55 protein-coding genes, 1 tRNA gene and 2 pseudogenes (2 of these 58 cut by a window edge) are annotated in these 57671 nt (G+C 44.1%); 45 read left to right on the top strand and 13 right to left on the bottom strand.

Annotated elements, in window-relative coordinates; genetic code table 11:
* Positions 1 to 73 carry the final stretch of an arylamine N-acetyltransferase gene (locus NST56_RS18560; protein ID WP_339178364.1) on the top strand. Its footprint begins 683 nt before the window's first position, so only the last 73 of its 756 coding nucleotides appear in the window; its start codon lies off the left edge, out of view; it ends in the stop codon at positions 71 to 73.
* Positions 74 to 108: 35 nt separating this feature from the next.
* Here the strand turns inward: NST56_RS18560 and NST56_RS18555 are convergent, their stop codons facing one another.
* Entirely contained in the window at positions 109 to 318 is a 210-nt protein-coding gene (locus NST56_RS18555; RefSeq protein WP_010331995.1) for a hypothetical protein, read from the bottom strand.
* A gap of 147 nt (positions 319 to 465) precedes the next feature.
* Here NST56_RS18555 and NST56_RS18550 point away from each other — a divergent pair, with 147 nt between their 5' ends.
* The 4 genes from NST56_RS18550 (at position 466) to NST56_RS18535 (ending at position 5022) form a co-directional block, all read left to right on the top strand.
* Positions 466 to 1179 carry a response regulator transcription factor gene (locus NST56_RS18550; protein WP_010331994.1) on the top strand — a complete coding sequence of 238 codons (714 nt, stop codon included), beginning with the start codon at positions 466 to 468 and terminating at the stop codon, positions 1177 to 1179.
* Complete coding sequence (locus NST56_RS18545) at positions 1173 to 2243, top strand: HAMP domain-containing histidine kinase (protein WP_339178361.1); 1071 nt, start codon at positions 1173 to 1175, stop codon at positions 2241 to 2243. Before NST56_RS18550 ends, NST56_RS18545 begins: the two co-directional genes overlap by 7 nt.
* Positions 2244 to 2327: 84 nt before the next feature.
* Positions 2328 to 3107, top strand: a complete 780-nt coding sequence (gene psdA / locus NST56_RS18540) for a lantibiotic ABC transporter ATP-binding protein PsdA (protein WP_010331992.1) — start codon at positions 2328 to 2330, stop codon at positions 3105 to 3107.
* Positions 3082 to 5022: an ABC transporter permease gene (locus tag NST56_RS18535; RefSeq protein WP_268504592.1), complete on the top strand. Its 1941-nt coding sequence runs from the start codon at positions 3082 to 3084 to the stop codon at positions 5020 to 5022. Before psdA ends, NST56_RS18535 begins: the two co-directional genes overlap by 26 nt.
* A 38-nt stretch (positions 5023 to 5060) precedes the next feature.
* Here NST56_RS18535 and NST56_RS18530 read toward each other — a convergent pair whose 3' ends face one another.
* Entirely contained in the window at positions 5061 to 6038 is a 978-nt protein-coding gene (locus NST56_RS18530) for a D-glycerate dehydrogenase (RefSeq protein ID WP_339178357.1), read from the bottom strand.
* 404 nt (positions 6039 to 6442) lie between these two features.
* Between NST56_RS18530 and NST56_RS18525 the strand changes: the two genes are divergently transcribed.
* Both NST56_RS18525 and NST56_RS18520 read left to right on the top strand, forming a co-directional pair.
* Positions 6443 to 7027 carry a carbonic anhydrase gene (locus NST56_RS18525; protein ID WP_010331989.1) on the top strand — a complete coding sequence of 195 codons (585 nt, stop codon included), beginning with the start codon at positions 6443 to 6445 and terminating at the stop codon, positions 7025 to 7027.
* Between the two features lie 18 nt (positions 7028 to 7045).
* Complete coding sequence (locus tag NST56_RS18520) at positions 7046 to 8656, top strand: SulP family inorganic anion transporter (protein ID WP_168748821.1); 1611 nt, start codon at positions 7046 to 7048, stop codon at positions 8654 to 8656.
* Between the two features lie 31 nt (positions 8657 to 8687).
* On the opposite strand, the gene NST56_RS18515 is transcribed toward NST56_RS18520, so the two are convergent.
* Positions 8688 to 9008: a MazG-like family protein gene (locus NST56_RS18515; protein ID WP_268504596.1), complete on the bottom strand. Its 321-nt coding sequence runs from the start codon at positions 9006 to 9008 to the stop codon at positions 8688 to 8690.
* Positions 9009 to 9125: 117 nt separating this feature from the next.
* Between NST56_RS18515 and NST56_RS18510 the strand changes: the two genes are divergently transcribed.
* The 10 genes from NST56_RS18510 to pgmB all read left to right on the top strand — a co-directional run bounded on the left by NST56_RS18510 (position 9126) and on the right by pgmB (position 21710).
* Positions 9126 to 9701 (top strand): TIGR00730 family Rossman fold protein, encoded by a 576-nt coding sequence (locus NST56_RS18510; RefSeq protein WP_010331986.1) that lies wholly within the window; start codon positions 9126 to 9128, stop codon positions 9699 to 9701.
* A 153-nt stretch (positions 9702 to 9854) separates the two neighbouring features.
* A complete protein-coding gene (locus tag NST56_RS18505; protein ID WP_010331985.1) occupies positions 9855 to 10805 on the top strand; it encodes a LacI family DNA-binding transcriptional regulator in 951 nt (316 codons plus the stop codon).
* A gap of 107 nt (positions 10806 to 10912) precedes the next feature.
* Positions 10913 to 12682, top strand: a complete 1770-nt coding sequence (locus tag NST56_RS18500; protein ID WP_339178350.1) for a glycoside hydrolase family 13 protein — start codon at positions 10913 to 10915, stop codon at positions 12680 to 12682.
* A gap of 94 nt (positions 12683 to 12776) precedes the next feature.
* Positions 12777 to 14030 carry a maltodextrin ABC transporter substrate-binding protein gene (locus NST56_RS18495; protein WP_339178347.1) on the top strand — a complete coding sequence of 418 codons (1254 nt, stop codon included), beginning with the start codon at positions 12777 to 12779 and terminating at the stop codon, positions 14028 to 14030.
* Between the two features lie 40 nt (positions 14031 to 14070).
* Positions 14071 to 15378, top strand: coding sequence for a sugar ABC transporter permease (locus NST56_RS18490; RefSeq protein ID WP_339178344.1), 1308 nt, complete (start codon positions 14071 to 14073; stop codon positions 15376 to 15378).
* Positions 15379 to 16215, top strand: a complete 837-nt coding sequence (mdxG, locus tag NST56_RS18485; RefSeq protein ID WP_339178342.1) for a maltodextrin ABC transporter permease MdxG — start codon at positions 15379 to 15381, stop codon at positions 16213 to 16215.
* 4 nt (positions 16216 to 16219) lie between these two features.
* Positions 16220 to 17110, top strand: a complete 891-nt coding sequence (locus tag NST56_RS18480) for a DUF1189 family protein (RefSeq protein WP_339178339.1) — start codon at positions 16220 to 16222, stop codon at positions 17108 to 17110.
* The gene (locus NST56_RS18475; protein ID WP_339178336.1) at positions 17082 to 19355 is read left to right on the top strand and encodes a glycoside hydrolase family 65 protein; all 2274 of its coding nucleotides are present in this window, start codon (positions 17082 to 17084) and stop codon (positions 19353 to 19355) included. The genes NST56_RS18480 and NST56_RS18475 overlap by 29 nt, the downstream gene beginning before the upstream one ends.
* The gene (locus NST56_RS18470; RefSeq protein ID WP_339178334.1) at positions 19348 to 21033 is read left to right on the top strand and encodes an alpha-glucosidase; all 1686 of its coding nucleotides are present in this window, start codon (positions 19348 to 19350) and stop codon (positions 21031 to 21033) included. The genes NST56_RS18475 and NST56_RS18470 overlap by 8 nt, the downstream gene beginning before the upstream one ends.
* Entirely contained in the window at positions 21030 to 21710 is a 681-nt protein-coding gene (gene pgmB / locus NST56_RS18465; protein ID WP_268472079.1) for a beta-phosphoglucomutase, read from the top strand. Before NST56_RS18470 ends, pgmB begins: the two co-directional genes overlap by 4 nt.
* Before the next feature lie 116 nt (positions 21711 to 21826).
* Here the strand turns inward: pgmB and clpP are convergent, their stop codons facing one another.
* On the bottom strand, positions 21827 to 22423 hold the full coding sequence (gene clpP, locus NST56_RS18460) for an ATP-dependent Clp endopeptidase proteolytic subunit ClpP (RefSeq protein WP_003326811.1): 597 nt from the start codon (positions 22421 to 22423) through the stop codon (positions 21827 to 21829).
* A gap of 280 nt (positions 22424 to 22703) precedes the next feature.
* Between clpP and NST56_RS18455 the strand changes: the two genes are divergently transcribed.
* The 6 genes from NST56_RS18455 to NST56_RS18430 all read left to right on the top strand — a co-directional run bounded on the left by NST56_RS18455 (position 22704) and on the right by NST56_RS18430 (position 28511).
* Positions 22704 to 22779 (top strand) — tRNA-Arg (locus tag NST56_RS18455).
* Between the two features lie 1453 nt (positions 22780 to 24232).
* Positions 24233 to 24547 carry a hypothetical protein gene (locus NST56_RS18450; protein WP_229149357.1) on the top strand — a complete coding sequence of 105 codons (315 nt, stop codon included), beginning with the start codon at positions 24233 to 24235 and terminating at the stop codon, positions 24545 to 24547.
* A gap of 55 nt (positions 24548 to 24602) precedes the next feature.
* On the top strand, positions 24603 to 25271 hold the full coding sequence (locus NST56_RS18445; protein WP_229149355.1) for a DUF5819 family protein: 669 nt from the start codon (positions 24603 to 24605) through the stop codon (positions 25269 to 25271).
* An 18-nt stretch (positions 25272 to 25289) separates the two neighbouring features.
* Positions 25290 to 26639, top strand: coding sequence for a DCC1-like thiol-disulfide oxidoreductase family protein (locus NST56_RS18440; protein WP_268449901.1), 1350 nt, complete (start codon positions 25290 to 25292; stop codon positions 26637 to 26639).
* A complete protein-coding gene (locus tag NST56_RS18435) occupies positions 26584 to 27729 on the top strand; it encodes a serine hydrolase (protein WP_326191768.1) in 1146 nt (381 codons plus the stop codon). Before NST56_RS18440 ends, NST56_RS18435 begins: the two co-directional genes overlap by 56 nt.
* A gap of 266 nt (positions 27730 to 27995) precedes the next feature.
* Positions 27996 to 28511 (top strand): DUF3231 family protein, encoded by a 516-nt coding sequence (locus NST56_RS18430; RefSeq protein ID WP_339178324.1) that lies wholly within the window; start codon positions 27996 to 27998, stop codon positions 28509 to 28511.
* A gap of 43 nt (positions 28512 to 28554) precedes the next feature.
* Here NST56_RS18430 and NST56_RS18425 read toward each other — a convergent pair whose 3' ends face one another.
* From NST56_RS18425 to sacB, 6 genes are all read right to left on the bottom strand, one after another.
* A complete protein-coding gene (locus tag NST56_RS18425) occupies positions 28555 to 28869 on the bottom strand; it encodes a multidrug efflux SMR transporter (RefSeq protein ID WP_029441074.1) in 315 nt (104 codons plus the stop codon).
* The gene (locus tag NST56_RS18420) at positions 28869 to 29204 is read right to left on the bottom strand and encodes a multidrug efflux SMR transporter (RefSeq protein ID WP_339182290.1); all 336 of its coding nucleotides are present in this window, start codon (positions 29202 to 29204) and stop codon (positions 28869 to 28871) included. The genes NST56_RS18425 and NST56_RS18420 overlap by 1 nt, the downstream gene beginning before the upstream one ends.
* A gap of 77 nt (positions 29205 to 29281) precedes the next feature.
* Positions 29282 to 29866 (bottom strand): TetR family transcriptional regulator, encoded by a 585-nt coding sequence (locus NST56_RS18415; RefSeq protein ID WP_168748818.1) that lies wholly within the window; start codon positions 29864 to 29866, stop codon positions 29282 to 29284.
* A gap of 96 nt (positions 29867 to 29962) precedes the next feature.
* A complete protein-coding gene (aspP, locus tag NST56_RS18410) occupies positions 29963 to 31525 on the bottom strand; it encodes an aspartate/proton symporter AspP (RefSeq protein WP_229149345.1) in 1563 nt (520 codons plus the stop codon).
* Positions 31526 to 31651: 126 nt separating this feature from the next.
* Entirely contained in the window at positions 31652 to 33202 is a 1551-nt protein-coding gene (locus NST56_RS18405) for a glycoside hydrolase family 32 protein (RefSeq protein ID WP_339178318.1), read from the bottom strand.
* A 76-nt stretch (positions 33203 to 33278) separates the two neighbouring features.
* Positions 33279 to 34700 carry a levansucrase gene (sacB, locus tag NST56_RS18400; protein ID WP_010331970.1) on the bottom strand — a complete coding sequence of 474 codons (1422 nt, stop codon included), beginning with the start codon at positions 34698 to 34700 and terminating at the stop codon, positions 33279 to 33281.
* Between the two features lie 559 nt (positions 34701 to 35259).
* Here sacB and NST56_RS18395 point away from each other — a divergent pair.
* From NST56_RS18395 to padC, 8 genes are all read left to right on the top strand, one after another.
* Positions 35260 to 35601, top strand: a complete 342-nt coding sequence (locus NST56_RS18395; protein ID WP_268472085.1) for a metalloregulator ArsR/SmtB family transcription factor — start codon at positions 35260 to 35262, stop codon at positions 35599 to 35601.
* A gap of 11 nt (positions 35602 to 35612) precedes the next feature.
* Positions 35613 to 36911 carry an arsenic transporter gene (locus tag NST56_RS18390; protein ID WP_339178313.1) on the top strand — a complete coding sequence of 433 codons (1299 nt, stop codon included), beginning with the start codon at positions 35613 to 35615 and terminating at the stop codon, positions 36909 to 36911.
* A gap of 22 nt (positions 36912 to 36933) precedes the next feature.
* Positions 36934 to 37353 carry an arsenate reductase (thioredoxin) gene (gene arsC / locus NST56_RS18385; RefSeq protein ID WP_168748814.1) on the top strand — a complete coding sequence of 140 codons (420 nt, stop codon included), beginning with the start codon at positions 36934 to 36936 and terminating at the stop codon, positions 37351 to 37353.
* Positions 37354 to 37687: 334 nt separating this feature from the next.
* Positions 37688 to 38254, top strand: a complete 567-nt coding sequence (locus NST56_RS18380) for a hypothetical protein (protein ID WP_339178309.1) — start codon at positions 37688 to 37690, stop codon at positions 38252 to 38254.
* A 131-nt stretch (positions 38255 to 38385) separates the two neighbouring features.
* Positions 38386 to 39741, top strand: a complete 1356-nt coding sequence (locus NST56_RS18375; protein ID WP_339178307.1) for a serine hydrolase — start codon at positions 38386 to 38388, stop codon at positions 39739 to 39741.
* A 15-nt stretch (positions 39742 to 39756) separates the two neighbouring features.
* Positions 39757 to 40464 (top strand): amino acid racemase, encoded by a 708-nt coding sequence (locus NST56_RS18370; RefSeq protein WP_339178304.1) that lies wholly within the window; start codon positions 39757 to 39759, stop codon positions 40462 to 40464.
* Positions 40465 to 40572: 108 nt separating this feature from the next.
* Positions 40573 to 41028 (top strand): DUF3237 domain-containing protein, encoded by a 456-nt coding sequence (locus NST56_RS18365; RefSeq protein WP_026014613.1) that lies wholly within the window; start codon positions 40573 to 40575, stop codon positions 41026 to 41028.
* Between the two features lie 22 nt (positions 41029 to 41050).
* Positions 41051 to 41536, top strand: a complete 486-nt coding sequence (gene padC, locus NST56_RS18360; protein ID WP_268447116.1) for a phenolic acid decarboxylase — start codon at positions 41051 to 41053, stop codon at positions 41534 to 41536.
* 30 nt (positions 41537 to 41566) lie between these two features.
* Here padC and NST56_RS18355 read toward each other — a convergent pair.
* The 3 genes and pseudogenes from NST56_RS18355 to NST56_RS18345 form a co-directional block, all read right to left on the bottom strand.
* Positions 41567 to 41755: pseudogene (locus NST56_RS18355) on the bottom strand (hypothetical protein); the annotation flags it as partial.
* 10 nt (positions 41756 to 41765) lie between these two features.
* A complete protein-coding gene (locus NST56_RS18350; protein ID WP_339178300.1) occupies positions 41766 to 43226 on the bottom strand; it encodes a carboxylesterase/lipase family protein in 1461 nt (486 codons plus the stop codon).
* 74 nt (positions 43227 to 43300) lie between these two features.
* Positions 43301 to 43759, bottom strand: coding sequence for a helix-turn-helix domain-containing protein (locus NST56_RS18345; RefSeq protein WP_010331959.1), 459 nt, complete (start codon positions 43757 to 43759; stop codon positions 43301 to 43303).
* 245 nt (positions 43760 to 44004) lie between these two features.
* Here NST56_RS18345 and NST56_RS18340 point away from each other — a divergent pair.
* The 14 genes and pseudogenes from NST56_RS18340 to NST56_RS18275 form a co-directional block, all read left to right on the top strand.
* Positions 44005 to 44714, top strand: a pseudogene (locus NST56_RS18340) (YveK family protein).
* A 5-nt stretch (positions 44715 to 44719) separates the two neighbouring features.
* Entirely contained in the window at positions 44720 to 45403 is a 684-nt protein-coding gene (gene epsB / locus NST56_RS18335) for a protein tyrosine kinase EpsB (RefSeq protein WP_168748808.1), read from the top strand.
* A gap of 234 nt (positions 45404 to 45637) precedes the next feature.
* The gene (locus NST56_RS18330; protein WP_173400508.1) at positions 45638 to 47458 is read left to right on the top strand and encodes a nucleoside-diphosphate sugar epimerase/dehydratase; all 1821 of its coding nucleotides are present in this window, start codon (positions 45638 to 45640) and stop codon (positions 47456 to 47458) included.
* 11 nt (positions 47459 to 47469) lie between these two features.
* On the top strand, positions 47470 to 48609 hold the full coding sequence (locus tag NST56_RS18325; RefSeq protein WP_339178298.1) for a glycosyltransferase family 4 protein: 1140 nt from the start codon (positions 47470 to 47472) through the stop codon (positions 48607 to 48609).
* Positions 48606 to 49442 (top strand): glycosyltransferase EpsE, encoded by an 837-nt coding sequence (epsE, locus tag NST56_RS18320; protein WP_326196706.1) that lies wholly within the window; start codon positions 48606 to 48608, stop codon positions 49440 to 49442. Before NST56_RS18325 ends, epsE begins: the two co-directional genes overlap by 4 nt.
* Complete coding sequence (locus NST56_RS18315) at positions 49435 to 50583, top strand: glycosyltransferase family 1 protein (RefSeq protein ID WP_339178297.1); 1149 nt, start codon at positions 49435 to 49437, stop codon at positions 50581 to 50583. The genes epsE and NST56_RS18315 overlap by 8 nt, the downstream gene beginning before the upstream one ends.
* Positions 50584 to 50586: 3 nt before the next feature.
* Complete coding sequence (epsG, locus tag NST56_RS18310) at positions 50587 to 51690, top strand: biofilm exopolysaccharide biosynthesis protein EpsG (protein WP_168748804.1); 1104 nt, start codon at positions 50587 to 50589, stop codon at positions 51688 to 51690.
* Positions 51691 to 51714: 24 nt separating this feature from the next.
* Entirely contained in the window at positions 51715 to 52749 is a 1035-nt protein-coding gene (locus NST56_RS18305) for a glycosyltransferase (RefSeq protein ID WP_268447120.1), read from the top strand.
* A gap of 4 nt (positions 52750 to 52753) precedes the next feature.
* Complete coding sequence (locus NST56_RS18300) at positions 52754 to 53830, top strand: polysaccharide pyruvyl transferase family protein (RefSeq protein ID WP_339178293.1); 1077 nt, start codon at positions 52754 to 52756, stop codon at positions 53828 to 53830.
* Entirely contained in the window at positions 53827 to 54861 is a 1035-nt protein-coding gene (locus NST56_RS18295; protein WP_339178290.1) for a glycosyltransferase, read from the top strand. Before NST56_RS18300 ends, NST56_RS18295 begins: the two co-directional genes overlap by 4 nt.
* The gene (locus tag NST56_RS18290) at positions 54858 to 56375 is read left to right on the top strand and encodes an MATE family efflux transporter (protein ID WP_168748800.1); all 1518 of its coding nucleotides are present in this window, start codon (positions 54858 to 54860) and stop codon (positions 56373 to 56375) included. Before NST56_RS18295 ends, NST56_RS18290 begins: the two co-directional genes overlap by 4 nt.
* Positions 56372 to 56980, top strand: coding sequence for a sugar transferase (locus tag NST56_RS18285; protein ID WP_339178287.1), 609 nt, complete (start codon positions 56372 to 56374; stop codon positions 56978 to 56980). Before NST56_RS18290 ends, NST56_RS18285 begins: the two co-directional genes overlap by 4 nt.
* On the top strand, positions 56977 to 57615 hold the full coding sequence (locus NST56_RS18280; protein WP_168748798.1) for an acetyltransferase: 639 nt from the start codon (positions 56977 to 56979) through the stop codon (positions 57613 to 57615). The genes NST56_RS18285 and NST56_RS18280 overlap by 4 nt, the downstream gene beginning before the upstream one ends.
* A gap of 16 nt (positions 57616 to 57631) precedes the next feature.
* Positions 57632 to 57671: the 5' end (the start) of an aminotransferase class I/II-fold pyridoxal phosphate-dependent enzyme gene (locus tag NST56_RS18275; RefSeq protein WP_326196711.1), read on the top strand. It continues 1127 nt past the right edge of the window; the window shows 40 of its 1167 coding nt (coding positions 1-40); its start codon is at positions 57632 to 57634; the stop codon falls past the right edge of the window.

The following is a 57671-nucleotide window of genomic DNA, read 5'->3' as shown; positions in this document are numbered from 1 at the left end:
CGGCGGAGAAGGCCAAAAAAGTGACATCGCCCCTTCAGAGTTTGAAGAGAAATTAAACACTTATTTTTTGTAATGTGAAAAGCTTGCAGACATACTGCAAGCTTTTTCTTATGAACAAGTATTGATTACTACATCAAATGCATCTTCCGGGATATACAGTTTCCCTTTTTCATATTGATAAGGAATGTGATTCTCTTTAAAGCACTCTTTTTCGTATTCAGTCAGTGAATCTCCAATTTCTATGTATTCCCCGGTATAGTTCGGCTGGCATGCTGAAAGAGTTGACGTAATGGTTACAAGTAGCATGATTATCTTCATAATGACACCTACTTATTAAGAAATTTTTCCCTTTTTTCATTCTACCATAACGAATAGAAAAAGCCCGATTTACTATCCCCCACATGCTATAATAATTTTGGAATCTTCTAGAAAAATCACCGTGTTAGATATATAAGGGGGATAAACGTGTATCGGATCTTACTCGTGGAAGATGATGAACGGATTGCGTCATTGCTGGGCGGCCATCTTCAGAAATACGGATATCATATAAAAATAGCTGAAAAGCTGAATGACATAAAGGAAGAATTTTCGGAAATGAAACCGGATCTTGTGCTGCTTGATATCAACCTGCCTTTTTTTGACGGGTTTTATTGGTGCAGGCAAATCCGAACGATTTCAAATGCCCCGATTATTTTTATCTCGGCGCGGACTGATGAACTGAATCAGGTGATGGCGATTGAGAACGGGGGCGATGATTATATCACGAAGCCGTTCCATTTAGAGGTAGTGATGGCCAAAATCAAAAGCGTGTTGCGCAGGACCTATGGTGAGTATTCTCCTTCTTTGTCTCAGGAATCAAGATTGGTGGAGCTTGGCGGTCTAACGATATATCCAGATCAATATGAAGCGGAGTGGAAGAACAGCCGCATCTCGTTTTCGCAAAAAGAATTTCAGTTGCTTTCGATTTTCATAAGAGAGCACAAAAAAATTGTCTCGCGTGATGAATTGCTGGAGGCATTATGGGACGACGTTGATTTTGTTGATGATAATACATTAACGGTCAATGTCAATCGGCTGCGGAGAAAGCTGGAGAATGCCGGATTGAAAGACGCCATTGCTACGATCAGGGGACAGGGCTATGTATTTGAAGTCAATCGGAAGGATGAGCGGGAGTGTTAAAGACTTATATCATCGACCGATTAGCTATTATTCTTTTTTCCTTATTAAGCATAGGTACCGCCATGTTTATCGCATATTTAAGCATTATAGAGAGCGGTGCCGAGCCTGCTTCAGAAAATATGATATACATATGGGTCCTGCCTGGTGTCCTTTTGGCCGCTGGTTTTACTGCCGACTACATGCGGCAAGTTTCCTTTCTGGCATTTTTGAAAAAACTGGCTGAACAGGCACCCGCTTCGAATGACATAGGGCAGTCACTTGAAGCCCGCAAGCCAAGAACTAGAGAACAAGCCCTCTGGACAAAAATGATTAACGCGCTTGGTGATCAATACGCGGGAAAGCTCTCACAATATATTAATAAACAAAAACAGCATTATACTTTTACGAATCAATGGATTCACCATATGAAAACACCCGTATCCGTCATCTCCTTAATGATTCAAGAAGGAAAGAACGGGACCGCTTCTTCCTTTCAAACATTTTTAGAGGAACTGGAGGATGAAAATGAACGGTTTCGCCACGGGCTGGATATGATGCTGCAAACAGCCCGGCTGGAGGAATTCGCTTTTGATGTAAAACCTGAAACCTTTGATTTGACAGAGCTTGTCCGCTCATTGATCAATCAGGAAAAACGGCAGTTTATTAAACGGCGGCTTTTCCCGAAATTACATGTGCCGCCAAACGCCGTCCAAGTTTCCAGTGATCAAAAGTGGCTTTCCTTTGTTGTGGAGCAAATCCTTTTCAATGCCCTGAAATATTCAAAGCAAGGCGTTGGTGACCATATTACCATCCGGATTGAAACGCAAGGCCATGAGACACGTTTATCAGTTGCAGATGACGGTATCGGCATCCCGGCGCAGGATCTTCCCCGGATTTTTGATCCGTTTTTTACTGGTGAAAACGGGAGAAGCATGACACAGGCGACAGGAATGGGCCTCTATTTGGCGAAAGAGGTGTGCAGCCAGCTGGGCCATAAACTGGACGCACAATCAAAAGAGGGAGCGGGCTCCGTGATGACAATTGTCTTTTCAAGTGACACTCTGGCAAATGTGACAGCATTGTAAGGTTCGAAAGCGAGATTGAAAGAAAGTTCGATGGGAGGCTGCTGACTTCCTTTTTATAATAAAGAAAAAAGGAGGATCAGAGGCATGAACGTGCTGCAAACAACGAAGCTGTCAAAAACATATTATTCAAATAAAGGAACGATGTCATATCAGGCGCTTAGCGATTTTGATCTCAGTGTAAATAAAGGAGAATTTGTCGGCATCATGGGGCCGTCAGGAAGCGGAAAAACGACGCTCCTGAATTTGCTGGCCACCATTGATAAGCCGACCCAGGGCGAGATGATGATCAACGGCATCCAGCCGAAAACGTTAAAGGATCAAGACCTGGCTCTGTTTCGCAGAAGAGAGCTGGGCTTCGTCTTTCAGGACTTTAATCTGCTTGATACGCTGACGATTCGGGAAAACATCCTGCTTCCGCTCGCGTTGGACAAGGTAAAGCTGAGTGAAATGGAAAACCGCTTAGATGAACTGGCAGATACATTGCAAATCAAACATATTCTCGACCACCGTACGTACGAAGTGTCGGGAGGCCAGCAGCAGCGTGCGGCCTGTGCAAGAGCCATTATTCATAATCCGGCTCTGATACTGGCGGATGAACCGACAGGCAACCTTGATTCAAAATCTGCAAAACAGGTGATGAACACGCTGGCTCAGCTGAATGAAGAAAAGGAAGCAACGATACTATTGGTTACGCATGATGCCACAGCGGCAAGCTTCTGTAAACGAATCGTCTTTATTAAAGACGGAAGATTTTTTTCAGAGATCCGCAGGGGAACGAATCAGCAGGTGTTTTATCAAAGTATCCTGGATACCCTGAGTGTGTTGGGAGGCGATTTTCATGAATTTGAGAACCATCGCCCGTAAGAACATTATTGGGAATCTGCAAAGATATGTCGCTTACTTCTTAAGCTGTGTGTTTGCCGTCTCGGTCTTTTTCGTCTTCACCTCTTTTATTTTTCACCCGGATGTGACGGAAGACAATGTGTATGGCGGAAGCCTTGTGAAAACGTGTTTGAGCGCAGCTCTTATCGTCATCATCGTGTTTTGTATATTCTTTATTTCTTATTCAAATTCAGCGTTTCTGCAGGCGAGAAAGAAAGAGTTTGGCTTGTTTACACTGTTTGGAACATCAAAGCAGCAGCTCCGAAAGATGATTTATTATGAGCAGTCGCTGATTTCTCTTGCGGCGATTGCGGCCGGTATAGGCACGGGGCTGTTATTTTCAAAACTGTTTTTTATGGTCATGACATGGATGCTCAGTGTGAAGGTGCCGATCTCGTTTGCGATTGTACCGAAAGCATTTGTGCTGACGGCGGTCGGTTTTCTCATATTGTTTCAAGTCCTGCTTATTTTATCGCTGGGGCAGATTCGCAAGCTCGAAATCATAGATTTGATTAAATCCGCTCAAAAACCTAAAAATCTACCGGCCTATTCAAAATGGCTCACTGTGCTGTCTTTGCTTTGTCTGGCTGGCGGTTATTATCTGTCTGCCACAGCCAATGCGATCGACATGATGTTTCGTGTCTTTCCGATTTTGATTTTAGTGTTAATCGGCACGTATTTCTTTTTTACACAAAGCAGTGTCGCGTTTTTTCGCATGCTGTACAGAAAGAAACATAGCTTTTACAAAGGAACCAATATCATTGTGCGTTCCAACATGATATTCAGGCTGAAAGATCACGCACGCATGCTGTTTTTAACCTCTGTGATTACAGCAGTCATTTTAACCGCTACAGGTGTGATCTATATGTTTTATGCTGATTTAGAAAGGCAGGAGGAGCAAAGCATTCCTCAATCTGTTGCCTGGGTGGAAAAAGACGCTTCCCGCTTTCAGGTTATGAAGCCTGAGACCGCTGAGAATACATTGAAAAAAGCAAATACTGAGATTAAATATAAGGTGAATGCCACAGGTATTCCTGTTACATTTCAATCAGACTTGCCGTATGGGAACAGGAAAGCGGAAGCAGAGGCCTTGCTGATTTCAGAGAAAATTTATAATCAAGTCGCAAAGGAAAAAGGTTTTCCTGTTATTCATGTACAAGAAAATGAAGCGTTTATCAATGTTCCGTTTCAAATGATGGTGAAAGATACGTTCGGGGAAGGGGAAAAAGCAGCGTTTCATATGAAGTCAGGAAAATCACTTTCCTATGTCATGAAAAAGCAGCAAAACAAAGGGATATTGATGTCAGTCGGAGGAGTCAGTCGTTTATTGGTTGTCAGCGAAAAAAGCTTTGACGGCCTGACACAGGAGGTGCCGCTGAAGGATCAGACGAGAGTGGTAGGCTATGAGCTTGAGCATTGGCAAGAGACGGTGGAGGTCTCTGAGAAGCTTGAAAACATGGTGCCGAAAGAACATACATCTGATTTTCAAACGCGTGCTCCGAGTTTTCAAGTTGTGAAGCAGGGAGTCGCACTCATGCTGTTTATCGGTCTGTTTGTCAGCGTACTGTTTTTTATTGTTCAAGGCAGCATGCTGTATTTGCGGATGTTTACTGAAATAGAAGATACGAGAGTGCAAGTGTTAGCATTAAAGAGAATGGGAGTTACGGACAAAGAGATTCACTCCATCCTTGGAAGACAAATTGGATTTTTGTTCTTCATCCCGTTTATCGCGGGTACGATTCACGCCGGCTTTGCGTATGTGGCGTTAAGCAACATGCTGCATGCTAACTTATTTCTTGAGGCCGTGATTGTCATCTTCATTTATTTTGTGTTCCAGGCTGTTTATTATGTCGTCACTCGTCATATTTATAAGCGTGCTGTTCTCCAGCATATGTAATATGAAATCCGGTCTTCATCAGACCGGATTTTTTTTATTTACTGAAATTCTCTTGTCAGATTTTTCGGTGTTTGCCCTTTGATAGCTGCAATCATGTTTTCGGCGGCCTGTTTACACATATTGAAGCGCACTTTCGCTGTTGCTGAGCCGATATGCGGCAGTAGGGTAACATTGTCAAGCTGCAAGAGCGGATTGTCTTTTGCGACAGGTTCTTCTTCGTACACGTCTAAACCGGCACCACGAATCCAGCCTTCTTGAAGAGCGCGGATGAGGGCTTTTTCATCAACTGTCTTTCCCCGGGAAATATTGACGAAAATTGCGGAATCCTTCATCAGTTTAAATTCGCGTTCCCCGATCATGTGATACGTTTCGTCAGTCAGCGGAGTAATCAGCAGAACAAAATCTGATTGCTCCAAGAGTGTGTCGAGCTCAGCGTATTTGACGCCGATGCTTTCTTCAGTTTCTTGTTTGCGATGGCGGTTATGATAAAGCACGTCCATATCGAAACCGAATTTGGCGCGTCTGGCCGCTTGCTCGCCGATTCTGCCCATACCGATAATGCCTAATGTTTGATGATGGACGTCAATGCCGAAAAGGTCTTCTTCTTCAACCGTACCCCATTTACCGGCCCGGACGAAACGGTCAAGCTCAGCAACACGTCTGGCCGATGAAAGAATTAAAGAAAAGGCCAGATCGGCCACTGTATCATCCAGTGTATAAGGCGTATGAGTGCCGACGACGCTTCTTTCTTTCATCGCTTCTATATCAAAATTATCGTATCCGACGGATTGATTGCTGACGACCTTCAGCTTAGGAGCATGCTCAAGCAGCTCGCTGTTGATGGACGGCCCTGATGTTCCAGTCGTTAAAAGCCCTTCAGCATCTTTCATTTTCTCGAATAGCACTTCTTGTGGAAGTGAATCCTCCTGCCATATCTCATAACGGCAATGCTCACTGATCATGTGTTCAATCTCTTTAGGAATGGGTTTGGTGATAAATACAAATGGTTTCAACAAGGCTCCCCCTTTATGGCTGTTGTCTATTTTATTATATCGGAAAGAGATAAAAGTTAGAAATATTGCTGCGTTTGTTAAATTTCTGGTTCTTTTGAACTTAAAATGATTGCGATGAATGAAAAAAAAAGCAGCCTCTGCTTAAATAAGTTTTTTAATTATCTGAATTCGCCTATATTTTTTGTCAGACAAATCACCAAAATATCAGCAAAACCTGGATTATAGGATTCAATAAATATAAATTTTATTATCTTTGAAAGATATAAATGTTTATGTTTTTATTTTACAGTCCAATTAGATCGTCTTTTAATGAAAGCCTTTTCGCGGCCTGTTCCTATGCTATAATTCCTTACTGTAAGCTAGGCAAGAAGGCTTGCAAAATCATATGGATGGGAGATGAATTTAGAATGGTTTCTTTAACATCAATTTTGGAACACAATCAGCAGTTTGTCAGAGAGAAGAAGTACGAACCCTACAAAACGACAAAATTCCCTTCAAAAAAGCTCGTTATTGTTACCTGTATGGATACAAGACTCACAGAACTTCTTCCGCAAGCAATGGGGCTTAAAAACGGCGATGCTAAGATTGTAAAAAACGCGGGAGCCATCGTTTCTCACCCATTTGGAAGTGTCATGCGCAGCATATTGGTCGCCGTTTATGAATTGCAGGCGGAAGAGGTTTGCATCATCGGCCACCATGAATGCGGGATGTCAGGCCTGAATGCTACCTCAATTCTAGAAAAAGCAAAGGAACGCGGGGTAGAAGCAAGCTGCCTGAGTTTACTTGATAGCGCCGGATTAGATTTGAAAACCTGGCTGACCGGCTTTCACAGTGTGGAAGAAAGCGTTTCCCACAGTGTCAATCTGATCAAGAATCATCCGCTTCTGCCAAAAAAGCTGCCGGTTCACGGGCTTGTGATACACCCGGAGACAGGCAAACTTGACGTCGTGATTAACGGTTATGAAACTGAGTTCATAAAGACTAATTCATAAGGGAGGTTTTAACAAAATATGCGATTCTCTGGGAGATTCAAGGGATACAATTTACAGAAATTTCAGAAAGACCTGATTGCAGGTATCGTAGTAGGAGTCGTGGCAATTCCTTTAGGTATGGCGTTTGCCATTGCCTCGGGAGTCGAGCCTGAATATGGGCTGTATACTGTTGTTGTGGCGGGGATCTGTATTTCTTTGTTCGGGGGATCTAAATATCAAATAGGCGGTCCGACAGGCGCGTTTGTCCCGATTTTATTCGGTATCGTGATGCAGTATGGGCTGGAAAATCTGCTGATAGCGGGGTTTATGGCAGGCGTCATGCTGGTGCTGTTCGGATTGTTTAAGCTCGGCAAAATTATGAAGTACGTGCCGAAGCCAGTTATCGTCGGATTTACGGCTGGAATCGCCGTGTTAATCTTCACTGAACAAATCGCTAATTTTCTCGGTTTGAAAAATGTAGAAAAACATGAGAACTTTCATCACAACATGTTTGAAATTGCACAGAAGCTCGGCACCTTTAACGGATATGCCATTTTGACAGCGGTCATCGGACTTGTCATTTTGCTTGTATCCGCCAAAGTGATGCCAAAGATACCCGGAGCTTTATTGGCTCTTCTCATTTCCACGCTTGTTGCGGTTGTGTTTTTCCCTGACCGCATGGCAACGATTGGCTCAACCTATGGAGAAATTCCTCGCCATTTGCCGGAATTTCAGTTTCCGGAGCTGACAATAGATAAAATGGTCATGCTGTTTCCGGCAGCGCTTGTCATCGCGCTTCTTGGCGGCCTCGAGTCCATATTATCCGCGATGGTTGCCGATAATATGAAAGGGTCAAAGCACGACAGCAACAAAGAGCTTGTCGGCCAGGGGATTGCGAATATGGCCGCGCCGCTGTTTGGCGGAATCCCGGCTACCGGAGCGATTGCGCGGACGGCAACCAATATTAAAAATGGAGCGGTTTCACCTGTCTCAGGTGTCGTTCACGGCGTCGTGGTTCTTCTCGTACTGCTTGTATTCGCGCCTTATGCTTCCCACGTTCCGCTTGCAAGTATGGCGCCGATTTTGATGGTTGTCGCATGGAATATGAGTGAGCGGAAGGAAGTCGCAAACATGCTGAGACTGAAAAACGCCGATTCCTTCATTTTAGCCGCTACCTTTGTCCTGACGGTTCTGTTCGATTTAATCGTCGGTGTGGCGACCGGATTGTTGCTCGCATTTGTGTTCTTCATCAGAAGAATGAGCGAAGCGACCCGTATTCACAATCAGGAGTCTCATCCAGCTCTTGCGAAAGCGGCTAAGAGGGAGCAGGGGACAGATCCTTCAGTCAGCATGTACTCCATAGAAGGACCGCTGTTTTTCGGATCGATTGATTCACTTGAATCGTCACTGTTAGAGCATGTACAGAAAAAGCCGAAGACCCTCATTTTGCTCATGAATAAAGTGCATTACATGGATACATCCGCAGAAGCAGTGCTTGGGAACGTTATGAACCGAATTAAACGCCACAACGGAAAGCTGATGATTGTAGGACTGCAGTCTCAGCCTAGGGAGCTGCTTCATAAAACAGGCCTATTTCACAAAATAGGGAAGCAGCATTTCTTTGATCATCATGATGAAATCACAGGGTGAAAAAAAACGGCCGATTGCGGCCGTTTTTTTTTTATGCATGCTCAAATCGTTTTGTCAGTTTTTCTTGGTGGGCTTTCATTACGTCACCTAATGAAACGCCGTACATATCAGCAAGGATGGCGATATTCCCGATGACGTCTCCCATTTCTTCAATCAATTCTTGTTTTTGCTCAGCTCGTGTCAATTCTTTCTCATCCGGCCGGTCTCTGCCGATTTCATACGCCCGGACAGCCCGTGCCAGCTCTCCGGCTTCCTCCATTAAAAACCCGACTCGAATAAACGGTCCGTATTCCGTCCAGCCCCTTTTTTCGTAAAACTCTTTCATCCATTTTTCAGCATCAGCCAGCTGCAACATCATCACTCCTGCATTCTTTATGTATTTCATATTGATATTATCACATGAAGGTGGGACAATATATAGTGTGTTTTTTTGAATGTTAACACGATATATAGATGCGGAGATGACAAGATGAAAACAATTTGTGTATTTGCGGGCTCAAACCCGGGGGGAAATGAAGCGTATAAAAGAAAAGCGACGGAGCTTGGCGTGTATATGGCAGAGCAGGGAATCGGCCTGGTATACGGGGGCTCTCGTGTAGGTTTGATGGGCGCGATTGCCGATGCATTAATGGAAAACGGCGGCACTGCAATTGGAGTGATGCCGAGCGGCCTGTTCAGCGGAGAGGTTGTCCATCAAAATCTGACAGAGCTGATTGAAGTCAACGGCATGCATGAACGAAAGGCAAAAATGAGCGAACTGGCTGACGGCTATATCGCCATGCCTGGCGGTTTCGGTACATATGAAGAATTATTTGAAGTGCTTTGCTGGGCGCAGATCGGCATTCATCAAAAGCCGATCGGACTGTATAATGTCAACGGATATTTTGAACCGATGATGAAAATGATCAAATACAGCATTCAAGAAGGATTTTCTAACGACTCTCATCTTAAACTGATCCATAGCTCTTCACGGCCCGATGAGTTAATTGAGCAAATGAAGAACTACTCATATCCGATTTTAGAGAAAAAGTGGACAGAAATTTAGTGAGCAATCAAAGCTGATTATTACAATGTGAGGTTTCCTGTAGGAAATCTCTTTTTTAGTTTCTTTATGGTTACATAGTATAATTTACTATAATAAAGGACTTTTTCACTAGTTTGGATAGGCGTAATAAGCACAGGTGAGGAGGGGATGAAAATGGCAACATTGTCAGATGTGGCGAAAAAAGCAAATGTTTCGAAAATGACGGTATCACGAGTGATCAATCATCCTGAGACGGTGACAGACGAATTAAAAAAGCTTGTTCATTCCGCGATGAAAGAGCTGAATTACATCCCTAATTATGCGGCAAGAGCGCTCGTGCAAAACAGAACACAGGTTGTCAAACTGTTGATTCTCGAGGAAATGGATACGACAGAGCCGTATTACATGAACTTGCTGACCGGAATCAGCCGGGAGCTGGACCGCCGCCATTATGCTTTGCAGCTTGTGACAAGAAATTCTCTTAATATTGGTCAATGCGACGGTATTATTGCCACTGGCTTGAGAAAGTCCGATTTTGAAGGTGTGATCAAAGCTTTTGAAAAACCGCTAGTCGTATTTGGGCAAAATGAAATGGGCTTTGACTTTATCGATGTGAATAACGAAAAAGGCACTTTTATGGCAACACGCCATGTCATGGGACTGGGCGAGCGGGAAGTTGTCTTTTTTGGCATTGATTTAGATGAGCCTTTCGAACGTTCAAGAGAACAGGGGTATATTCGTGCGATGAATGAAAGCTTTAACAAAACGAATATGTTTCGGATCGATAACAGTTCTAAGAAAAGTGAATGCCTTGCAAGAGAAGTACTGAAATCCATGGACAAACAGGCAGCGTTTGTCTGCGCATCCGATCGAATCGCGCTCGGCGTCATTCGTGCGGCGCAATCTCTTGGGAAACGAATTCCGGAAGACGTTGCGGTTACCGGGAATGACGGTGTTTTTCTTGATCGCATCTCCTCGCCCCGGTTGACTACAGTCAGACAGCCAGTAGTTGAAATGGGTGAGGCCTGTGCGAGAATGCTGCTGAAAAAAATGAATGAAGGCGGTGCTCCCCAAGGACATCTATTTTTTGAGCCGGAGTTAATCGTGCGTGAATCGACTCTGTAAGAGCCTTATTCTGTTATCGATAACAAGGCAACAAGGATTGTTCCTGCGATTTCATCATGATACTTTCAAAATTGAACCGGATTAAAACGGAAATCAAAGGGGGAGACATGATGGAATATGCAGCGATTCATCATCAGCCATTCAGTTCTGATGCTTATTCTTATGACGGGCGGACAGTGCATATCAAGATTCGGTCGAAAAAAGGTGATGCCAATCACATTCGATTGATTTGGGGCGATCCTTATGAGTACAACGATGGCAGGTGGGCGGCAAACGAGCATCCGATGAGGAAAATCGCCGCAACGGACATGCATGATTATTGGTTTGCTGAAGTGGTGCCGCCATTCAGGCGTTTGCAATATGCGTTTGTTGTAACAGACCATCATGAAGACATCTTTTTTGGAAGCTCAGGTGTATGCCCTTATAACGAAAAAACGCTGGAGACGATCTATTATTATTTTAAACTTCCATTTGTTCATGAGGCCGATACATTCCAAGCGCCTGAGTGGGCCAAATCAACGGTTTGGTATCAAATTTTTCCGGAGCGTTTTGCTAATGGAAGAGAAGACTTATCGCCGGAGAATGTATTGCCGTGGGGGAGCAAAGATCCGGACGTCAATGATTTTTTTGGAGGAGATTTGCAAGGAATTGTTGACAAGCTTGATTATGTAGAGGATTTAGGGGTGAACGGAATTTATTTAACTCCTATTTTTTCCGCGCCTTCTAATCATAAATACGACACGCTGGATTACTATTCCATTGATCCGCATTTTGGAGATCCGGAGCTTTTTCGCACATTGGTCAGCCAGCTTCATCAGCGGGGGATGAGAATTATGCTTGATGCTGTTTTTAATCATATAGGCAGTGCTTCTCCGCAGTGGCAGGATGTCGTGAAAAACGGAGCTCAATCCCGCTATAAAGACTGGTTCCATATTCACTCTTTTCCTGTCACAGAAGGCAATTATGATACATTTGCGTTTACTCCCGATATGCCGAAGTTACATACGGCTAATCCCGAGGTACAGAGATATTTGCTTGATATTGCTTTGTATTGGATTCGCGAATTTGACATTGACGGCTGGCGTTTGGACGTGGCAAATGAAGTGGATCACGCTTTTTGGAAGAGATTCAAGCAAGCCGTATCAGCAGAAAAGCCTGATATTTATATTCTGGGAGAAATCTGGCATTCTTCCGAACCTTGGCTAAGAGGAGATGAATTTCATGCGGTGATGAACTATCCTTTTACAGAGCCTATGATTGAATATTTTGCTGACCGGGCGATTCCAGCCTCGCGTATGGCCCACCGGTTAAATGCACATTTGATGAATGGGATGAAGCAGGTCAATGAGGTGATGTTTAATTTACTGGACAGCCATGACACAAAACGCCTTTTGACCAGATGCCGAAATGACGAGAAAAAAGCACGCGCTTTGCTGGCCTTTATGTTTGCCCAGACAGGTTCACCATGCATCTATTACGGAACGGAAATCGGGCTGGACGGCGAAAATGATCCGTTATGCCGGAAATGTATGGTTTGGGACAAAGAGAAGCAAAACCAAGAGATGCACACATTTATGAAACGGTTAATTGCTTTACGCAAACAGGAAAATACTGTATTAACTGAAGGAACTCTTGAGTGGAATCTGCTGGATGACCAAAACAATTTTATTCGTTTTTCACGGACTCTTGATGAAAAAAAACTGATTTATTTCTTTAATCAAGGGGACGCGGCTCGACATGTCAGTTTGCAAGATTTGAATATTGAAAGAAATAAGAAAATCTACGATGCATGGACAGAGCAGCCGCTTCATCATAGCGATGTGATTGCCATTCAGCCGGGAGAATTTTTTATTTTGGGTGCTGCCGCCCCTAGTTAAATTCTGTTATCGGTAACAAATCGAAAGATGTTGTAACCGCTTTCTGCAGAGCCATACAATTGTTATAGATTCATAAATAGAAGGGGGAAAAGAGATGGTAGTTTTTAAAAAGGCCTTCGCCTTATTGGCAGCATCAGTCCTGACATTCGGCCTTGCCGCCTGCTCAAGTTCAAAAGATCCGGCAAGCTCTGACGGCAAAAAGGTACTGACTGTGTCTGTTGAAGAAACCTATAAAAAATACATTGAAAGCATCAAAGCAAAGTTTGAAAAAGAGAATGATGTCACAATAAAAATTGTTGAAAAGCAAATGTTCGATCAATTGGAAGCGCTTCCTCTCGATGGTCCGGCGGGGAATGCACCTGATGTGATGCTTGCAGCATACGACCGGATCGGCGGTTTGGGCCAGCAGGGACATTTGCTAGACATTAAGCCATCTCATACAAAAAGTTTCGGCGATAAAGAAATGCAGCAGGTGACGGTTGACGGAAAGGTGTATGGAATGCCGCTGGTTATTGAAACACTTGTTTTATACTACAACAAAGATCTTTTAAAAACAGCACCAAAAACATTTAAAGACCTTGAAAAATTAGCAAAGGATTCCCGCTTTGCGTTTGCTTCAGAAAAAGGAAAATCAACCGGATTTTTAGCGAAATGGACTGACTTTTATATGTCATACGGTTTATTGGCGGGTTACGGCGGATACGTGTTTGGGAAAAACGGCACAGATTCCGGGGATATCGGCCTGAACAATAAAGGGGCAGTAGAAGCTGTGAAATATGCGGAGACATGGTTTAAAACCTATTGGCCAAAAGGCATGCAAGACAATTCAAGCGCTGATGATTTTATTCAGCAGATGTTTTTAGATGGCAAAGCGGCTGCTATCATCGGCGGACCTTGGTCAGCTGCCAACTATAAAGAGGCTAAATTGAACTACGGAGCGGCTCCTATTCCGACATTGCCAAACGGAGAAGAATACGCCCCTTTTGCCGGCGGCAAGGGCTGGGTTGCTTCAAAATATACAAAAGAACCCGAACTGGCTGAAAAGTGGCTTGAGTATGCTACAAATGATGCCAATGCCTACGTTTTTTATGACGATACAAACGAAGTTCCGGCCAACACAGCTGCAAGGAAGAAAGCGGATGAGCAAAAAAATGAGCTGACGTCAGCTGTGATTACACAATATGAAACAGCGACACCAACTCCAAATATTCCGGAAATGGCTGAGGTATGGACAGGAGCGGAAAGTTTGATTTTTGATGCAGCTACAGGAAAAAAAGCAGCACAACAATCAGCGGATGATGCTGTAAACGTCATGAAGGAAAATATAAAAGAAAAGTATGTGAAATAAAACGGCGGGGTAGCGTCCGGAAGAATAGAGGGCGAAAAAAATGAATCAACACCACACACATGCAAAGCAAAAACGAAAGGCAGGGCTTTTATCGATCATTCCAGGGCTTGGGCAATTTGCGAATCATCAGTTTTCAAAGGGGATCTTGTTTCTGGTCATCACAGGTTTGTTTGTTTTTGAATTATGCGTTTTCGGTATTCAGGCGCTAACCGGATTGATTACATTGGGGAGTGTTCCCGTTAAAGACCACTCACTGTTTATGCTGATTGAAGGCACACTGCAATTGATCGTGACGCTGATGTTCCTCATGTTCTATATCTTTAATATTTATGATTCGCGTAAGACCGCCGCTATGAAAGCGGCGGGTTTGAAGGTCAATACAACAGCCAGGGACATGATCTGTCATGCAGGAGATAAAGGGTTTCCATATTTATTTACACTGCCGGCATATATCATGATGGTGTTTGTGATTATTTTTCCGGTTTTGGTGACTCTGTTTGTTGCATTAACAAACTATGATTTTTATCATATTCCGCCTAATAGTCTGATTGACTGGGTCGGTTTTAAGAATTTCTTGAATATTTTTCTCCTTGGCTCCTATCGTGAAACATTTGTGAATGTACTGGGCTGGACAATCATCTGGACATTCTGTGCGACAACGCTGCAAATCATTTTGGGTATTGTGACGGCTCTTTTCGTCAATCAGGATTTTATAAAAGGCAAGCGGATATATCGATTGATCTTCTTATTCCCGTGGGCTGTTCCGGCTTTTATTACAATCATGAGTTTTTCCAACATGTTTAACGACAGCGTAGGGGCGATGAATGCACAGGTGATTCCATTATTAAATCACCTGCCGTTTGTAGAGCTGCCGGCGATCGCGTGGAAGACCGATCCTTTCTGGACGAAGACGGCTCTCATTATGATTCAGACCTGGCTCGGTTTTCCTTATATTTATGTTATGGTAACGGGCGTGCTTCAAGCGATTCCAGGTGAACTGTATGAAGCGGCAAAGATTGACGGGGCCACTTTTTTTCAGCGTTTTCAACATATTACATTCCCGATGATTTTATTTGCGACAGCGCCTGTGATGATTACCCAGTATACATTTAATTTTAATAATTTCTCGATCATCTACTTATTTAATGAGGGAGGACCGGGCAGCGCGGGAGCAGGCGCCGGGTCGACCGATATTTTAATCTCTTGGATTTATAAACTGACAACAGGCACATCACCGCAATATTCTGTTGCGGCGGCTGTTACATTGTTAATTTCTTTCATTGTCATAGGAATTTCCCTGATTGCTTTTAAAAAATCGAATGCCTTTGGCAATGAGGAGGTTATGTAGGTGAACGCGAGAACTGCCAGAATGCTCAATAGAATCTGTACCTATTTATTTTTGACGCTTTTAAGTATCGTCATTCTATATCCGCTGCTGATTACGGCAACATCCGCTTTCCGTGTGGGGAATGTGGCGGCTTTTCAGCTTGATTTTTCGGGTTCTTGGACTTTGGACCATTTTAAGCGGCTATTTGACGAGACGCTTTATCTTCATTGGTACAGCAATACAATTGTCATTGCGCTATCGGTCATGGTATTGCAGGTTACGATTGTGACACTCGCCGGGTATACGTACAGCCGCTATCGGTTCTCAGGCAGAAAAAAGAGCCTGATATTCTTTTTAATCATTCAAATGGTGCCGACGATGGCAGCGCTGACTGCTTTTTACGTTCTGGCCATGCTGATAGGCGCCCTCGATCAGTACTGGTTTTTGACAGCGATCTATATCGGCGGCGGAATTCCGATGAACACGTGGCTGATGAAAGGTTATTTTGATACTGTGCCGAGAGAAATTGATGAAGCAGCGCGAATTGATGGTGCGGGACATCTGAGGATTTTCGCATCAATTGTTTTGCCGCTTGTTAAGCCGATGCTTGCGGTACAAGCGCTTTGGGCTTTTATGGCCCCGTTTGGCGACTATTTACTGGCGAAGTTTTTGCTTCGCGCACCGGAAAGGCTGACCATCGCTGTGGGGCTGCAATCATTCATTTCAAACCCGCAACAGCAAAAAGTCGCCCTGTTTGCGGCCGGAGCGATACTTGCCGCACTGCCGATATGCATCTTGTTCTTTTTTCTCCAAAAGAACTTTGTGTCCGGGCTGACAGCCGGCGGAACAAAGGGGTAGTTCGATGAAGAATCTGCAAAATGAAAACTTTATGATTCGCTGCCTGAAAGCGGCCGCATCTCCGTCAGGTGTTTGCCGTTATAGGAATACATTCAGCTGGCTGCAGCTCTCTTTTCTCTTTATGTTTTTAACTGCGTGTTTGATGGCGCCGTTGACGGTTTCGTTTATGAAAATGGATCGCTTTAACGTTCAATCCTTCATGCCGTCAGCTATTCAAAAGGTCAATGATCGATTTGCTGATCAATTACAAGGCTTTCAAATCAAAAACGGAAAATTGACAGGCGGGAAAAGCTCTGATCGGATGGAAGATGGACAGAATTTGCTGGCGGTTGATATGAAGCATGAGTTTAAGACGAGCGGTGAAAATGGACGTTTGAAAGTGGCTGGATATGATAACGCAATTATATTTCAGTCTGATCATCTGATCATCACCGATCAAAATGGAGCGGGGTTTTCTGTTCGCTATGCGAAAATGGACGCTAAGCTTAAGAATCCAAACACCCATGATGTAGAGCGTTTTATCAATAAATGGTGGCTGTCACAGTATAAGCCGATGATCATGATGCTGGCATATGCGGTGATTTTTATGATCCAGTTTTTTTTGACGGCTGTTCTTGCGGGAGGCATGTGGATCACAAAATTATCAAACATGATCTCAATTGCGTCAGTTAAGGAAGCGGCATCTATAGCGATTTGCGCATCAGCACTGCCAGCCTTTGTGGCAGCTGCTGTCGGCATGGTTCATTTTGACTTGATCACTGTATTGATGATCCATTCTTGTGGCGTCACTTTGATGATCTCTTTTGCATTTAGATATTTGACCAAAACCCGCCGTTATAATGGAAACTTACATTCAGGAGGAAATTATGATAAATCAGCGGTTATTCGAGATTGATGAATGGCAAATCAAAACAAAACATTTTCAAAAGGAACATATGCGGCTGCAGGAAAGCCTGACTTCTCTTGCCAACGGCTATATGGGTGTCAGAGGGAATTTTGAAGAAGGCTATTCAGGTGACAGCCATAAAGGCACATATATCGCAGGCGTGTGGTTCCCTGACAAAACGCGGGTAGGCTGGTGGAAAAACGGGTATCCGGAGTATTTCGGCAAAGTGATCAATGCGATGAATTTTATTGGCATAGACTTATATATTGATGGTGAAAAAGTCGATCTCTATCAAAACCAAATCGAATCATTTGAGTTAGAACTTAATATGAAAGAGGGGATTCTGCGGCGTAGCGCTGTTGTCCGCATTCAGGATAAAACCGTCAGAATCAGATCTGAGCGATTTCTTAGCCTTGCTGTTAAAGAGCTTTGTGCAATTCATTACGAAGCGGAGTGCCTGACGGGAGATGCTGTCATTACGCTTGTTCCTTACCTGGACGGAAATGTCGCAAATGAAGATTCTAACTACCAGGAACAATTTTGGCAGGAAGAAGCGAAAGGGGCTGATTCTCACCGCGGCCATGTCATCACAAAAACGATTGAAAATCCATTTGGAACACCGCGTTTTACTGTTTCGGCAGCAATGGCAAACGTGACAGAAGGCTTTGTCAGTGAAAGCTTTCAAACAGCTGGCATGTATGCTGAGAATCGCTACAGCTACCAAACGAAGGCTTCTTTGAAAAAGTTTATTATTGTCACGACTTCCCGTGATGTTCGGGAGGAAGAGCTTTTATCGAAAGGCAAGGAGCTTTTGGCGGATGTTCTAGAGAACGGATATGATGAAGCAAGACAAAGGCACACTGATCAATGGAAGGAAAGATGGGCAAAAGCAGACATAGAGATTAAAGGAGATGAGGAACTTCAGCAAGGAATCCGCTACAATATCTTTCAGTTATTCTCGACATACTACGGGGGCGATGCCCGTTTGAATATCGGGCCGAAAGGATTTACAGGCGAAAAATACGGAGGCGCCGCATATTGGGATACTGAGGCATATGCCGTGCCGATGTATTTGGCTGCTGCCGATCCGGAAGTGACGAAACACCTGCTTTTATACCGTTATCACCATCTGGAGGCTGCCAAACGAAATGCCGCTAAATTGGGATTGAAGGGGGCACTTTACCCGATGGTGACGTTCACAGGTGATGAATGCCACAACGAATGGGAGATCACCTTTGAAGAAATTCACCGCAATGGCGCGATTTGCTATGCGATCTATAATTATATCCAATATACAGGCGACAACGACTATATGAAAGAATACGGGATAGACGTTCTTGTTGGTGTCAGCAGGTTTTGGGCGGACCGCGTTCACTTCTCAAAACGAAAAAACAAATATATGATCCACGGCGTCACAGGGCCGAATGAATACGAAAACAATGTCAACAACAATTGGTATACAAATGTCATTGCGGCTTGGACGCTGGAGTATACATTAGAAAATCTCGAATGGATTTCAGCGGAAAAACGCCGCCTGCTTGATGTGCAGGAAGAAGAACTGAAGGTCTGGAGAAATATCATTCAGCACATGTACTATCCGTATAGTGAAGACCTGCAAATTTTCATTCAGCATGACACATTCTTGGATAAAGACCTGCAATCAGCGGATAAATTAGATCCAGCTGAGCGGCCCCTTTATCAGAATTGGTCCTGGGACAAGATTCTCCGCTCGAATTTTATTAAGCAGGCAGATGTGCTTCAAGGCATTTATCTTTTTCATGACCGTTTTACAATGGAAGAAAAACGGCGAAACTTTGAATTTTATGAACCAATGACTGTTCATGAATCAAGCCTATCGCCCTCTGTCCATGCGGTTCTCGCAGCCGAACTTAAGATGGAAAAGAAAGCGCTTGAATTATGTAAGCGTACAGCAAGGCTTGATCTTGACAATTACAATCATGACACGGAAGAAGGCCTGCATATTACATCAATGACGGGGAGCTGGCTCGCGATCGTTCAGGGCTTTGCCGGCATGCGCATCACGAATGAGACGCTGTCATTTGCTCCGTTTTTGCCGCAAGATTGGGATGGATATTCGTTCAAAATCAATTATCGACACCGCTTAATCAATGTTACGGTTGACGAAAAAAGCGCCATCTGTGAACTTTTAAAAGGCGAGCCGCTGCACATGAAAGTTTATGAGGAGCCGGTTGTGCTAAATGAACGATATGAAAGGAGAACGCCTGATGAGTGAATGGTGGAAAGAAGCTGTTGTTTATCAAATTTACCCGCGCAGTTTTTATGATTCCAATGGAGATGGATTCGGGGATTTGCAAGGCGTGATTCAAAAGCTGGATTACATCAAACATCTCGGGGCTGATGTGATCTGGCTCTCCCCGGTGTTTGATTCCCCGCAGGATGATAACGGCTATGACATCAGCGACTACAGAAACATGTACGAAAAATTTGGGACAAATGATGATATGTTTCAGTTAATTGATGAAGTGCATCAGCGCGATATGAAAATCATCATGGATTTGGTCGTGAACCACACGTCAGATGAGCATGCCTGGTTTGCTGAAAGCCGCAAGTCAAAGGACAATCTTTACCGGGATTATTATTATTGGAAAGATCCAAAAACGGACGGCTCAGAGCCGAACAATTGGGGGTCGATCTTCTCAGGCCCGGCGTGGACATTTGATGAAGGAACAGGGCAGTATTATTTGCACTACTTTTCGAAAAAGCAGCCTGATTTAAACTGGGAAAATGAAGCGGTACGCCGGGAAGTTTATGATTTGATGAGGTTCTGGATGGATAAAGGCGTTGACGGCTGGCGCATGGATGTGATCGGCTCCATTTCGAAATACATCGATTTTCCGGACTACGAAACAGATGACAGCCGCCGCTATATCGTCGGCCGCTATCATTCAAACGGTCCCCGCCTGCATGAGTTTATTCAAGAGATGAACCGGGAAGTGCTGTCTCATTACGATTGCATGACAGTGGGAGAGGCAAACGGTTCCGATACAGAAGAGGCGAAAAAGTATACGGATGAAAGCAGACATGAGCTGAATATGATCTTTACGTTTGAACATATGGATATTGATACGGAACCACATTCGCCAAATGGGAAATGGCAGATCAAGCCGTTTGATCTGATCGCTTTAAAAAAGACAATGACAAGGTGGCAGAACGCGTTAATGAATGTCGGCTGGAATACCCTGTATTTTGAAAACCATGATCAGCCAAGGGTCATATCCCGCTGGGGCAATGACGGCGAGCTGCGAAAGCTGTGTGCAAAGGCATTTGCAACGGTTCTTCACGGGATGAAAGGAACCCCGTTTATTTACCAAGGAGAAGAAATCGGGATGGTCAACAGTGATATGCCGCTGGAAATGTATGACGATCTTGAAATAAAAAATGCATATCGTGAATTAGTCGTTGAAAACAAAACGATGTCAGAAAAAGATTTTCTAAAAGCTGTAACGAAAAAAGGAAGGGATCACGCGAGAACACCGATGCAATGGGATGCCGGAAAACATGCGGGATTTACAGTTGGAGATCCTTGGATAGCGGTAAATTCCCGCTATCATGAAATCAATGTGAAGGAGTCCTTGGACGATCTAGATTCGATTTTCTACTATTACCAGAAGCTCATTCAATTGCGGAAGCAATATAAGATCTTGATAGATGGAGATTATCAGCTGCTGCTGGAGGATGACCCGCAAATCTTCTCTTATATCCGTGAATATCAAGGGGAAAAGCTTCTCGTCGTTGTGAATTTGTCGGAAGACAAGGCGCTGTTCGAATTGCCTCAGGAACTGATTCATGAGCGTTGGAAAGTGCTCATTTCCAACTATTCGCAGGAGCGGGCTGACTTGAAGAGCATTTGCCTCGCACCTTATGAAGCTGTGATGGGCATCAGCATATGAAAGCAGTCATTTTTGATTTAGACGGAGTGATAACAGATACTGCTGAATATCATTTTCTCGCTTGGAGGCACATTGCAGAACAAATTGGTATTCCCTTTGACCGAAGTGTGAATGAAAGCCTCAAAGGAATCAGCAGAGAAAAGTCGCTTGAAAACATACTGATCAGGAGCGGTGCGGAAGCAAAGTATACAAATGCGGAGAAGCAAGATCTCCTGCATCAAAAAAACAAATATTATCAAACGTTGATCAGCAAATTGACGCCGGAAGATCTTTTGCCTGGAATCGGCAGGCTTCTTTGTGAATTAAAAGGCGAAAAGATAAAAATTGGGTTAGCATCTTCAAGCCGCAACGCCCCCGAGGTTTTAAAACGGTTAGAGATTATTAACGATTTTCATGCGATTGTTAATCCAACGGCTCTTGCGAACGGGAAACCTGATCCTGAGATATTTTTAACCGCCGCGGCGCTGCTTGGCGTCTCTCCGGCTGACTGTGCGGCAATAGAAGACGCTGAAGCGGGTATCGCCGCCATTAAATCTGCCGGGATGTTTGCGGTTGGAGTCGGTCATGAACAATCAATGCATGATGCTGATTTGATTGTCAGGCAAACTTGCGATTTGTCGTTTGATGTGCTCAATGAAGAGTGGAAGTCGTATAGAATAAACATTGTTCAAAAGTGAAAGGAGGAGAAAGGGGCTGCATTTCCGATATTTTGTATGTATGTTCACTTGTCAGTATGTAAATTCCTTTAGCATGAAAAAACCTGCAAGAGACATGTCTCTTGCAGGTCGCAGTATTACTTTTGCTCTTCTGTGTTGCGTGTCAAAACCTTATCAATCAAGCCGTATTCCATTGCTTCTTCGGCTGATTTGAAGTTATCGCGGTCAGTATCGCGCTCAATGACTTCAAGCGGCTGGCCTGTGCGTTCAGCAAGCACTTTGTTTAATTTGTCGCGAAGCAAGAGAATGCGTTTCGCAGCAATTTCAATTTCTGTTGCCTGACCTTGCGCTCCGCCAAGTGGCTGGTGAATCATAACTTCACTGTTAGGAAGCGCATAGCGTTTGCCTTTTTCTCCGGCAGCAAGCAGGAACGCACCCATTGATGCAGCCATACCGATACAAATTGTAGATACCTTTGGCTTAATAAACTGCATGGTATCATAAATCGCCATACCGGCTGTGATAGAGCCGCCCGGGCTGTTGATATAAATAGAAATATCTTTTTCAGGGTCTTCTGCTTCTAAGAATAAAAGCTGTGACACGATGGAGTTCGCAACGTTGTCATCAATCGCAGATCCAAGCATGATGATACGATCCTTTAATAAACGAGAATAAATGTCATACGCTCTTTCCCCGCGGTTCGTTTGTTCAATGACTGTAGGTATTAAATTCATAATGCTCCTCCTTCACCTTTTAGGTAAGTATGTAGTTACATGATACATTTTTGGTCAATAAAGGTCAAACAAAAAGCTGGCTTGACATGCAAACTCTTCTCTTTTTCCCATTTTCCCCAAAAATACAACGGTTCAAACCATCGTATGTGAGGTTCTGAAAGAAGATGATGTGTCTTCTTAAAAAAACAGCCCTTTCAAAAAGAGGGTTGTTATTTTAGCTGAAATGCCGTATAATGAGTTATGCTGACGTTATCATCACGCAGTGAAAATATGTCAATATGCGCTCGTAGCTCAGTTGGATAGAGCGGTGGTTTCCGGTACCACGTCTGTCGGGGGTTCGAATCCCTCCGAGCGCGTCCAATAGAACAACAGGAAAGACAAGGGTATGGCATTTGCCGCTCTTGTCTTTTTTGTGTGAAGAGTAATGAAAAACTAAGGATCCTGTTCCCTCTCTCTATATAATTAAAAGAATAAGAGCTTTCTGATGTGTGAAAAACCTCCAGCGGATGTTATAGAGTGCGTGCAACTCTAATGTCCTTGATGCTGCTTATTTAATGCTCGAAATCATTTTTTATACAAAAAAGGGGAAAAGGTTTAAATAAGTATAATATCAAAAAAATAAAACCCGGCAACCTGATTGTTCCTTCTAAGTTAGCAACTCACTTTTCTGCAGTGGCTGTTAAACTTGGAGGTGATTTTTTATGGCGCAAAAAGGACAATATTTTTAAAAGCCGTCAACTTGCTTGGGAAAGGAAACTAAAGGCCTAAGGATACGGAGGTCAACCCAGCTCAAAAATTGGAGTAAAATACGCCGTTATCTTTTGGAAAGAATAAAGTCAGACAACTTTTTTATAGGCTAACCTAAGACTACGTTAAAAAGCGTTCCGATTATATGACTGTTTAGTATCGTTAATGTGTCAAGATAATGATACTATGGTGCAAGACTCAAAGGGTTCGAATGGCAAGGTGGCAAATCTCCATTCGAACCCTTTAGTCATTCTTATAAGGATAACTGTCTGGTTAGTGTATCGAATTGTTTTTCCTCACACCATAGTTTTCCTCATGCCAAACTGAAAAAGAGCTACATAAGAACCTTAAAGATCATTCAGTTCTATCATCAACGATTCCAGAAAAACCTAAGCAACTAATGTACTTCGGTAGAATAACATAATAGACTGGTTACTTAGGTTATTTATAACTGTCTACTTGACAGGGCTAAGATCAACCTACTGGGTATCTTTTTTACGATTATTTTTATTTTTTGGTGCTATGTAGGTCGGGCCACAAACAAATCCTACAACCATAATAACGACTCCTACCCACCGGACAGCATAATAGTCAGTATCACGTAGGAAGACGAATGAAAATAAGGTAATGATTGTCCCAATAATCACTGCAACTGCCCAGATATTACTAGATTTCCTCATTTAAAATCTCCTTTATAACCTTAATGGTTTCAGCTGAGTATTGCGATACGCTGTAAAATATAACATACCGTTGATTAAATGGAAAATCCTAAAGGTAATGATTTGATAGCACTATTTTAACGAATATCAATTATATGGAATTAATATCCGAATAAAAAAGTTCTTAATACCCATTTTAGTTTATTATTTATATTCTGAATATAAAATATAGTCAAAAAAACTACACTTTAGATTTATATTAAACGAATCAATTCAATAAATTCATAGAAATTGAGATTATTTATACCTATAAAATTACACATTTAAATTAGTTTTAAAGATTTGACATATTAAACAATTATTCCTAATATTGGATTTGAATACAAATAAAAGGAGGATTTTTGTGAAACTTAAAAGATTTGTTATAGCTGTTACTATTGGAACTGGGATTCTGGGATCTGTAATGTATTCTTCAGCTTCAGCCGCAACATTAGAGACAAAAAAAGTTGAACTGGAAAATGTCTCTCAGGAGGGCAAAGATGCTAATGCAGCAGGCATTGGAAACTTAGCTCAAAAAGCCTGGGTTTATGGGACTGAAGCTGCAAAGCATTATGGAGGCAAAGCTTTGAATATGTTTTTAGACAATGGAGGGTTAGGTATAACTAAACCTTCAAACGAAGAAGTACAAGATATGGATGTTATCTTTGACAAAAAATAATTGATAAGAAAGGGGGATTATCATAGTCTCCCTTTTTTTAATAGAGGGGATTTTGATGAGAAAAAATAAAACTTTAATTATCGGTTTGTTGTTTATTTTATTATTTACTTTCATTGCACATTTCTTTTTAATTTTTTCTACTGTATTACCCCCTAATCCGTTAGCTCTTGCGGTCAAACCTGTTTCTGATCGTTATACAAATACTTTATTCCAACAGAACTGGCACCTATTTGCGCCAGACCCTATTACAACTAATACAAATATATATATGGAGGTTGATACTGGAAAAGCGAGGGGAAAGAACGAGTGGATTGACATTTCAACCCCCTTAAAAGACCAAAATCACACTAAAATCGTAACCCCTTACAATCGAATTGTTAGAATTATAGATGGACTTTCTTCTGATATTTTTGGAACGAATCAAGATGATGTCATTTTTCAATACGTTAAAAAAGCAGATGAAAATGATAAACAGGTAAAAGCTATAACAAAGGAAATAGAGAAGAGTCAAAAAATTGGCGAGGAAAATGTATATCGTTATGCAAGTTCGTATGCTAAATCTATTTACAATCCTAAAACAATAAAAAGAATAAGAGTAAGAATAGATACAGTGAAACCGATTCCGTTTTCTCTACGAGATAACAATGATAAAGAAGAGAAATTAGAACAAAGCACTACATTTGAATGGAAAACGTTCAATAATAAAGTGGTTCCATTTTTTTAATGAGAGTGGAGGAACATTATGAATAACAGTATCACTAACAGAGTTATCGAATATTTTTCAAAAGAACGTTTTTATATTGGGGTGAGCTTGCTTCGCATCGTATTTGGTTTGCTCATTTTATATTTTTATTTAATCCATTACAATCAAAGGCATTTCTTGTTTTCCGATTATGGTATTAATACATTTCATAATGTTATGAAACCAACTACATACTCATTGTATAATGTAACTTCATCCTTAAATTACTTTGATGCGGTATATCACGTTGGCATTGTGTCAGCAATTCTATTTACTCTTGGTTTTAAAGGCCGGCTCATGGGAATCTTGAATTATGTTTTGTTCTATTCGTTATATGTTCGTTTCTCATATATTGGAGACGGTGGCGACAATTTAATGATAATTACACTTTTTTATCTCTTGTTTGCGAATACTACAAAATATTTTTCTATAGATGCAGCGTTGCGAAAAAAAGAGGCTTATGTAACTGACTGTAGGAAAACTATCGCTAATATTATTCAGTACTTTGTTGTTTTGTTTTGTGTTATGCAAGTTAGTATTGTATATGTCACATCTGCTATTTATCAGATTATGGGTGAAACTTGGAATAATGGAACAGCCTTATACTATATATCACAAGTTAAAACGGTTGCGATGCCTTTTCTTGAGTCGTTAGTCAGTCAACACATCTATTTAAGTGTTGTGATTTGTTATTCTAGTGTGTTATTAAAAATTGCTTTTCCTTTTCTAATTATAAACAAAAAAACAAAATGGCTTGCTGTCTTAATGGTTTGTTTACTGCATTTAGGTATTGCATTTGGAATGGGATTATATTCATTTTCTATTGTCATGATTGCGATTGAGTTAGTGATTTTTACCGATAAGGAGTACAATCGCATATTCTCTACTTATCAGCAAATAAAACATAATCTTAATTGGATGGTAAGGAAAAAAGTAATGCGGAAAATTCAAGCCCACTGGAAAATGACTGTATACTATGATGCATGGTGCCCGTTATGTACAAAAACAAAAAAACGTATCGAGAGGGCGGACTGGCTCAATTTAATTGTTTTCGAGTCCTTTCGTGATGGGACAACGTCTATTATTGATGAGGTGGGTATAGATGAATTAGAAAAACGGATGCATGGAAAGACGTTGGAAAAAAGCATCGTCTCTGGTGCAGATACTTTTATCGAAATAAGCAAGCGGGTTATTCCGCTATGGGTATTGTATATGATATTACTCTTAGCTAAGTTGTTTCATGTTAGCGATAGGATATATGATTTGATTGCCTCAAAAAGGAAAATAATTCCTCATGGGCAATGTAATCATGGGGCATGCGGACTTAATCAGCAACAAAGAAAGGGGTAATAGTTTGTTCCTCATTGTTTTAATATTGATAGTAGCTGTTTTTTTATTCGGGTTTTTTGGTTTAGCTGCATTTTTGAAAAGAAGGGATCGAAATAGAACGGTTGAGGATTTGACACGTTTTATGTTTTCTCATCCTGAACGCTTTTCACTCACTATTATACAGAACGATCAAATCCTTTTAAATCATAATGGAAGTAAGATGTTTCCCTTAGCCAGCACAGTGAAAATCCTTTTTTTACTGGCATTTGTGCATGAGGTCAGAAAAAATCAGATAAGTTTCAATGATACTGTCAGTATCATTGAAATAGATAAATTTTATATTCCGAACACTGACGGAGGAGCACACGACAATTGGAAGAGCAAAGAGAATATTGGTCAAACTGTGACGATGAAAGAAGTACTCATTGGTATGATGAGATACAGTTCAAATGCATGTACCGATTATATTTACTTAAGGGTCGGAAAAGACAATATCCAAAAAATAATTGATAAATATTTGCCTGATAACCACACACCTGTTTTTTCCATAAACTCTTCGATGTTAGTCGCTCCTTATCTGAAAAAATATAAAAAGAAAAAAACGAAAGAAATCTCTGGTTATATGAAAGAGATGAAGCAAAAATATTTCATGGAGATTTCAGGGGAAACTTTCGATGCCCTTGTGCATGGTAAAGCTGCTCCGTTAATATCCTCACTTCCTTCTGCCAATCATATTGAGATACAAAAGGAGTTCACGAGGAAACTTCCATCCTCATCCAGCGAAAACTACGCCAGCTTAATGTACCGTCTGGGGACTGGGGACCTTTTAAGTGAAGTGGAAAAAGGATTATTAGATGAGATAACAGGGCCGCCGAACCCTCAAGCTGAGAATCGTATTTGGTATAAAGGCGGCTCTACCTTATTTGTTATGACGTCGGCTATTTTTAAAGAAACTGCGTCAGATTCCATCTCATTGGCCTTTTTTATTGAGGACATGAATCGTTTAGATATGTTATGGATTGATCATGTTTACCAGCCATTTCTTCAAAAGATAACTACCGAACCCTTATTTCGACAACAATTAATAGCTGATTTAAAGGATAAATTATAATAATGTTGAAATACGGAACTTTAAAATGAAACCAACAAATTTACAGATGTTAAGAAGCTCTTTAATGGTTTCCGGTACCACGTCTGTCGGGGGTTCGAATCCCTCCGAGCGCGTCCAATAGAACAACAGGAAAGACAAGGGTTTGGCGATTGCCGCTCTTGTCTTTTTTGTGTTGTACAAGAAAACATTCTCGCAAATACATAATTTTCCCCCTGCAGGGCATCGTAGGTAAATGAACAGTATTGAATTTGCTAAGGAGGATGACAATGGGAATTTTAAGCGGTAATCCGCAAGAAGAACCGATGCATTACGGTGAGGTATTCAGTTTGTGGAGTTATGTAATGGCGGGAAATAAAATGATCGGCAATTACCAGATGTTATTGCATCATGTTGGTGATGGCGATTTAAAGAAGCTGCTTCGTGAGTCCATCGAGAAATGCCAAGATGAAATCAAACAGGTCAGCAATATCCTGAAAGAAAATGGCGTGGGGCTTCCGCCTGCTTCTCCTGAGCCGCCGGACGCAGATCTAAACGAGATTCCGCCGGGCGCGCGGTTTCTCGATCCGGATGTGGCCGCATCTGCAGCGGCGCAGAATGCAGCCGGTCTTGTGACATGCAGCAAAATTATGGGGCAGTCGATTCGCGAAGACATCGCCATGATGTTTGGGCAATTTCATATGAGCAAGGCAGCAACAGGAGCAAAATACTTAAGGCTGCTGAAAAACAAGGGCTGGCTGATCCCGCCGCCGCTTCACCTTCATAAACATCAAGATGATGAGTAAAAGATAAAAGGCATATACAGCTATCTGTATATGCCTTTTATGATTAAGACGTAAGACGCAGGCCGATGACACCGGCAAGGATCAGGCAAAGAGAAATCAGCTGAGAAAGCTGAAACCGTTCCTTAAACCAAATCAGGCTGACTGCTGTTACGCCTATGCTGCCTATACCGGTCCAAACGGCATAAGCAACACCGGATGGCAGGATTTGCATGGCCTGTGAAAGGCAGTAAAAAGATAAAGCAAATCCGGCAGTCATCACAATAATCGGCCATTTTTTCTTTGTGCCGTCTATATATTTCATGGCGATGGCAGCTATAATTTCTTCTATACCCGCAATGAATAATAAAAACCACGCCATTATTTTTCACCTCTCGGCTGAGTTTTACTTTCTTTTGTGAAAAGCTTCATTCCTAAAATGCCGGCTAGCAGCAGCATTAAAAAGAAGATTTGGGCTTCTGAGAAGGATTCGCCTAAGTAGATTCCGGTCGTGTAGGTTCCGACCGTTCCAATTCCGACAAATACGGTATACGCCGCGGCCATAGGGATTTTTCGATAAGAGCGGATTAACAGTATAAAGCTTATCGCTATTAATAGAAAAACGATAATCCAATCAAAAAGCGAATCCGCATGTTTGAGGGAGGAGGCCCAAACCACTTCTAGAAGCCCTGCTATTAAAACAAGCATCCAATACAACATAAACACCTCTTTTTATGAATGAACGTCAGTCATTTTTAGATATTAAAAAATGAGCGGTGTCACCCAGTCATTTTTTAAGCTTTATCTAAGCTCCGTTTTAAGAATGTAAAAATTTCTTTTTTAGATACTTCAAGATTTTCATCTTGTTCAAACCCGATATAAAACCGTTCTGCTGTGTTCTCAACTAAATTGATGATGGTTCTTGCCGTCCACTTTGCATTGATGCCTTCGATCACATCTTGGCTGTCGATCGCCTTGTTGATGATGTTCTCAAGCCAGGAATAATAAGGCTGATAAATGGTCTCCCATTTTTCCATGGAATGGTCGATGGCAAGCCCCGAATAGCAAAGGACAATAATATCTTTATGGCGCTCTGTGATGTGAAACGTCTCATCAATTAAGGTTTGTAAGACGGTCCAAAAATCTTCCTCGCCATTCAGTCTTCCTTTGATTTGCTCTAGCGTGTGAGTGAGAAGGTTTTCCGCTATGGCCGGAATCAAAGCATTTTTGGATGAAAAATATAAATAAAACGTTCCTTGGGCAGTCCCGGCTTTTTTTACGATATCTGAGATGGAGGCCTTATCGAGTCCCTTTTCAGAAATGACTTCAATCGCCGCCTGCAGAATCTTTTCATATTTTCCTGATGTTTGTTTTGGCATGAGGAACACCTCCTGTAATGACTGACTATCATTCATTTTATCTCGAGTGATGGCGTTTGTAAAGCGAAAAAAGAAGCAAGAGAAACTCCTGCTTCTTTATTTATCATAATCAATCGCGGCTTTCGGGAGCCCGGTATACTTTGCCCAATAATAAATCGCAAGCGAGCCGACAGCAACCAAAATGAGATCGATGGGATTGCTGATCAAGCCTAGGCCATGCCCGAAAGAGCCGATATAGGAAAAAATCAGCATCATGACATAAAATCCGACGAGCCACCAGGCTGATTTCAGCTGCTGGGCAAGGCTTACATCTTCTTTAGGCGCGTATTTGCTGAAGCAGAGATAGATCAAAAACATGACGAGCTGTGAGCCGAGAAGCCAGGAAACGGTTGTCCATCCTGACCAGTACACAATAAACGCCGTAAATATAAATGAAAGCGGCCCGATAATGCTCATTCCTTTTAAATAAAATGGCCTGTTTAAGTCCTTCGCATTTACTCTCAGTGCGGCTGAAGAAATCGGCGCAATCGCATAAGAAAGGATTAAGGCAACAGAACAAACATTGACGAGCGCGTTCCACGAAGGAAAGGGAAGCGTCCAGAATATCGAGAGACCGAACGAAAGCCATAGAGACGCCCGGGGGGTACCGGTTTCTTGATTGACCTTTGAAAATACACGGAATAACGTGCCGTTCCGTGCCCAGGCGTAAACGAGACGAGACGTCGTATTCATAAATATATTCCCATTTCCTCCGGGGGACAGGATCGCATCCAGAATGACAAGCGTTGCAAGCCATCCTAAACCAAGCATGACCGCAATATCTTTAAACGGCAATGAAAACTCACGGCCGATTGCCGGCCAACCGTTTTTCAGTGTTTCTGTCGGAATCGCACCGATAAAGGTAACTTGCAAAATAGTATAAATGATGGTGGAAACGATAATACAGATAATTAATGCGATTGGGATGTTACGCTTCGGGTTTTGCACCTCGCCGGCAACAGATACGATAGGGTGCAGCCCGAGATACGCAAACATGACACCCCCGGTCGAAATGGCGGCCTGTATGCCTGTAAAACCAAAAGGCGCAAACCCTTCAACCGATAAGTTCCCTGGCTGAAAATGAAAAATCAGCACAATAATGATCGTGACCGGAACGATATATTTAAAAATAGAAATAATGAAATTGGCCTTAGCAAAGGTTTTGACGCTCCAATAATTCAGCAGGAAAAACAAGCAGAGCAAGGCAAACTGCAAAATCCAGCCTGCGATAGTCGGGGAGTCAGAGCCCTCTTTGGTCAGGCCCGGAAACCAATAGGCCACATATTGCCGGACAGCTGTGACTTCAATCGAAATCAGGCTTGTGTAAGCGACAATTGTGACAAATGAAATTAAATAGCCGACCAGATGGCCGTGTGAATAAACCGGATACCTGATGATGCCTCCAGTGCGGGGCAAAGCGGCTCCGAGCTCCGCGTACACCAGTCCGATTAACAGAATAATGGCTCCTCCCATAATCCAGGAAAAAGCGCCGGAGGGTCCTGCTTTTGAAGCGACATTACTGACAGCGAACAGCCATGCTGATCCAAAGATAGCTCCCATCCCGATCAAAATCAGATCAAACAGCGACATCGATTTTTGAAAATTTCCTTGTTTAGACATCCGCTTCCTCCTTAGAAACAAGCCTTATATTTCTTACAATGCCCAATATGAAACAGACAATACGCACCTGCTGATTGCTTTCGGCTCTCACAATAAAAACAGATGCAGCAAGCGCTGCATCTGTTTTTATTGATGAATCGTATCGAAATGTTTCACTTTTATATTTGTAAAGGAAGCTGAGCCGCCTTCAGAAAAAAGTGTAATGCCTTTATCCTCGGATTTTGGGAACACTTCATTTGAGAAAACGGTTTTCCCGTCACCGACAAACACTTCTATCGTTGTTTTATCAACGAGTATTTTTAAGTGCACATTTTGTTTGCTGCTGTCATAGGGCGCTTTGCTTTCAACGAACCTTTTGCTTTTATCAGGCTGGTCTGTGAAAGCTCTGTTGACATACGCATAGCCGCCTTCAGCAAATATGCCGACATCAATATGGCGTTTTTTGTCTGCCGATTCTCTCAGCCGGACGCCGGCGTTTTTCATGTCTGACCAAGAAAGATCCATATCCAGCTGATACGTATCGCCTGTTATGGATAGGGTTTTGGAGCCGCTGACACGCAGTTCTTTCACTTCGTCAGTGGAAGCTGAAAGCTGCTGCAATGCTTCAACAGGCTGTGAGACGAGGCTGTATGTGCCGTCCTGCTGCTGAAGCCGGATTTCACGCACGATTGAATCTGTGCCGTTAAAGCCATTTTTTCTGGTCGGCGTGTTATTCGCGTAATCCCAATTATTCATCCAAGCCAGCGCGTAACGCTTATTCAATTGATCTGTTTCTTTCCCGTCCTCAAACGTTACGCCCCCATACCAGTCAAATCCGTAATCAAGCCATTGGGGTTCGGTTTGATCAGCAGAAAATTCTTTTCCGTCAAAGCCTCCGGTCCAGTAGGCGTACGTATTGGGTTTGCCCCACGGTTTCCCGTTTGCGCTTGCGCCGAGAATCCACTTCGTCGTCCCGTCACTTGCCCGCATCATGTATAGGTCGGGGCATTCGATCATGCCTGCCTGCTTCGTAATAAAACCGCTTGTGTACTGCCAATCCTTTAAATTATCGGATTCATAAAAGCCGATTTTTGTTCCTTCGGCCATGACCATTACCCATTTATGATCCTGATCATCCCATATGACTTTAGGGTCTCTGAAATCATTTGTCCCCGGATTGGGCATAATGGGATCATCAGTGTAGGGCTTAAATGTCTTCCCTTTGTCTGTGCTGTACCATAAATGCTGCTCCTGCTTTTTGTCTTTGGCTGAAGGCTGAGTCACAATGGCGACAAGTGCATTTTTGCCAAAGCCGGCTGTATTTTCTTTATCGATGACGAATGATCCGGTCCAGATGTCGCCGTTTGGATTTGTGTATTTGGGAATCGCCACGCCTTCATCTGTCCAATGCACCAAATCCTCTGATACGGCATGCCGCCATTCCGTGCCGTTGCCGTTTGGATAATCCCCGTTATACAGATAATAGTAATGATACTTTCCATCGAAATAGATGGGTTTTTGTGGGTCGTTTTTCCATTTGTCAGGAGCCGTAAAATGATATGCCGCCCGGTAGTCCGGCTTATGGGTTGATTTTGATTTTTTGACCGGTTCCTCTTTTGGCCATAGGTCTATAAACAAAAGGATTCCTAAAAAGATGAGGAATACCGCTGACCATTTGCATGTTTTTTTATATGTCATTTCGGTTTCTCCGCTTTAGATTTTAATAAAGAAATAAAAGAAAATGCCAATAGGGTATCGGCATTTTCTTTTGCGTTTATTTGTTAACTGTTAGTTGGCCTTGTTCAAGGATGCTGTTTTTCACAACAGATGTCTTTTTGCCTTTGATGTTCAATAAGAAGCTTGGCGCGAACGTTGCCTGCTTGTCTGCATAGAAGCCTCTGTTTGTCATGTAGCTTGTAATAACGACATTGTTACCTTCAGCTTGTGGTACGGCAAAGTGTGAGTAAGTAAAGGTCACATCGTTAGGATCAAGATCCATTTTCAGCACAAGGCCGGTTTTGTTCAGCGGCTTGTACGGGCCTGTTAAGGAGTTGGAAACATAACCCAGCATGTAAATATCGTTAGACGTAATGCCGTCGATTGTCATTTTTGATCCTCTAGAGTCAGTGAACAGATACCATTTGCCGTTCATTTTAAAGACATTCGCACGTTCGATTTCGTCAGTCACTGTGTTAGACGTGATTAGCGGCTTCATGACTTTCTTCAATGTGTAGTCATCGTTAAGCTCAATAATGCCAAGTGCGCCGTTAGCTAATTCTGCAGTGCGTTTTTTATCGCTTTGCAGAAGTTTTTGACTTTCTTGACGGAAGAATGATGAGCTTTTGCCATAATAAGCTTTGTTAAATAAAGATTCTTCGCCTTGGTAGCCGTCTTCAGTTCCTGTGTTTGCTTCAAATACCAGGTATTTGCGGCCGTGATCTTCCACATAGTGAGGATCTCTCAGCGTATGGTTATCGCCTGAACTATAGTTGCCCTCATCAATGAACTGTTGAACATTTTGATACGTTTTGCCGTCCCCGTCAAAAATTGATTTGTGATCTTCTACACCGTTAATCGTAAGAGAACTGTCTGAAGTTGACACGTTAACCTGCGCAGTTGTCAGTGTTTGTTTGCCGTAATGTTTACCGGAAAAGTCAGTGTAGAATAAACGGATTTTGCCATCGGATGTAAATGTAGCTGATCCTGACCATTCTTGTGTTTGATCTTTTAAGATGGGATCATTTGCGTCAAACTTGTCACTGTCTTTAAAGACACGGCCTGCGTTTTTCCAGCTGTCAATGGAAGTCTCGCCAACTTTTTGATAGAACATGTAAATTGATGTGTCATCCGCGTTTTTAGGGTCTCCGGCTAATGCAAAGACAATGTGATAGCCGTGATAGTTTGCGACTGTGCCGTCCGCGTTTTGCAATGGCCAGCTGTCCCACACGTCCAAACCTTTTGCGGAAGAGATGTTTTTAATCTTCGATTGGTCAAATTCAGGCACCTGATATTTTTCATTCTTTTGCTGTTCAGGGATTTGCAGCATGTCGTGGCGGGTAATATGGGAAATGCCGTATGTCTCTTTATACGGTTTGTGATCTGCTTCTTTCGCAAACGCTTGAGTCGCGCCTCCTGCCAGCAGTGCGGTTGTAAAGGTTAATGCTGTTGCCTGTTTGGCAAACTTTTTGATGTTCATCGTTCATGTCTCCTTTTTTATGTACTGTGTTAGCGGTCTGCTTTCTTCCAGCCCTCCTGTTGAGTGGCAAGTCGGTTACGTGCAATAAAAAAAGACCTAAAATATGTAAAGGGTGACGCCAAAGAATACACTTTGCCCTTAACACATTTTAGGTCTTGCCTGCTTTATCAGTAACAAACCTGCGTAATTTACTTTTCGACATTATTCTATTAGACACTGGACCTTATTTCAACGGGTCTATTTTCCTCTTTTGTTTGATAGAAAATGAATAAAAAGATTTTAAGAGTACAGGTCTTATGGACTAATCAGGCTGATTATTTCTTTACATCTTCTATAGGTTATCACAAGCTTTCGCATGGGTATAAAGTTCCTTTTTATCAAGCCTATCCGAACAACACAAAAGTGATGAAAAATGTAAATTCATCAATAACGACAGTATAAATAAAGCCATTTCCGTAAAAAAAATTTTAAGCGGAGGTCCTATTTCTTCTATTATATAAGTATTGACTTATATATTCAGTGGATTATACAATGAACGCGGAAGGGAGCTGATGCTTTCATGAAGCATGCCTTGACATCTACTGAAATCAGTCGCTGCCTGAAGCTTCTTCATGATCAAACCAGGCTTTTGATCATGAAGAAGCTGGAGGAAAAAACATACTGTGTCTGCCAGTTTGTCGAGATGTTTGACATGAGCCAGCCAGCTATCAGCCAGCATTTGCGGAAGCTGAAACAGGCTGGATTTGTAAATGAAGAGAAAAAGGGACAGTGGCGGTTTTATTCAATTAATTCGGCTTGTCCTGAGTATGGATTGATTCAATCGATTCTCGGTCACATCAGAGCAAATGATGACGTGTTGCAGTCTATTCAGAAAAAAGAAACTCAAGTTTCTTGTAAGTAGGAGGTTCTCGTTTGAGTTCAGCGGTTTTAGCAGCAATGATCTTTATTCTTACACTTATTTTTGTTATTTGGCAGCCGAAACATCTGTCTATTGGCTGGTCAGCCTGCGGGGGAGCGGTTTTGGCTTTGCTTGTGGGGGTTGTGAGCGTGAAGGATGTGGCGGACGTTACGGGCATTGTATGGAATGCCACTCTGGCGTTTGTGGCGATCATTCTCATCTCGCTCATTTTAGACCACATTGGCTTTTTTGAATGGGCTGCTTTGCATATGGCAAAGGCGGCTAAAGGAAGCGGCCTGCGTATGTTTATTTATATTTCCGTTTTAGGCGCTGTCGTGGCGGCGTTTTTTGCCAATGACGGTGCGGCGCTTATTTTAACGCCAATTGTGCTTGCGATGATGCGGGCTTTGCGTTTTGAAGAAAAGCTGGTGTTCCCATTTATTATCGCGAGCGGGTTTATCGCTGATACAACATCGCTTCCGCTTGTGGTCAGCAATTTGGTCAATATCGTGTCGGCCGATTTCTTTCACGTCGGTTTCATTGAATATGCGGCACGGATGATTGTCCCGAATCTCTTTTCGCTTGCGGCAAGCATACTCGTTTTATACTTATTTTTCAGAAAAGGGATTCCGAAACATTATGATCTCAGTCAGGTGAAGAGACCGGCTGACGCCATTAAAGATATAAACATGTTTCGTATGTCTTGGCTTGTGCTGGGCATGTTATTAATCGGTTATTTTGTAAGCGAAATATGGTCCATCCCCGTATCCTTTATCGCCGGTGCGGTGGCTGTTTTCTTTCTTATTATGGCGAAGAAAAGCCCGGCCGTTCATACGAAGCAGGTGGTCAAAGGGGCACCGTGGGCGATTGTGTTTTTTTCCATTGGGATGTATGTCGTCGTGTACGGGTTAAGAAACGCCGGCTTAACAGACCTTCTGTCCAGCCTTATACAGACAGCCGCAGATCAGGGGCTATTGGCGGGGACCATTGGAATGGGTTTTATCGCGGCTATTTTATCATCGGTAATGAATAACATGCCGACCGTCATGATTGATGCTATTGCGATAGCCGGTACAGATACACATGGAATAATGAGAGAAGCCTTAATTTATGCAAATGTCATCGGTTCTGATCTGGGACCGAAAATCACGCCGATTGGGTCGCTGGCGACGCTGTTATGGCTTCATGTTCTCGCCCAAAAAGGAGTGAAAATCTCTTGGGGGACATACGTGAAAACAGGGATTATCCTGACGGTTCCGACCCTGCTGATTACTCTATTCGGCCTTTATATCTGGTTATTGATCATTCACTAAAACATTTGGGAGATGAACAAACATGCCTAAAAAAACCATCTACTTTTTATGCACGGGCAACTCCTGCCGCAGCCAAATGGCTGAAGGCTGGGCGAAACAATATCTAGAAGATGAATGGAACGTATACAGCGCGGGGATCGAAGCGCATGGGCTCAATCCGAATGCTGTAAAAGCGATGAAGGAAGCGGGGATCGACATATCCGGCCAAACATCAGATATCATCGATCCGGCTATTTTAAACAGTGCTGATCTTGTCGTGACGCTTTGCGGAGACGCGGCTGATAAATGCCCGATGACGCCGCCTCACGTCAAGCGCGAGCACTGGGGCTTTGATGACCCTGCAAAAGCGGAAGGATCCGAAGCGGAAAAATGGGCGTTCTTTCAGCGTGTTCGTGACGAAATCGGTGAGCGGCTCAAACGTTTTGCGGAAACAGGTAAATAAGCTGGAAAGGCCGGGAGGATGGTATCCCGGCTTTTTTGTGGCTCTCATCGCGGTGATGATGCTGGCTGTACCCGCAGATAACAGGGGATACCAAACGATATTGCCATTGGTAATTCTCGTAATCGCAATTTAAAATGTGAATTGATCTTATATCTTTTTTATAGGTCTTGTAATAGAGGCAGTAATCCGTTTTGGAACTAGCAGCTTTCATTTTTGTTTTGAGTTTAGTCGGGCAGATACCGTTTCAAACCCTGTAACGATCAATATAATAATGTATTGCGAAAGCAAACAAATGATAGAAGCGGAAAGAAAACGTATAAGGAGGAATAAGTCAATGCCGCCACGGCCAACTAAATGGATTAAGAGAAACGATCGACCGGAACCTCTTTTATCACCAAGTGTCATGCAAGGCAGAAATGGAAATACCCCATCCACTCAACAAAACCAGCTCTTCGCACCAATTACATCAGATACGAACCAGCCTATTTCTGCTTTCAGAGCCACCAGCAATGCGAATCTGTCAGTGGCTGCAAATGCAGCTAGCGGAGTCTTATTTCAAAATGTAGAATTTGATTTGGCGAATGAATATAACCCCAACACTTCTACATTTTCACCGAGAACAGCAGGCGTATATTCTCTTAACGCATCAGTTGAGTTTCAAACGAATGCGATTGTTGACTTCAACTTAGAAGTCGTATTTCTTGTGAATCAAGATGTGATAGGCGGAAATAACACATTTCAAGCAGGGAATCTCCCGGCTGTCGTAGCCATTACGGAAATTCTTCAGTTAAACGCCGGAGATACGGTGACAGTTGCAATGAGAAGTACTGCCGCCGGAGTCATTCAAGCAACTCCGAGAACCCGTTTTGCAGCCGCCAGAGTTCCTTCTCCGACTGCGTAAAAAGGGATTTTTGATTCGTGTAAATCTAAAGTTGATTTTTCCTGTTTGAGGATTGATCAGCTTTTTTTATATTTTCAAAATAATTGAAACATTAATAGCTCAGTATCGTACAAAAAAGGGGAGGTGAAACAATGAAGCAGGATAAAAGGAATGACCTTAAGACTTTATTTGAAACATTAGGCGAAAGAAATCATTTCAACGGGGCGGTTTTAGCTGCAGAGGATGGCGGCATCTTATACCATCACGCTTTCGGTTATGCGGATTTGCCGGAAAAACGGTTTTTGCAAGAAAATTCTTTGTTTGAGCTGGCATCACTATCAAAGCCTTTTACAGCGCTGGCAGTTGTTTTATTGGAGGAGAAAGGGATGCTTGGTTATGAGGATAAGGTGGAGCGCTGGATTCCTGGATTTCCATATGAAGGCGTTACGATACGGCACTTATTGAACCATACGTCCGGGCTTCCGGAATATATAGAGTGTTTTTTTGTCAATTGGGATAAAAGCAGAGTCGCAGTGAATCAGGATGTAGTGGATATGCTGATGAATGAGCAGCCTCCTTGCTATTTTGCTCCGAATGAAGGCTGGCTGTACAGCAATACGGGGTATGTGCTGCTGGCAGTTTTGATTGAGAAGGCATCCGGCATGAGCTATGCGGATTTTTTGAAACAGCATATTTTCACCCCGGTCGGTATGGCGAACACGAGAGTATATAACAGGAGGCTGCGTCCTGAGCAGATCGATGACTATGCGTATGGATATGTGTATGATGTGCATTCCGGCCAGTACGTTCTTCCAGATGACCTGGAGGAAACGAGCTATGTTGTGTATCTGGATAGAATACAGGGAGACGGTACAGTGAATTCTGTCACAAGCGATTTATTTCGATTTGATCAGGCTTTATATCAGGACAAATTGATCAGCAAGGCTTCTAAGGAAGCCGCATTTTCTCCTGTACAACTGAGCAATGGGGAAACGGTTGACTACGGATTTGGCTGGGTGCTGCAAAACAGTCCTGAAAAAGGGCGGATTGTCAGCCATAGCGGAGGGTGGCCCGGCTATTCGACGATGATGATCCGATATATAGATCATGGTAAAACGCTGATCTATTTGAGCAATATGGAACAGGATGCTGATTATGAACAAGCGATACTGAAGGCAGCGGAGAATATTTTATTTGACCAGCCTTATAAGATCCCTGAACGTCCAGCTGATAAAAAGAAAAAAGAAATTGATACAGCGATTTACATCCGCTATGTTGGCAGCTACTCCTTTCACGATGGTACCGCTGCGACGGTGACAGCTGAGAATGAGCGGCTTTATCTGCAAATCACCGGACAGATGAGGTTTGAATTATTTCCTTCCTCGGAAACCCGTTTCTTTCTGCAATCATTGCCTGTTGAAGTTGAATTTATGTTAGGGGATGATACTGCGAAAAGTTTTATCGTTTATCAGGACGGAACAGAGGGAGAAGCGGTCCGGACGAATTAGAAAGGAATGAATTTGATGATTGGGATATTAGCTGGAATGGGCCCGAAATCGACCTCTCCATTTTTAGATAAGGTCATTGATTACTGTCAGAAGCTATATGGCGCTTCACATGATATCGATTACCCGCAAATGATGATTTATTCCTGTCCGACCCCTTTTTATGTCGATCGCCCTATCGATCATAATGAAATGAAAAAAGCGATTATCGATGGGGCCGTCAAGCTGGAGAAGACCGGTGCGGACTTTATTTCTCTTCCTTGTAATACGGCGCATGTCTATTTCGAAGACATCCAGCAAGCATTGTCGATTCCTTTGTTACATATCATTGAGGAAACGATGAAGGCGCTCCTGGATTCAGCGCAAAAAGTGGCTGTTTTAGGAACGGACTCAACCATACAATCCTGTCTTTATCAAAAAGGTTTGAAGGCGGGGGGATATGAGTTTATTCATGAGACACATTGGCAGCGGGAAGTCAATCAGCTCATCGCCGCGATCAAACAGCCGAATCATGTTCAGAAAACTCAGGACATATGGCGGGAGCTATATTTGGAAATCAGTAAAAGAGCGGATCTCATCATTTCGGCTTGCACAGATTTAAACACAGTGTTAGATCATGTTCACGGTGATATTCCGATTATCGATTCCTCTGATTGCCTCGCAAAAAGCACGGTCAGCACGTATCTTACCTATCAAAATGAACCATTCAACAAGGGCTGTATGTAATCGGCTCTTGTTTTTTTTGTGTTCTTATCGTTTGACAGCCTCATGCAATGGTGTTAAAGTAAACATGTAAATAGTTACATGATTTCTTCTGAAGATCAGGTGGTGCTTATGAAGAAGCCAGTTTTAAAGAAATTCGTCTCCCTAGACATTAAGGTTGATCCTCCAATCACCATTGGTGAGACAGGTTTAGGGCTGAGACGATGGATTCCGATTCGATCGGGAACAGTAACCGGAGAAGTGGAAGGACGTATTTTGCCTGGCGGAGCTGATTCGCAAATTATTCGCGCTGACGGCAGAACAGATTTATCTGCCAGATATGTCATAGAAACAGCAGATCATGAGCTGATTTACCTTGAAAACAATGGAATACGGCAAGTCAGCGAGCCGTTCCGAACACGAGCAGCGGCCGGGGAAGTGATTGACACCGAGCATGTTTATTTCCGCACGGTGCCGACATTTGAGACAGGCAGTGAAACCTATCAATGGCTGCATGACCGCTTGTTTATCGGTTCCGCAGAAAGAACCCCTGATTACGTTCGATTAGACATTTATGAAGTAGAGTAAAAGACTAAGGAGAGTGTGAAATATGGAAAACTTTATCGGAAGCCACATGATTTATACTTACGAAAACGGTTGGGAATACGAGATTTATATTAAAAATGACCATACAATTGATTATAGAATTCATAGCGGAATGGTGGCCGGACGCTGGGTTCGGGATCAGGAAGTGAACATTGTCAAACTGACAGAGGGCGTATATAAAGTGTCTTGGACAGAGCCGACAGGTACAGATGTTTCATTAAACTTTATGCCGAATGAAAAACGGATGCACGGCATTATTTTCTTCCCAAAATGGGTGCATGAACATCCTGAAATTACGGTCTGCTACCAAAATGACCACATTGACCTGATGAAGGAATCACGCGAGAAATACGAAACCTATCCCAAATACGTAGTGCCCGAATTTGCTGACATTACATTTCTGAAAAATGAGGGAGCCGATAATGAGGAAGTCATTTCTAAGGCGCCTTATAAAGGAATGACAGACGATATTCGCGCAGGGAAATTGTAAGAAAACAAAAACCCGGTAAAGAGAGAATGACTTCTCTTTACCGGGTTTTCTTTTTGCTGAGTATGTGGGCACCATCACAATACCCGCGAAAAACAGTAGGATCCCAATCCAGCGGATGGGCTGGTAATAGGCGGTGTCTTGTAAATAAACGACTGCTGATAAAATGAAGATACATGCTGCCACAACGATGACGGCACCCATGCAGCCTGTTTTTCCCATGTGATTCTCCTTACGAGTGTAATAGTTTTTTCCGCTTCTCACCATCAGGATCGTGCTCAATAGAAAGTTCGGAATCCAAAATCAAGGTTTCTCGTTTGTCTTCAGTATAAGCCGGCCATTGTACATCTTCGCAGCTTGGACTTCCTGTTTTTGCGAAGGCAAGCCACGCTGATTGTATCGTGTGTGGAAGCTGTTTGACCTCATCCGTAATGTCTGCTTGTACCATTCGTTTCAGTCCGTTTAGATTGCCGAACACAAACGGCAGTTCCAGTGCGTGAACCGCTTTATTGTACGGCGGCTTGTCCGGGTGCCAATCGAATCGGTACATCCAGACAGGTGCGTAACGGGATTGGGCGGAAGCGCAGGCGACGGCCGGGCGCCAAAACAGCAAATCCGTCATGATATGAATTTGGCTTTCGAGAGAGCGCGGATACAGATCGGCCGCTTTCTTTGCCAGCGGCTGACCCAATAGATACTCAAGCGCTTCATCAATTGTTTCCTGAGAGTGAACTTCTGAATCCGGCGTAAAAAATAAATACCCTTCATCACGATTTGTTCCGATTAACAGCGGAATGCCGTCAGCAGCCCCTTCAGCGATGGCTTTCTCCGGCTCAGCAGGCAGTGTTTTCGGATCAAGGGCAGGCTGGAATAACAGCTGAAAGATATTTTCATTTTCGTTTTTTCGCAGCTGGTCGGCGGCTTTAAGCAAATCTTCCGCAGACATAGTATGAAGCCTGTCCAAATGGTGACCGTCAATTCCAAGGGTTCGTAAAAAAGCATGCGCGGTGCTTGCCGCTTTTTCTTCTGTCATGGTTCGGGAAGAGCCGCTTTCTAAGATTGCTTTCTGGAACAGGCCTTTTGCAGCAGGCATGGCTAGCAGCGCGGCAATGCTCATACCGCCCGCTGATTCTCCAAACACCGTTACATTTTCCGGATCGCCGCCAAACGCAGAAATATTGTCCTTGACCCATTTCAGAGCCGCGGTTTGGTCAAGCAGTCCAAGGTTGTTGGAATACGCTTCATCAATGGAAGATAAATGTAAAAAACCAAATGGTCCCAGCCGATAATTCAGTGTGACGACAATGACATCCCCCTGAGCCGCCAGGTTCGAGCCATCGTATAAAGGCTCACTGCCCGCGCCGAGATAAAATGTGCCGCCATGAATCCACACCATGACAGGACGATTTTTGCCCGGAGTGTCAGGTGCAAATACATTTACATACAGGCAGTCCTCAGACTGGCGGGGGAGTTCAGGGTATGAATATGACAGTAAATCAGGCGGCTGCGGGCAAACCGGGCCGTACGCAGTTGCGTCCAGTACACCTTCCCAGGCCGCCGGCGGCTCAGGTGCTTTAAACCGCAATTGTCCGACGGGCGGCTTTGCGTAGGGGATGCCTTTCCATATGTGGACACCGTTTTTTGAAATGCCTTTCACTGTGCCGTATTGCGTTTTGACCATTGATTCAGACATAGCATTCTCTCCCTTTTTCCCCCATTATAAACAGATTTGTCCTGATGATGCGAACCTCAGCCCTTCTACGATATTCATTTTCCCATCGTTTTTAAAAAGGATTTGACTTCCTGAACCGTCAGGCCGATTTCTCTCGCTTCCGCCATCAGCGCTTTCCACTCTTCTATATTCGATTCTGTCAGCTTTCGGTTTCGGTAGGAGGCGGTTTCAGGCTCCCCTTTCTTTAGCTTGTTCGTAAAAGTGAACAATTCTTCCTTTTCCATTCCGGCTTGAACAGCTTGTACAAGATGCACACGCCATTCTTCCTCTCCGCCGCTGATTTTTTGATACATCATCGTTTCAGCGTCAAATAATTCTGTTAATTCGACATCCAGGGTTGCTGATACTTTTTTCAAAAATTGAACGGATGGATTCGTATGAACGCCTCTTTCAATCTTGCTTAAATAGGATTTAGAAACGCCTGACTCAATAGCCAGCTGATTAATAGAATAGCCTTTTCTTTTGCGGTACAAGCGGATAATTCTTCCAATCATAATATGAAATTCTCCTCTATTCCTGTCGTTATTTCGTTCATTATAAGGAATTATTCGTTCTTTATAAAATTTAAAATAATAAGGGAAGTGCAGTAAATAAGAGGAAAATCATGATTTTGTTCTCTAAAGAGAACTTATTGGCTTATTTTGCAATTTTTAAATAATAAAGTTTTCTTTTATAATCCAATCATTAACAGAAAGGGGCGCGGGAAGCCAGCCGTGAGAAGGCTGAAGGCTATGAATATATGAATGAGAATATGAGTTTTAAAGAATTATACGCAATTGTCAGACATAGATTCGTGCTGATTCTGCTCATCACAATAGGCGTCACCTTTATTACAGGTTTTGTCCAATTTAAGGTCATTTCACCGACTTATCAGGCGTCGACTCAAGTGCTGATTCATGAATCAGACGGTGAAGAAAACTCGAATCTCAGTGACATCCAGAGAAATCTTCAATACAGCAGCACGTTTCAATCGATTATCAAAAGCACGGCCTTGATGGAAGAGGTCAAGGCGGAGTTGCATCTTTCTGAATCGGCTTCCTCGCTGAAAGGAAAAGTGATGACCAGCAGTGAAAATGAATCGGAAATCATCACCGTTGCCGTTCAGGATCACAATCCGGAGAGAGCGGCTAAGATTGCAAACACGTTAGTGAACAAGTTTGAAAAAGAAGTAGATGAAAGAATGAATGTGCAAGGCGTACATATTCTTTCAGAGGCGAAGGCTTCTGAAAGCCCAATGATTAAGCCGTCCCGGATGAGAAATATGGTCATGGCTTTTGGAGCGGCCGTGATGGGAGGCATTACACTGGCATTTTTTCTGCATTTTCTCGATGATACGTGCAAAAGCGCACGGCAGCTCAGCGAGAAAACCGGATTGCCCTGCTTGGGCTCTGTCCCTGATGTCAAAAAGAAACGGAATCGCAGGGTTGGATAAAACATTTCGAGGAGTGAAGTGAGTGGTCTTTAGAAAAAAGAAAGCAAGGCGAGGTTTGGCTCAAATATCCGTTTTACATCATAAATCAATTGTTGCGGAACAATATCGCACCATTCGGACAAACATTGAGTTTTCATCCGTACAGACCAACTTGCGGTCCATTCTCGTCACCTCCTCTGTGCCTGGTGAAGGAAAATCGTTCAGTGCAGCGAATCTTGCGGCAGTCTTTGCGCAGCAGCAGGAAAAGAAAGTGCTGCTGGTGGATGCCGATTTAAGAAAACCGACAATTAACCAGACGTTTCAGGTTGAAAATTTGACCGGGCTGACAAATGTGCTGGTCGGCAATGCTTCTCTCAGTGAAACGGTGCAAAAGACACCGATCGATAACTTATATGTGCTGACAAGCGGACCGACGCCGCCGAATCCGGCTGAACTGTTATCCTCGAAAGCAATGGGAGATTTGATATCAGATATCTATGACCAATTCAGTCTGGTGATCTTTGATTCTCCTCCGCTCTTAGCTGTCGCGGACGCTCAAATTTTAGCGAACCAGACAGATGGAAGCGTGCTCGTTGTCTTAAGCGGAAAAACAAAAACCGATACCGTCCTGAAAGCGAAGGACGCACTGGAGCAATCCAATGCAAAGCTGTTGGGTGCTCTCTTAAATAAAAAGAAAATGAAAAAATCAGAACACTATTCCTATTAATTTGTGCTTTTAGGTGATGTCTCCTTACCTGTATCAATGGAGGCACTCGGCTCCGCTGTGGGCAGCTTGAACAGGCTGCCTTAGATGCTGGTCGTCGCTGGCGGGGCGTGAGGACGGGTTAAATGCCCACTTATTTGATATACATAGGGAATGTTATCGGTTTAGCTGCTGTCGATTTTTTAGAAGACGAAAACCGCCGCAGCTAAACCGATAAAAGTATTAGGGGGGAAAAGGTTGAGTTACCGGAGAAGACTGTCAATGATTATCGCGCTGGATACTTATCTCGTTTTAAATTCAGTTATTGCAGGATATCAATTTTTAAAAGATTCTTATCAATTTTATGACTCCGGAGCATTATTGCTTACCGCAGTCAGCTTGCTCCTCAGCTATCATGTATGTGCTATCCTGTTCCATCAGTATAAACAGGTCTGGACATACACCGGACTCGGCGAACTGATTGCTCTGCTTAAGGTCATTACGATTTCAGCCGCTGTGACCGGCATCATACAGTACGCTGTGTATCATACGATGTTTTTCCGGCTGTTAACAGCGTGCTGGGTGCTTCAGCTTCTGTTCATTGGGGGAACCCGCGTTTTATCGAGAATCTTAAAAGAAAGCATCAGAAAAAAACGCAGCACATCGGCCCGCGCATTGATTATCGGAGCGGGATCAGGCGGAACCCTGATGGTCAGGCAGCTGCTGCAAAAAGATGATCCCGACATTACACCTGTCGCTTTTATTGATGACGATCAAACGAAACATAAGCTGGAAATGATGGGGCTGCCCGTCATCGGCGGAAAAGAAAGTATCATGCCTGCGGTACAAAAGCTCAAAATTAACTATATCATTATTGCGATTCCTTCTCTCCGTACCCATGAACTGCAGGCGCTGTACAAAGAATGCGTGCGAACCGGAGTGAACATCAAAATCATGCCTCATTTTGATGAAATGCTGCTTGGAACGCGCACTGCCGGTCAAATCAGAGATGTAAAGGCCGAGGATCTGCTAGGCAGGAAGCCGGTAACCCTCGACACAAGCGAAATTTCAAACCGCATCAAAGGAAAAACAGTTCTCGTCACCGGAGCGGGCGGTTCAATCGGCTCGGAAATCTGCCGGCAGATCAGTGCGTTCCAGCCTAAGGAAATCGTTCTTCTCGGCCATGGGGAAAACAGCATTCATTCTATTTATTCTGAACTGAATGGACGATTCGGAAAACACATCGTGTTCCACACGGAAATTGCGGATGTGCAAGACCGTGACAAAATGTTTACCTTAATGAAAAAATACGAACCGCACGTCGTCTATCACGCGGCTGCCCATAAGCACGTGCCTTTAATGGAACACAACCCTGAAGAGGCAGTCAAAAACAACATCATCGGAACAAAAAACGTGGCGGAAGCGGCAGATATGTGCGGGACAGAGACGTTTGTGCTCATTTCATCGGATAAAGCGGTGAACCCGGCCAATGTAATGGGAGCAACGAAACGATTTGCCGAAATGATTATTATGAATCTGGGGAAATTCAGCAGAACGAAATTCGTTGCGGTTCGCTTTGGCAATGTTCTCGGCAGCCGGGGCAGCGTCATTCCAATTTTTAAGAAACAGATTGAAAAAGGCGGTCCCGTTACAGTGACACATCCGGCGATGACCCGCTATTTTATGACCATTCCCGAAGCGTCACGGCTTGTCATCCAAGCTGGAGCGCTGGCGAAAGGCCGGCAGATTTTTGTTCTTGATATGGGAGAGCCCGTGAAGATTGTCGATCTCGCCAAAAACCTCATTCATTTATCTGGCTACACGACGGAGCAGATTCCAATTGAGTTCACAGGTATTCGCCCGGGTGAAAAAATGTATGAGGAGCTACTGAACAAAAATGAAGTTCATGCCGAACAAGTTTTTCCGAAAATCCATATCGGCAAAGCGGTGGACGGCGACTGGCCATTGCTGATGCGTTTTATAGAAGATTTCAATCAGCTGCCGGAAGCCGAGCTCAGAGAGCGGCTGTTTGCGGCAATAGACACATCAAACGAAATGACGGCTGCCGGCATTCGTTAGGGGGAGTGAAGATGACGAAAAAAATATTATTTTGTGCCACTGTCGATTATCATTTTAAAGCCTTTCATCTTCCTTACTTTAAATGGTTTAAACAATTGGGCTGGGAGGTTCATGTTGCTGCGAGCGGGCAGACGCGACTGCCGTATGTCGATGAGAAATTCTCCATTCCGATCCGAAGGTCACCCTTCCATCCTCAGAACCTTGCCGTTTACAGACAGCTGAAGAAAGTGATCGAAACCAACGAGTACGACATCGTCCATTGCCATACGCCGGTCGGCGGCGTTCTCGCACGGCTTGCGTCAAGGCAAGCGAGACGGAACGGAACAAAGGTGCTCTACACCGCACACGGATTTCATTTTTGCAGCGGAGCGCCGATGAAAAACTGGGTCCTTTATTATCCGGTTGAAAAATGGCTTTCTGCCTATACAGACTGCCTGATCACCATAAATGAAGAAGATTACACGCGAGCGAAAGGGCTTCAAAGACCGGGCGGGATGACAGAAAAAATTCACGGCATCGGCGTTAATACAGACAGGTTTAGGCCAGCCAGCCTTGAAAAGCAGCATAGGCTGAGAGAAAAACACGGCTTCCAAAAAGACGACTTTATATTGATCTATCCGGCTGAATTGAACCTCAATAAAAATCAGAAGCTGTTAATTGAAGCTGCAGCACTGCTGAAAGATAAGATACCGGAGCTCCGTCTTGTTTTTGCCGGAGAAGGAACGATGGAACAAACGTATCGGGATTTAGCTGAAAAGTTAGGAGCTTCCCGCAATGTTTGCTTTTACGGCTTTTGCCGCGATATTCACGAGCTGATCCAGCTTGCGGATGTTTCTGTCGCATCCAGCATCAGAGAAGGCCTCGGCATGAATGTGCTTGAGGGCATGGCGGCGGAAAAGCCGGCAATTGCCACTGATAACCGCGGACACCGGGAAATCATCCGTGACGGAAAAAACGGTTTCCTCATCAAAATGGGCGACAGCGCTGCTTTTGCTGACCGGATTGAACAGCTCTACCTTGAGCCGGAACTGCGCAGATCACTTGGACAGGAAGGCCGCCAAACAGCCTTGCGCTTTTCTGAAGCGCGAACGGTTGAAGAAATGGCAGATATTTATTCCGTGTACATGGATAAAAAGGAGAAAAGCGTATGAATTCAGGACCGAAAGTTTCTGTCATTATGGGCATTTATAATTGTGAATCCACTTTGGCGGAAAGCATTGAATCCATTCTCAGCCAATCCTATAAAAATTGGGAGCTGATCATGTGCGATGATGCGTCAACAGACGGCACGCTCCGTATCGCGAAGCAGTATGCCGCTCATTACAGCGACCGCATCAAGCTCATTCACAATCAAACAAACAAGCGGCTTGCCGCTTCATTAAATCACTGTCTTTCTTATGCCACAGGCGAGTATATCGCCCGCCAGGACGGAGATGATCTGTCCTTTCCGCGCCGTCTGGAGAAGCAGGTTGCCTTTTTAGAGAAGCATCGGCACTACCAGGTGGTCGGCACCGGCATGCTTGTGTTTGATGAATTTGGCGTAAGGGGCACACGGATGCTGCCTTCTGTTCCGGACCCGGCCATTATGGCGAAAGGGACGCCGTTTTGCCATGGGACAATCATGATGAGAGCCAGCGCTTACCAGACGCTGAAAGGCTATCGTTCGGTGCGGCGGACAAGGCGAATGGAGGATATCGATTTGTGGCTCCGCTTTTTTGAAGAGGGCTTTCGAGGCTATAACCTCCAAGAAGCGCTGTATAAAGTAAGGGAAGACAGCGACGCATTCAAGAGGCGGTCTTTTACCTACTCAATCGACAACGCCATTCTTGTATACCAGGCTTGCAGACGCCTGAAGCTTCCTTTTTCCGCTTACATATATATCGCAAAACCGCTCATTCGCGCGTTTATGCCTCCTGCTGTGATGAATCGTTACCATAAAAAAAGAGTGATGAATCAGAAGGAAGGGCTTGTGAAGCATGAATAACAGCCAACAGCGCGTGCTCCATGTTTTCAGCGGCATGAACAGGGGCGGCGCGGAAACCATGGTCATGAATTTATATCGGAAAATGGATAGAAGCAAGGTGCAATTTGATTTTTTAACCTATCGAAATGATCCGTGCGCTTATGATGAAGAAATTTTATCGCTAGGCGGGCGGCTTTTTTATGTCCCGAGTATCGGACAAAGCAATCCCATCACATTTGTGAAGAATGTAAGAAACACAATAAAAGAAAACGGGCCATTCAGCGCGGTTCATGCGCACACAGATTTTCAAACCGGCTTTATCGCGCTTGCGGCAAGGCTAGCTGGAGTGCAGGTCAGAGTATGCCATTCCCATAACACCTCGTGGAAGACCGCCTTCAATTGGAAGGACCGCCTGCAGCTGATGGTGTTCAGACGCCTCATTTTGTCATATGCGACTGAATTGTGCGCTTGCGGAGAGGATGCGGGACGGTTTTTATTCGGGCGATCCAATATGGAGCGGAAGCGGGTTCATCTGCTGCCGAACGGAATAGACCTTGATCTGTTTTCTCCAGCCGGCAAGGCGCCCGATGACGAAAAAAAAGCACGCGGCATAGCGTCTGACCGGCTGATCATTGGTCATGTGGCCCGATTTCATGAAGTGAAAAATCATGCGTTTTTGCTGAAGCTCGCCGTTCACCTGAAAAAACGGGGAGTTCGCTTTCAGATGGTTCTCGCAGGAGACGGACCGATGCGGGAGCAGATGGAGGAGGAAGCGCGGCGGCTGAATCTGCTTTCCGATGTTCTCTTTTTAGGAACTGAAGAACACATTCATGAGCTCATGCGCACCTTTGATGTATTTGTCATGCCATCATTGTACGAAGGCTTGCCTGTTGTGCTTGTGGAAGCGCAGGCTTCAGGTCTTCCGTGTATTATTTCAGACACGATCACAGAAAAAGTCGATACGGGGCTCGGACTTGTGAAAAGGGTAAGTCTCTCTAAGCCGATGGACATTTGGGCTGAAACGATTGTAAGAGCGGCCGCCGCAGGCAGGCCGAAGCGGGAGCTCGTTAAAAGTACCCTTGCAAAACTCGGCTATGATGCGCAGCAAAATGTAGGTGCATTGATGAATTTATATCAGATTAGCACTGAAAAAGGACAATAAAAAATGATTGTGTATGTCGTCAATATGGGAATTGTATATATTTGGTCTTGGTTTGCTAAAATGTGCGGCGGCCGGGATGGGTCACTTGCTACGGGCTATCGACCGAACAAGCTTCTCATTTGGGTTCCGCTCGCCTCACTTGTGCTTGTTTCAGGGCTGCGTTACAGGGTCGGTACAGATTTTCAGACGTATACGCTGCTGTATCAAATGGCAGGAGACTATCAAAATATTTGGCAGATATTCGGTTTTGGCACAGCGAAAACGGCAACAGATCCGGGCTTTACCGCGCTGTTATGGCTGATGAATTTCATCACGAAGGACCCGCAAATCATGTATGTCACTGTTGCGGCCGTGACCTATATCTTTATTATCAAGACGCTGGCAGACTACGGCAGACCGTTTGAGCTGAGCGTCTTTTTATTTTTAGGAACCTTTCATTATTACGCATCCTTTAACGGAATCAGACAATACATGGTGGCAGCCGCTTTGTTTTGGGCGATTCGCTATATCATCAATGGAAACTGGAAGCGTTACTTTCTGATTGTGCTAGTCAGTTCGCTCTTTCACTCCTCAGCGCTGGTGATGATTCCGGTCTATTTTATTGTCAGAAGAAAAGCCTGGTCACCGGCAATATTCGGTCTCTCAGCTTTATTTCTCGGCATGACCTTTTTATACCAGAAATTTATTTCGGTATTTGTCGTTGTGCTTGAAAACAGCTCATACAGCCATTATGAAAAGTGGCTGATGACCAATACAAACGGAATGAATGTGGTCAAAATCGCTGTTTTGGTCCTGCCGCTGTTTCTGGCCTTTTGTTACAGAGAGCGTCTCCGAAAGCTGTGGCCGCAGATCGATATTGTCGTTAATTTGTGCCTTCTCGGGTTTTTATTCGGTCTCTTGGCCACAAAGGACGTGATCTTTGCCAGATTTAATATTTACTTCGGGCTGTATCAAATGATCTTAGTTCCTTATTTTGTCAGAATATTTGATGAGAAATCGAATGCGTTGATCTATATCGCCATTGTGGTTTGTTATTTTTTATACAGTTATTTGCTTATGCCGGTTGATTCATCTGTTCTGCCGTACAGAACGATTTTTTCCCGGTAATTTATGCAAGAGGAGCCGGTCATTATGGAAACACCTGCGGTTAGTCTGTTAGTCGCTGTTTATAATACAGAAACCTATATCAGAAACTGTCTTGAGTCGTTAAAGAACCAGACATTGGACAATATTGAAATTATCATCGTCAATGACGGTTCGGCAGACGCCAGCCCGGACATCGCGGAAGAATATGCGCAAAAGGATAAACGATTCAGAGTCATTCACCAGGAAAACCAAGGGCTCGGTGCTGTTCGGAACAAAGGGATCGAGGCGGCCCGCGGAGAATTTGTGGCATTTATAGATTCAGACGATTGGATCGAGCCTGATTATTGCTTGCAAATGGTTCAGGCAGCATCAGAGGAAACCGATCTGGTGATTTGCAACTACGCCGCAGAGTTTGAGGACACTGAAAAAACCGTTGTCTCAGACATTGCGGAAACCTATCGGGATCAGCCCAAGGAGTCCTATATCAAGGCGTTATTCGAAGGGAAGGTCAGGGGATTTTCGTGGAATAAACTGTACCGAAGAAGCATGATTGACGCGCACCGGCTTTCATTCCCGCTCAGAGGTGAGCTGGAGCATGTCGAGGATCAGTTTTTCAGCTTCAGGGCACATTTTTTCGCCCGCTCGGTTTCCTATGTAGAAGCGCCTCTCTACCATTACCGAATTCACCTTTCCTCCATCGTGCAGGGTTATCAGAAAAAACTGTTTGAATCAGGACTGGCGCTGTATCAGGCGAACGCAGCGTTTTTACAGGAGAACAACAAGCTGGAGGAGTACCGTAAGGAGCTTGATTTCTTTATCGTTCTCCATAGCACCATCTGTCTGCTGAACGAATGGAAAACAAGCGGCAGCCGGCGCCTTTTGGAAAGGCTCAAAACGGTCGGCGTGATTTGCGCTGATCCGGTGTTTCAAGGCAGCCTGTCGAAAACGGGGACAGCGCCTTTTGACGCAAAACGGTCATGCCTGCTGCTGATGGCGAAATACAGAATGATTCCGTTCGTTGCCATGGCGTCCGCCGTGTATCAGCGAGTGATCGAGTACAAAATGAAAATCAGAGGGTGAAGAGATGTCGTTACATTCATTGAAAATCAATCTTGCAGAATGGCTGCTGTTAAAGGTTAAGTACCCGTCCCAATTTTTGCTGGGTGCGGCCGATCAGCCGGTAAAGGATGCCGCACATAAGAAGAAAATTATACTGACTCTGCTGCCTTCCCATGATAATTTGGGGGATCATGCCATTGCTTATGCCAGCAAAGCGTTTCTTGAGCAGGAATACTCCGATTTTGAAATCATTGAGGTCGATATGAAGGACATATACAAATCTGCAAAAGCGCTGATTCGCTCCCGCCACCCGGAGGATATGGTCTTTATCATCGGCGGCGGAAACATGGGGGATTTATACCGGTATGAAGAGTGGACGCGCCGCTTTATCATTAAAACGTTTCATGATTATCAAATCGTCCAGCTTCCGGCAACCGTTCATTTTTCTGATACGAAAAAGGGACGAAAAGAGCTGGAACGGGCGCAGAAAATTTATAACGCGCACCCCGGTTTATTGCTGATGGCGCGTGATGAAACTACGTACCAATTTATGAAGCGGCATTTTAAAGAAAAAAAGATCCTGAAGCAGCCCGATATGGTGCTGTATTTAGATAGAAGCAATGCCTCTGCGGAACGCGAAGGGGTGTATATATGTTTGCGTGAGGATCAGGAAAGTGTGCTTCATGAGGAACAGAGAAACCGCGTGAAGGCCGCTCTTTTTGATGAATTTGGCGAGATCAAAGCTTTTACGACAACGGTCGGGCGCCGGGTCAGCCGCGATACACGGGAACAGGAGCTGGAAGCGCTCTGGTCTAAGCTGCAGAGTGCGGAAGCCGTTGTCACTGACAGGCTGCACGGCATGATTTTTTGTGCATTGACAGGAACGCCATGTGTCGTGATTCGTTCTTTTGATCACAAAGTCATGGAAGGCTACCAATGGCTGAAAGAGATTCCAATGATGAAGCTGATTGAACAGCCGGAGCCGGAACGTGTGACAGCCGCAGTGAAAGAGCTGCTGACAAAAGAAACAAACCGTGCCGGCTTTCCGCGGGACATGTATTTTAAAGGACTGCGCGATAAAATCAGCGGTGAAGCACGATGACACCGCTCGTCAGCATTATTGTCCCGATGTATAACGTTGAACCTTTTATTGAAGATTGCATCGATTCGCTGCTGACCCAAACGCTTTCTGATATAGAAGTTATCCTGGTTAATGATGGAACACCCGATCGATCTGGTGAGATGGCAGAGGCATACGCGAAACGGGATACAAGAGTTCAAGTCATTCATAAAAAAAATGGCGGCTTGAGTTCGGCTCGAAACGCGGGAATCAAAGCGGCGCGGGGTACGTATATCGGGTTTGTAGACGGAGACGATTATGTCTCTCCCGCCATGTTTCAAAGGCTTGCAGACGAAGCAGAGCAGCACCGGCTCGATATTGCTGGCTGCGGATTTTATAAACAGTCCGAAGACAGGCGGGAATACGTGCCGCCGCAGCTCGAAACAGGCCGTGTGCTGACAAAAGCGGATATAGCTGAGCAGCTCCGACAAGCCCACGAAACGAGATTTATCTGGTATGTATGGCGGTATGTGTATCGCCGTGAGCTTTTGGAAAGGGCGAGCCTTTGGTTTGATGAAGACATCCGTTTTGCTGAAGACTCGCCCTTTAATTTATCTGCTTTTTATGAAGCCGAGCGGGTAAAAATGCTGGATGAAGGTTTGTACATATACCGTGAAAATCCGAACAGCCTGACGGAAATTCCTTATAAACCTGCGATGGATGAAAATATCCAAAAACAATATCAAGCCAAAATCGCATTTTACAATCAGCGCGGCTTATCGGCTGTGTGCAAAGAAGATTTGGATGTGTACATTTGCAAGCACCAGCTTCCGATGCTCCTGGCAAACGCCTGTGCCTCACCGCAGCCGCCGAAAGACATTAAAAAACAGATCAGAAAGATTTTATCTTATGACATGGTGCGGCAGGCTGTCAGACACACACCGTTCCAGCATGAGAAATTAGGCAGAGGCGAGCGATTGGTCTTAGCGCTGTGCAAATGGCGGCTGATCTTTCTCATCAAGCTGTTTTTTGAGACTCGCGGAACCATGAAAGGCAGTGCAAAGCAGGCATGAAATTCACCATAAACTTCAGCGCCAATCTCACAGCTTTTCTTTTGTCCGTATTCCTGTCTGTCTGGATGACGCCTTTTATTGTCAAAACGCTTGGTGTGGAGGCTTTCGGCTTTGTGAATTTAACACAAAATGTGATTAATTATTTTTCCATTATCACGGTGGCGCTCAGCTCCGTGGTTGTGCGTTTTTTTTCTGTCGCAGCCCACAGGGGAGAGCAGGAAAAAGCAAATGCGTATATCAGCAATTATTTGGCTGCGTCTGTTTTGATTTCATTGCTGCTTCTGCTGCCTCTTATGAGTGCGGCTTTTTTTATTGACCGCGTCATGAACGTCCCACAGGATCTTTTGGCTGATGTTCGGCTGTCGATTTTGATTGGAAGTCTGCTGTTTCTTTTAACTTTTTTGATGGCGGGGTTTGGAGCGGCGCCGTTTTATGCCAACAAACTGTATATCACCAGTTCCATTCAGGCGGTGCAAATGCTCATCCGCGTGCTGTGTGTGCTGGCGCTGTTTGCCTGCTTCACGCCAAAAATCTGGCAGATTCAGCTTGCCGCTTTAGCCGGTGCCGTCATAGCGTCTATCCTGTCTTTCCACTTTTTCAGAAAACTGATTCCATGGTTTTCATTTAAGCTGAAAGACTTGTCATTTCGCGTAAGTAAGGAACTGTTTCAGGCAGGAACCTGGAACTCAGTCAATCAGATCGGCGTGCTGCTTTTTTTGCAGATCGACCTATTAACCGCCAACTTGGTGCTGGGTGCGTCTGAAGCGGGAAAATATGCGGCGATTATCCAGTTTCCGCTGCTGCTGCGCAGTTTGGCAGGAACAGTCGCATCTCTATTTGCGCCTGTCATTACTTCTTATTATTCAAAAGGCGATATGGACGGCTTGGTCAAGTACGCCAATCAGGCAGTGAGACTGAACGGGCTTTTGCTTGCGCTTCCGGCTGCCTTATTGGGAGGTTTGGCCGGGCCTTTTCTGACGATCTGGCTTGGATCGTCTTTTTCCTCTGTAGCGCCGCTATTATATATTCACGCCGGATATTTGGCGGTCAGCCTTGCCTTTATGCCGTTGTTTTATATATGGACCGCCTTTAATCAACAAAAAACACCGGCGCTCGTCACTCTGCTGTTAGGCGCAGTGAATGTTGTGCTGGCGGTCACATTAAGCGGGCCGGCTCATCTTGGGCTTTATGGCATTACACTTGCCGGGGCAATATCGCTTGTGCTGAAAAATGTTATCTTTACGCCGCTTTATGTCTCACGCATTACCGGTTACAAAAAGCATGTGTTTTTTACAGGCATGTTCGGTCCGGTCTTTGCCGCTTTGTTTGCATGGGCGGTTTGTGAGGCCATCCAGTTATGTATCACCATTGAAAGCTGGACATCACTGATTGCTGCAGGTGCCGCTGTCAGCTGCTGCTACGCGGTTTTCGCTTTTATGCTTGTTTGTACGAAAGAAGAACGACAGATGGTGCTGAAACGGTTTAGAAAAACGAAAGGAGCTGTAAATATTTGATCCTGAAACGTCTTTTTGATCTGACGGCCGCTATTCTTTTATTGTGCTGCACGAGTATCATCATTCTCTTCACCATCGCCATTGTCAAGCTGAAAATAGGATCGCCTGTCTTTTTCAAACAAGTACGGCCCGGCCTGGGGGGGAAGCCGTTCACCCTCTATAAATTCAGAACGATGACGGATGAACGGGACAGTGAGGGCAACCTGCTGCCGGATGCAGTCCGGCTTACGAAAACAGGCAGGCTGATCAGAAAGCTGAGCATTGATGAGCTCCCGCAGCTGCTGAATGTAGTGAAAGGAGACCTCAGTCTCGTCGGCCCTCGGCCGCTGCTGATGGATTATCTGCCGCTTTACACAAAACAGCAGGCACGGCGCCACGAGGTGAAGCCCGGGATTACAGGCTGGGCGCAGGTCAACGGCAGAAATGCGATTTCCTGGGAAAAGAAATTTGAACTGGATGTTTGGTACGTTGACAACCGTTCATTCTTGCTCGATTTGAAAATTTTATGTCTGACGGTACGCAAAGTTCTTGTTTCAGAAGGCATTCAGCAAACCAATCATGTGACGGCAGAACGCTTCACAGGAAGCGGAGATGTGTCTTCATGAGAAACGTGGCCATTGTGGGAGACGGCGGTCACGGAAAGGTGATCAGAGAACTCATAAGCGCCCGTTCAGACACGCGCTTAGCTGCGGTGCTGGACGATAAATTCAGCACATTTGATGCCGGGAGAGAGCTGTACACAGGCCCCTCGGAAGCCATTTCTGAAGTGCGCAGGCTGATCCCTGACGTCATGTTTGTGATTGCAATTGGAAACAACAGCGTCAGAAAACAGCTGGCAGAGCGGCTGGAATTATATAAAGAAGATTTCATCACATTAATCCACCCGTCAGCCATCATCAGCAAATCGGCTGTCATCGGGGAAGGAACGGTTATTATGGCCGGTGCGATTATTCAGGCGGATGTTCGGATCGGCGCCCACTGTATCATCAATACGGGCGCGATCGCAGAGCACGACAATCAGATCGGCGACTTCGTCCATCTTTCTCCGCGCGCCACGCTTTCTGGAGGTATTGCGGTTCAAGAAGGGGCTCATGTGGGCACCGGGGCCTCCGTCATTCCGCAGATCACAATCGGCTCCTGGAGCATCGTCGGCGCAGGCTCTGCGGTGATCCGCTCCATCCCTGACGGCGTAACGGCTGTAGGCACCCCGGCGCGCGTGATTTCTTCTATTCAAACCTAAAGCAAAGGATGATTACATGCATAAAAAAATCTACTTATCAGCCCCTCATATGAGCG

The sequence above is a fragment of the Bacillus sp. FSL R5-0560 genome (assembly GCF_037966305.1).
Lineage (GTDB): Bacteria > Bacillota > Bacilli > Bacillales > Bacillaceae > Bacillus > Bacillus mojavensis.
The sequence above is the reverse complement of the archived record's forward strand: the minus strand, read 5'-3'. Positions and strand labels throughout refer to the sequence as shown.

Excerpts from the sequence above, each read along its gene's own strand:
- NST56_RS18365 (WP_026014613.1), top strand. The coding sequence starts at position 40,573 with ATGAAGAAGCCAGTTTTAAAGAAATTCGTCTCCCTAGACATTAAGGTT.
- NST56_RS18535 (WP_268504592.1), top strand. The coding sequence starts at position 3,082 with ATGAATTTGAGAACCATCGCCCGTAAGAACATTATTGGGAATCTGCAA.
- NST56_RS18500 (WP_339178350.1), top strand. The coding sequence starts at position 10,913 with ATGATGGAATATGCAGCGATTCATCATCAGCCATTCAGTTCTGATGCT.
- NST56_RS18405 (WP_339178318.1), bottom strand. The coding sequence starts at position 33,202 with ATGACATATAAAAAAACATGCAAATGGTCAGCGGTATTCCTCATCTTT.
- NST56_RS18425 (WP_029441074.1), bottom strand. The coding sequence starts at position 28,869 with ATGGCGTGGTTTTTATTATTCATTGCGGGTATAGAAGAAATTATAGCT.
- pgmB (WP_268472079.1), top strand. The coding sequence starts at position 21,030 with ATGAAAGCAGTCATTTTTGATTTAGACGGAGTGATAACAGATACTGCT.
- NST56_RS18295 (WP_339178290.1), top strand. The coding sequence starts at position 53,827 with ATGACACCGCTCGTCAGCATTATTGTCCCGATGTATAACGTTGAACCT.
- NST56_RS18375 (WP_339178307.1), top strand. The coding sequence starts at position 38,386 with ATGAAGCAGGATAAAAGGAATGACCTTAAGACTTTATTTGAAACATTA.
- epsE (WP_326196706.1), top strand. The coding sequence starts at position 48,606 with ATGAATTCAGGACCGAAAGTTTCTGTCATTATGGGCATTTATAATTGT.
- NST56_RS18555 (WP_010331995.1), bottom strand. The coding sequence starts at position 318 with ATGAAGATAATCATGCTACTTGTAACCATTACGTCAACTCTTTCAGCA.
- NST56_RS18280 (WP_168748798.1), top strand. The coding sequence starts at position 56,977 with ATGAGAAACGTGGCCATTGTGGGAGACGGCGGTCACGGAAAGGTGATC.
- arsC (WP_168748814.1), top strand. The coding sequence starts at position 36,934 with ATGCCTAAAAAAACCATCTACTTTTTATGCACGGGCAACTCCTGCCGC.
- NST56_RS18300 (WP_339178293.1), top strand. The coding sequence starts at position 52,754 with ATGTCGTTACATTCATTGAAAATCAATCTTGCAGAATGGCTGCTGTTA.
- sacB (WP_010331970.1), bottom strand. The coding sequence starts at position 34,700 with ATGAACATCAAAAAGTTTGCCAAACAGGCAACAGCATTAACCTTTACA.
- aspP (WP_229149345.1), bottom strand. The coding sequence starts at position 31,525 with ATGTCTAAACAAGGAAATTTTCAAAAATCGATGTCGCTGTTTGATCTG.
- NST56_RS18520 (WP_168748821.1), top strand. The coding sequence starts at position 7,046 with ATGCGATTCTCTGGGAGATTCAAGGGATACAATTTACAGAAATTTCAG.
- NST56_RS18305 (WP_268447120.1), top strand. The coding sequence starts at position 51,715 with ATGGAAACACCTGCGGTTAGTCTGTTAGTCGCTGTTTATAATACAGAA.
- NST56_RS18475 (WP_339178336.1), top strand. The coding sequence starts at position 17,082 with ATGATAAATCAGCGGTTATTCGAGATTGATGAATGGCAAATCAAAACA.
- NST56_RS18350 (WP_339178300.1), bottom strand. The coding sequence starts at position 43,226 with ATGTCTGAATCAATGGTCAAAACGCAATACGGCACAGTGAAAGGCATT.
- NST56_RS18445 (WP_229149355.1), top strand. The coding sequence starts at position 24,603 with ATGAGAAAAAATAAAACTTTAATTATCGGTTTGTTGTTTATTTTATTA.
- NST56_RS18415 (WP_168748818.1), bottom strand. The coding sequence starts at position 29,866 with ATGCCAAAACAAACATCAGGAAAATATGAAAAGATTCTGCAGGCGGCG.
- NST56_RS18370 (WP_339178304.1), top strand. The coding sequence starts at position 39,757 with ATGATTGGGATATTAGCTGGAATGGGCCCGAAATCGACCTCTCCATTT.
- NST56_RS18525 (WP_010331989.1), top strand. The coding sequence starts at position 6,443 with ATGGTTTCTTTAACATCAATTTTGGAACACAATCAGCAGTTTGTCAGA.
- NST56_RS18495 (WP_339178347.1), top strand. The coding sequence starts at position 12,777 with ATGGTAGTTTTTAAAAAGGCCTTCGCCTTATTGGCAGCATCAGTCCTG.
- NST56_RS18345 (WP_010331959.1), bottom strand. The coding sequence starts at position 43,759 with ATGATTGGAAGAATTATCCGCTTGTACCGCAAAAGAAAAGGCTATTCT.
- padC (WP_268447116.1), top strand. The coding sequence starts at position 41,051 with ATGGAAAACTTTATCGGAAGCCACATGATTTATACTTACGAAAACGGT.
- clpP (WP_003326811.1), bottom strand. The coding sequence starts at position 22,423 with ATGAATTTAATACCTACAGTCATTGAACAAACGAACCGCGGGGAAAGA.
- NST56_RS18470 (WP_339178334.1), top strand. The coding sequence starts at position 19,348 with ATGAGTGAATGGTGGAAAGAAGCTGTTGTTTATCAAATTTACCCGCGC.
- NST56_RS18380 (WP_339178309.1), top strand. The coding sequence starts at position 37,688 with ATGCCGCCACGGCCAACTAAATGGATTAAGAGAAACGATCGACCGGAA.
- psdA (WP_010331992.1), top strand. The coding sequence starts at position 2,328 with ATGAACGTGCTGCAAACAACGAAGCTGTCAAAAACATATTATTCAAAT.
- NST56_RS18395 (WP_268472085.1), top strand. The coding sequence starts at position 35,260 with ATGAAGCATGCCTTGACATCTACTGAAATCAGTCGCTGCCTGAAGCTT.
- NST56_RS18435 (WP_326191768.1), top strand. The coding sequence starts at position 26,584 with ATGGGCAATGTAATCATGGGGCATGCGGACTTAATCAGCAACAAAGAA.
- NST56_RS18440 (WP_268449901.1), top strand. The coding sequence starts at position 25,290 with ATGAATAACAGTATCACTAACAGAGTTATCGAATATTTTTCAAAAGAA.
- NST56_RS18510 (WP_010331986.1), top strand. The coding sequence starts at position 9,126 with ATGAAAACAATTTGTGTATTTGCGGGCTCAAACCCGGGGGGAAATGAA.
- NST56_RS18430 (WP_339178324.1), top strand. The coding sequence starts at position 27,996 with ATGGGAATTTTAAGCGGTAATCCGCAAGAAGAACCGATGCATTACGGT.
- NST56_RS18290 (WP_168748800.1), top strand. The coding sequence starts at position 54,858 with ATGAAATTCACCATAAACTTCAGCGCCAATCTCACAGCTTTTCTTTTG.
- NST56_RS18325 (WP_339178298.1), top strand. The coding sequence starts at position 47,470 with ATGACGAAAAAAATATTATTTTGTGCCACTGTCGATTATCATTTTAAA.
- NST56_RS18505 (WP_010331985.1), top strand. The coding sequence starts at position 9,855 with ATGGCAACATTGTCAGATGTGGCGAAAAAAGCAAATGTTTCGAAAATG.
- NST56_RS18490 (WP_339178344.1), top strand. The coding sequence starts at position 14,071 with ATGAATCAACACCACACACATGCAAAGCAAAAACGAAAGGCAGGGCTT.
- NST56_RS18480 (WP_339178339.1), top strand. The coding sequence starts at position 16,220 with ATGAAGAATCTGCAAAATGAAAACTTTATGATTCGCTGCCTGAAAGCG.
- epsG (WP_168748804.1), top strand. The coding sequence starts at position 50,587 with ATGATTGTGTATGTCGTCAATATGGGAATTGTATATATTTGGTCTTGG.
- NST56_RS18315 (WP_339178297.1), top strand. The coding sequence starts at position 49,435 with ATGAATAACAGCCAACAGCGCGTGCTCCATGTTTTCAGCGGCATGAAC.